Origin of the sequence: Nesterenkonia sphaerica, assembly GCF_005771565.1 — a bacterium.
Lineage (GTDB): Bacteria > Actinomycetota > Actinomycetes > Actinomycetales > Micrococcaceae > Nesterenkonia > Nesterenkonia sphaerica.
Window position 1 is genome coordinate 57,672 of record NZ_VAWA01000005.1, and the last position, 53,937, is coordinate 111,608.

General features: G+C 64.6%; 67 protein-coding genes (2 of these 67 running past the window's edge). 58 read left to right on the plus strand and 9 right to left on the minus strand.

Features of this window, described 5'->3' with window-relative positions; genetic code table 11:
• The 33 genes from fusA to FEF27_RS05530 form a co-directional block, all read left to right on the plus strand.
• Nucleotides 1-567: the end of an elongation factor G gene (fusA, locus tag FEF27_RS05370; protein WP_279526783.1), read on the plus strand. It extends 1,551 nt beyond the left edge of the window; 567 of the gene's 2,118 nt are visible here — the last part of the coding sequence; its start codon lies beyond the left edge, outside the window; its stop codon occupies nt 565-567.
• 130 nt (nt 568-697) lie between these two features.
• On the plus strand, nt 698-1,888 hold the full coding sequence (gene tuf, locus FEF27_RS05375; protein ID WP_138169832.1) for an elongation factor Tu: 1,191 nt from the start codon (nt 698-700) through the stop codon (nt 1,886-1,888).
• 407 nt (nt 1,889-2,295) lie between these two features.
• Nucleotides 2,296-2,604 (plus strand): 30S ribosomal protein S10, encoded by a 309-nt coding sequence (gene rpsJ, locus FEF27_RS05380; RefSeq protein ID WP_119902480.1) that lies wholly within the window; start codon nt 2,296-2,298, stop codon nt 2,602-2,604.
• A 20-nt stretch (nt 2,605-2,624) separates the two neighbouring features.
• Nucleotides 2,625-3,287 (plus strand): 50S ribosomal protein L3, encoded by a 663-nt coding sequence (gene rplC / locus FEF27_RS05385; RefSeq protein ID WP_138169833.1) that lies wholly within the window; start codon nt 2,625-2,627, stop codon nt 3,285-3,287.
• A gap of 4 nt (nt 3,288-3,291) precedes the next feature.
• Nucleotides 3,292-3,912 (plus strand): 50S ribosomal protein L4, encoded by a 621-nt coding sequence (gene rplD, locus FEF27_RS05390; protein WP_138169834.1) that lies wholly within the window; start codon nt 3,292-3,294, stop codon nt 3,910-3,912.
• Nucleotides 3,909-4,217, plus strand: a complete 309-nt coding sequence (rplW, locus tag FEF27_RS05395; RefSeq protein WP_138169835.1) for a 50S ribosomal protein L23 — start codon at nt 3,909-3,911, stop codon at nt 4,215-4,217. The genes rplD and rplW overlap by 4 nt, the downstream gene beginning before the upstream one ends.
• 39 nt (nt 4,218-4,256) lie before the next feature.
• A complete protein-coding gene (gene rplB, locus FEF27_RS05400; protein WP_138169836.1) occupies nt 4,257-5,093 on the plus strand; it encodes a 50S ribosomal protein L2 in 837 nt (278 codons plus the stop codon).
• Between the two features lie 12 nt (nt 5,094-5,105).
• A complete protein-coding gene (rpsS, locus tag FEF27_RS05405; RefSeq protein WP_119902485.1) occupies nt 5,106-5,387 on the plus strand; it encodes a 30S ribosomal protein S19 in 282 nt (93 codons plus the stop codon).
• A 42-nt stretch (nt 5,388-5,429) separates the two neighbouring features.
• On the plus strand, nt 5,430-5,795 hold the full coding sequence (gene rplV, locus FEF27_RS05410; RefSeq protein ID WP_138169837.1) for a 50S ribosomal protein L22: 366 nt from the start codon (nt 5,430-5,432) through the stop codon (nt 5,793-5,795).
• A complete protein-coding gene (rpsC, locus tag FEF27_RS05415; RefSeq protein WP_138169838.1) occupies nt 5,795-6,610 on the plus strand; it encodes a 30S ribosomal protein S3 in 816 nt (271 codons plus the stop codon). Before rplV ends, rpsC begins: the two co-directional genes overlap by 1 nt.
• Complete coding sequence (gene rplP, locus FEF27_RS05420) at nt 6,610-7,026, plus strand: 50S ribosomal protein L16 (RefSeq protein WP_119902488.1); 417 nt, start codon at nt 6,610-6,612, stop codon at nt 7,024-7,026. The genes rpsC and rplP overlap by 1 nt, the downstream gene beginning before the upstream one ends.
• A gap of 2 nt (nt 7,027-7,028) precedes the next feature.
• The gene (gene rpmC, locus FEF27_RS05425; RefSeq protein ID WP_138169839.1) at nt 7,029-7,298 is read left to right on the plus strand and encodes a 50S ribosomal protein L29; all 270 of its coding nucleotides are present in this window, start codon (nt 7,029-7,031) and stop codon (nt 7,296-7,298) included.
• Complete coding sequence (gene rpsQ, locus FEF27_RS05430; RefSeq protein ID WP_138169840.1) at nt 7,295-7,600, plus strand: 30S ribosomal protein S17; 306 nt, start codon at nt 7,295-7,297, stop codon at nt 7,598-7,600. Before rpmC ends, rpsQ begins: the two co-directional genes overlap by 4 nt.
• 304 nt (nt 7,601-7,904) lie before the next feature.
• The gene (gene rplN, locus FEF27_RS05435) at nt 7,905-8,276 is read left to right on the plus strand and encodes a 50S ribosomal protein L14 (protein ID WP_119902490.1); all 372 of its coding nucleotides are present in this window, start codon (nt 7,905-7,907) and stop codon (nt 8,274-8,276) included.
• A gap of 2 nt (nt 8,277-8,278) precedes the next feature.
• Complete coding sequence (gene rplX, locus FEF27_RS05440; RefSeq protein ID WP_138169841.1) at nt 8,279-8,605, plus strand: 50S ribosomal protein L24; 327 nt, start codon at nt 8,279-8,281, stop codon at nt 8,603-8,605.
• Nucleotides 8,602-9,171, plus strand: a complete 570-nt coding sequence (rplE, locus tag FEF27_RS05445; protein WP_138169842.1) for a 50S ribosomal protein L5 — start codon at nt 8,602-8,604, stop codon at nt 9,169-9,171. The genes rplX and rplE overlap by 4 nt, the downstream gene beginning before the upstream one ends.
• Nucleotides 9,172-9,249: 78 nt before the next feature.
• Entirely contained in the window at nt 9,250-9,648 is a 399-nt protein-coding gene (gene rpsH / locus FEF27_RS05450) for a 30S ribosomal protein S8 (RefSeq protein WP_138169843.1), read from the plus strand.
• Between the two features lie 21 nt (nt 9,649-9,669).
• The gene (gene rplF, locus FEF27_RS05455) at nt 9,670-10,206 is read left to right on the plus strand and encodes a 50S ribosomal protein L6 (RefSeq protein WP_138169844.1); all 537 of its coding nucleotides are present in this window, start codon (nt 9,670-9,672) and stop codon (nt 10,204-10,206) included.
• Nucleotides 10,207-10,209: 3 nt separating this feature from the next.
• Nucleotides 10,210-10,581, plus strand: a complete 372-nt coding sequence (gene rplR, locus FEF27_RS05460) for a 50S ribosomal protein L18 (protein ID WP_138169845.1) — start codon at nt 10,210-10,212, stop codon at nt 10,579-10,581.
• Complete coding sequence (gene rpsE / locus FEF27_RS05465) at nt 10,578-11,318, plus strand: 30S ribosomal protein S5 (RefSeq protein ID WP_138169846.1); 741 nt, start codon at nt 10,578-10,580, stop codon at nt 11,316-11,318. Before rplR ends, rpsE begins: the two co-directional genes overlap by 4 nt.
• Complete coding sequence (gene rpmD / locus FEF27_RS05470) at nt 11,315-11,548, plus strand: 50S ribosomal protein L30 (protein WP_138169847.1); 234 nt, start codon at nt 11,315-11,317, stop codon at nt 11,546-11,548. The genes rpsE and rpmD overlap by 4 nt, the downstream gene beginning before the upstream one ends.
• Nucleotides 11,548-12,042 (plus strand): 50S ribosomal protein L15, encoded by a 495-nt coding sequence (gene rplO / locus FEF27_RS05475; RefSeq protein ID WP_138169848.1) that lies wholly within the window; start codon nt 11,548-11,550, stop codon nt 12,040-12,042. The genes rpmD and rplO overlap by 1 nt, the downstream gene beginning before the upstream one ends.
• 148 nt (nt 12,043-12,190) lie before the next feature.
• A complete protein-coding gene (gene secY, locus FEF27_RS05480) occupies nt 12,191-13,498 on the plus strand; it encodes a preprotein translocase subunit SecY (RefSeq protein ID WP_138169849.1) in 1,308 nt (435 codons plus the stop codon).
• Nucleotides 13,495-14,064 (plus strand): adenylate kinase, encoded by a 570-nt coding sequence (locus tag FEF27_RS05485; protein WP_138169850.1) that lies wholly within the window; start codon nt 13,495-13,497, stop codon nt 14,062-14,064. The genes secY and FEF27_RS05485 overlap by 4 nt, the downstream gene beginning before the upstream one ends.
• A gap of 1 nt (nt 14,065) precedes the next feature.
• Nucleotides 14,066-14,905, plus strand: a complete 840-nt coding sequence (map, locus tag FEF27_RS05490; protein WP_138169851.1) for a type I methionyl aminopeptidase — start codon at nt 14,066-14,068, stop codon at nt 14,903-14,905.
• 188 nt (nt 14,906-15,093) lie between these two features.
• Nucleotides 15,094-15,315: a translation initiation factor IF-1 gene (gene infA / locus FEF27_RS05495; protein ID WP_119902502.1), complete on the plus strand. Its 222-nt coding sequence runs from the start codon at nt 15,094-15,096 to the stop codon at nt 15,313-15,315.
• Nucleotides 15,316-15,335: 20 nt separating this feature from the next.
• Nucleotides 15,336-15,449, plus strand: coding sequence for a 50S ribosomal protein L36 (gene rpmJ / locus FEF27_RS05500; RefSeq protein ID WP_119902503.1), 114 nt, complete (start codon nt 15,336-15,338; stop codon nt 15,447-15,449).
• A gap of 229 nt (nt 15,450-15,678) precedes the next feature.
• Entirely contained in the window at nt 15,679-16,047 is a 369-nt protein-coding gene (rpsM, locus tag FEF27_RS05505) for a 30S ribosomal protein S13 (protein ID WP_138169852.1), read from the plus strand.
• 12 nt (nt 16,048-16,059) lie between these two features.
• On the plus strand, nt 16,060-16,461 hold the full coding sequence (gene rpsK, locus FEF27_RS05510; RefSeq protein WP_119902505.1) for a 30S ribosomal protein S11: 402 nt from the start codon (nt 16,060-16,062) through the stop codon (nt 16,459-16,461).
• Nucleotides 16,462-16,593: 132 nt separating this feature from the next.
• Nucleotides 16,594-17,613: a DNA-directed RNA polymerase subunit alpha gene (locus FEF27_RS05515; RefSeq protein WP_138169853.1), complete on the plus strand. Its 1,020-nt coding sequence runs from the start codon at nt 16,594-16,596 to the stop codon at nt 17,611-17,613.
• Nucleotides 17,614-17,677: 64 nt separating this feature from the next.
• Nucleotides 17,678-18,241, plus strand: coding sequence for a 50S ribosomal protein L17 (gene rplQ / locus FEF27_RS05520; RefSeq protein ID WP_138169854.1), 564 nt, complete (start codon nt 17,678-17,680; stop codon nt 18,239-18,241).
• A gap of 79 nt (nt 18,242-18,320) precedes the next feature.
• Complete coding sequence (gene truA, locus FEF27_RS05525; protein WP_138169855.1) at nt 18,321-19,184, plus strand: tRNA pseudouridine(38-40) synthase TruA; 864 nt, start codon at nt 18,321-18,323, stop codon at nt 19,182-19,184.
• Between the two features lie 172 nt (nt 19,185-19,356).
• Nucleotides 19,357-20,811 (plus strand): sugar porter family MFS transporter, encoded by a 1,455-nt coding sequence (locus FEF27_RS05530; protein WP_138169856.1) that lies wholly within the window; start codon nt 19,357-19,359, stop codon nt 20,809-20,811.
• 27 nt (nt 20,812-20,838) lie between these two features.
• On the opposite strand, the gene FEF27_RS05535 is transcribed toward FEF27_RS05530, so the two are convergent.
• On the minus strand, nt 20,839-22,743 hold the full coding sequence (locus FEF27_RS05535) for a BglG family transcription antiterminator (protein WP_138169857.1): 1,905 nt from the start codon (nt 22,741-22,743) through the stop codon (nt 20,839-20,841).
• Nucleotides 22,744-22,928: 185 nt separating this feature from the next.
• Between FEF27_RS05535 and FEF27_RS05540 the strand changes: the two genes are divergently transcribed.
• From FEF27_RS05540 to glmM, 10 genes are all read left to right on the plus strand, one after another.
• On the plus strand, nt 22,929-23,198 hold the full coding sequence (locus FEF27_RS05540) for an HPr family phosphocarrier protein (RefSeq protein ID WP_138169858.1): 270 nt from the start codon (nt 22,929-22,931) through the stop codon (nt 23,196-23,198).
• Between the two features lie 5 nt (nt 23,199-23,203).
• Nucleotides 23,204-24,886 (plus strand): phosphoenolpyruvate--protein phosphotransferase, encoded by a 1,683-nt coding sequence (gene ptsP / locus FEF27_RS05545; RefSeq protein WP_138169859.1) that lies wholly within the window; start codon nt 23,204-23,206, stop codon nt 24,884-24,886.
• A gap of 13 nt (nt 24,887-24,899) precedes the next feature.
• Entirely contained in the window at nt 24,900-26,960 is a 2,061-nt protein-coding gene (locus FEF27_RS05550; RefSeq protein WP_138169860.1) for a PTS mannitol transporter subunit IICBA, read from the plus strand.
• Between the two features lie 115 nt (nt 26,961-27,075).
• Nucleotides 27,076-28,233: a mannitol-1-phosphate 5-dehydrogenase gene (locus FEF27_RS05555; RefSeq protein ID WP_138169861.1), complete on the plus strand. Its 1,158-nt coding sequence runs from the start codon at nt 27,076-27,078 to the stop codon at nt 28,231-28,233.
• Nucleotides 28,234-28,242: 9 nt separating this feature from the next.
• Complete coding sequence (locus FEF27_RS05560) at nt 28,243-29,130, plus strand: DNA-methyltransferase (protein WP_138169862.1); 888 nt, start codon at nt 28,243-28,245, stop codon at nt 29,128-29,130.
• Between the two features lie 30 nt (nt 29,131-29,160).
• Complete coding sequence (locus FEF27_RS13310; protein WP_166429921.1) at nt 29,161-29,322, plus strand: hypothetical protein; 162 nt, start codon at nt 29,161-29,163, stop codon at nt 29,320-29,322.
• Between the two features lie 125 nt (nt 29,323-29,447).
• Nucleotides 29,448-29,891 (plus strand): 50S ribosomal protein L13, encoded by a 444-nt coding sequence (rplM, locus tag FEF27_RS05565; RefSeq protein WP_138169863.1) that lies wholly within the window; start codon nt 29,448-29,450, stop codon nt 29,889-29,891.
• A 34-nt stretch (nt 29,892-29,925) separates the two neighbouring features.
• Nucleotides 29,926-30,426 (plus strand): 30S ribosomal protein S9, encoded by a 501-nt coding sequence (rpsI, locus tag FEF27_RS05570; RefSeq protein WP_138169864.1) that lies wholly within the window; start codon nt 29,926-29,928, stop codon nt 30,424-30,426.
• Nucleotides 30,427-30,509: 83 nt separating this feature from the next.
• Nucleotides 30,510-31,151, plus strand: a complete 642-nt coding sequence (locus FEF27_RS05575; protein ID WP_138169865.1) for a LysE family transporter — start codon at nt 30,510-30,512, stop codon at nt 31,149-31,151.
• A gap of 92 nt (nt 31,152-31,243) precedes the next feature.
• A complete protein-coding gene (gene glmM, locus FEF27_RS05580) occupies nt 31,244-32,596 on the plus strand; it encodes a phosphoglucosamine mutase (RefSeq protein ID WP_138169866.1) in 1,353 nt (450 codons plus the stop codon).
• A 31-nt stretch (nt 32,597-32,627) separates the two neighbouring features.
• Here the strand turns inward: glmM and FEF27_RS05585 are convergent, their stop codons facing one another.
• Nucleotides 32,628-33,449, minus strand: coding sequence for a M15 family metallopeptidase (locus FEF27_RS05585; RefSeq protein WP_208009700.1), 822 nt, complete (start codon nt 33,447-33,449; stop codon nt 32,628-32,630).
• 40 nt (nt 33,450-33,489) lie between these two features.
• On the opposite strand from FEF27_RS05585, the gene FEF27_RS05595 reads away from it, so the two are divergent.
• Entirely contained in the window at nt 33,490-34,791 is a 1,302-nt protein-coding gene (locus FEF27_RS05595; protein ID WP_138169869.1) for a CapA family protein, read from the plus strand.
• A gap of 25 nt (nt 34,792-34,816) precedes the next feature.
• On the opposite strand, the gene mscL is transcribed toward FEF27_RS05595, so the two are convergent.
• From mscL to coaA, 3 genes are read right to left on the minus strand one after another with little or no spacing between them, the layout of a single operon-like run.
• The gene (gene mscL, locus FEF27_RS05600; RefSeq protein WP_138169870.1) at nt 34,817-35,356 is read right to left on the minus strand and encodes a large conductance mechanosensitive channel protein MscL; all 540 of its coding nucleotides are present in this window, start codon (nt 35,354-35,356) and stop codon (nt 34,817-34,819) included.
• Between the two features lie 4 nt (nt 35,357-35,360).
• Nucleotides 35,361-36,062: a M15 family metallopeptidase gene (locus FEF27_RS05605; RefSeq protein WP_138169871.1), complete on the minus strand. Its 702-nt coding sequence runs from the start codon at nt 36,060-36,062 to the stop codon at nt 35,361-35,363.
• Complete coding sequence (gene coaA, locus FEF27_RS05610) at nt 36,059-37,063, minus strand: type I pantothenate kinase (protein WP_138169872.1); 1,005 nt, start codon at nt 37,061-37,063, stop codon at nt 36,059-36,061. Before coaA ends, FEF27_RS05605 begins: the two co-directional genes overlap by 4 nt.
• Before the next feature lie 101 nt (nt 37,064-37,164).
• On the opposite strand from coaA, the gene glmS reads away from it, so the two are divergent.
• The 8 genes from glmS to tsaD all read left to right on the plus strand — a co-directional run bounded on the left by glmS (nt 37,165) and on the right by tsaD (nt 45,247).
• Nucleotides 37,165-39,030, plus strand: coding sequence for a glutamine--fructose-6-phosphate transaminase (isomerizing) (gene glmS, locus FEF27_RS05615; protein ID WP_138169873.1), 1,866 nt, complete (start codon nt 37,165-37,167; stop codon nt 39,028-39,030).
• A 7-nt stretch (nt 39,031-39,037) separates the two neighbouring features.
• A complete protein-coding gene (locus tag FEF27_RS05620; RefSeq protein ID WP_138169874.1) occupies nt 39,038-39,397 on the plus strand; it encodes a holo-ACP synthase in 360 nt (119 codons plus the stop codon).
• A 16-nt stretch (nt 39,398-39,413) separates the two neighbouring features.
• Complete coding sequence (locus FEF27_RS05625) at nt 39,414-40,904, plus strand: NAD(P)H-hydrate dehydratase (RefSeq protein WP_166429922.1); 1,491 nt, start codon at nt 39,414-39,416, stop codon at nt 40,902-40,904.
• A 67-nt stretch (nt 40,905-40,971) separates the two neighbouring features.
• Complete coding sequence (gene alr, locus FEF27_RS05630; protein WP_138169876.1) at nt 40,972-42,102, plus strand: alanine racemase; 1,131 nt, start codon at nt 40,972-40,974, stop codon at nt 42,100-42,102.
• Nucleotides 42,099-42,731 carry a tRNA (adenosine(37)-N6)-threonylcarbamoyltransferase complex ATPase subunit type 1 TsaE gene (gene tsaE / locus FEF27_RS05635; RefSeq protein ID WP_243729107.1) on the plus strand — a complete coding sequence of 211 codons (633 nt, stop codon included), beginning with the start codon at nt 42,099-42,101 and terminating at the stop codon, nt 42,729-42,731. The genes alr and tsaE overlap by 4 nt, the downstream gene beginning before the upstream one ends.
• A 69-nt stretch (nt 42,732-42,800) precedes the next feature.
• Nucleotides 42,801-43,478, plus strand: coding sequence for a tRNA (adenosine(37)-N6)-threonylcarbamoyltransferase complex dimerization subunit type 1 TsaB (gene tsaB, locus FEF27_RS05640; RefSeq protein WP_138169878.1), 678 nt, complete (start codon nt 42,801-42,803; stop codon nt 43,476-43,478).
• Nucleotides 43,479-43,652: 174 nt separating this feature from the next.
• Nucleotides 43,653-44,177 carry a ribosomal protein S18-alanine N-acetyltransferase gene (rimI, locus tag FEF27_RS05645; RefSeq protein WP_138169932.1) on the plus strand — a complete coding sequence of 175 codons (525 nt, stop codon included), beginning with the start codon at nt 43,653-43,655 and terminating at the stop codon, nt 44,175-44,177.
• Entirely contained in the window at nt 44,174-45,247 is a 1,074-nt protein-coding gene (tsaD, locus tag FEF27_RS05650; RefSeq protein ID WP_138169879.1) for a tRNA (adenosine(37)-N6)-threonylcarbamoyltransferase complex transferase subunit TsaD, read from the plus strand. Before rimI ends, tsaD begins: the two co-directional genes overlap by 4 nt.
• Nucleotides 45,248-45,311: 64 nt before the next feature.
• Here tsaD and FEF27_RS05655 read toward each other — a convergent pair whose 3' ends face one another.
• Nucleotides 45,312-46,463, minus strand: coding sequence for a glutamate--cysteine ligase (locus tag FEF27_RS05655; RefSeq protein ID WP_138169880.1), 1,152 nt, complete (start codon nt 46,461-46,463; stop codon nt 45,312-45,314).
• A 132-nt stretch (nt 46,464-46,595) separates the two neighbouring features.
• Between FEF27_RS05655 and FEF27_RS05660 the strand changes: the two genes are divergently transcribed.
• From FEF27_RS05660 to FEF27_RS05670, 3 genes are all read left to right on the plus strand, one after another.
• Nucleotides 46,596-48,449: a glycoside hydrolase family 3 N-terminal domain-containing protein gene (locus tag FEF27_RS05660; protein WP_138169881.1), complete on the plus strand. Its 1,854-nt coding sequence runs from the start codon at nt 46,596-46,598 to the stop codon at nt 48,447-48,449.
• 76 nt (nt 48,450-48,525) lie between these two features.
• Nucleotides 48,526-48,858: an ArsR/SmtB family transcription factor gene (locus FEF27_RS05665; RefSeq protein WP_138169882.1), complete on the plus strand. Its 333-nt coding sequence runs from the start codon at nt 48,526-48,528 to the stop codon at nt 48,856-48,858.
• On the plus strand, nt 48,855-49,007 hold the full coding sequence (locus FEF27_RS05670; protein WP_138169883.1) for a zinc transporter permease: 153 nt from the start codon (nt 48,855-48,857) through the stop codon (nt 49,005-49,007). The genes FEF27_RS05665 and FEF27_RS05670 overlap by 4 nt, the downstream gene beginning before the upstream one ends.
• 36 nt (nt 49,008-49,043) lie before the next feature.
• On the opposite strand, the gene ykgO is transcribed toward FEF27_RS05670, so the two are convergent.
• A complete protein-coding gene (ykgO, locus tag FEF27_RS05675; protein WP_138169884.1) occupies nt 49,044-49,166 on the minus strand; it encodes a type B 50S ribosomal protein L36 in 123 nt (40 codons plus the stop codon).
• Between the two features lie 67 nt (nt 49,167-49,233).
• Between ykgO and FEF27_RS05680 the strand changes: the two genes are divergently transcribed.
• Nucleotides 49,234-50,262 (plus strand): GTP-binding protein, encoded by a 1,029-nt coding sequence (locus FEF27_RS05680; protein WP_166429923.1) that lies wholly within the window; start codon nt 49,234-49,236, stop codon nt 50,260-50,262.
• A gap of 27 nt (nt 50,263-50,289) precedes the next feature.
• Here the strand turns inward: FEF27_RS05680 and FEF27_RS05685 are convergent, their stop codons facing one another.
• Complete coding sequence (locus FEF27_RS05685; protein WP_138169886.1) at nt 50,290-51,546, minus strand: VWA domain-containing protein; 1,257 nt, start codon at nt 51,544-51,546, stop codon at nt 50,290-50,292.
• Between the two features lie 6 nt (nt 51,547-51,552).
• Nucleotides 51,553-52,497 carry a magnesium chelatase ATPase subunit I gene (locus FEF27_RS05690; RefSeq protein WP_138169887.1) on the minus strand — a complete coding sequence of 315 codons (945 nt, stop codon included), beginning with the start codon at nt 52,495-52,497 and terminating at the stop codon, nt 51,553-51,555.
• A gap of 120 nt (nt 52,498-52,617) precedes the next feature.
• Here FEF27_RS05690 and FEF27_RS05695 point away from each other — a divergent pair, with 120 nt between their 5' ends.
• Both FEF27_RS05695 and FEF27_RS05700 read left to right on the plus strand, forming a co-directional pair.
• Entirely contained in the window at nt 52,618-53,730 is a 1,113-nt protein-coding gene (locus tag FEF27_RS05695; protein ID WP_138169888.1) for an NAD(P)/FAD-dependent oxidoreductase, read from the plus strand.
• Between the two features lie 160 nt (nt 53,731-53,890).
• Nucleotides 53,891-53,937, plus strand: partial view of an arsenic resistance protein gene (locus tag FEF27_RS05700; protein ID WP_138169889.1) — the 5' end (the start) only. It continues 817 nt past the right edge of the window; the window shows 47 of its 864 coding nt (coding positions 1-47); its start codon is at nt 53,891-53,893; its stop codon lies off the right edge, out of view.

The following is a 53,937-nucleotide window of genomic DNA, read 5'->3' on the forward strand; positions in this document are numbered from 1 at the left end:
AAGGTCATCGTGGACTTTGAGCCGCTGGAAACGTCTGAGGACGAGCTCTACGAGTTCGAGAACGCCGTCACCGGCGGTCGCATCCCTCGCGAGTACATCCCCTCGGTGGACGCCGGCATCCAGGACGCCATGCAGCTTGGTGTCCTCGCCGGATACCCGATGGTCGGTGTCAAAGCTCGCCTGACAGACGGTCAGTACCACGACGTGGACTCCTCGGAGATGGCGTTCAAGCTCGCCGGATCCCAGGTCTTCAAGGAAGGCATCAGGCGGGCCAACCCGGTCATCCTGGAGCCGATGATGGCCGTGGAGGTCCGCACCCCTGAGGAATACATGGGGGATGTGATCGGTGACCTGAACTCCCGGCGTGGTCAGATCCAGTCCATGGACGACGCCTCCGGTGTGAAGGTCGTCAAGGCGCTGGTGCCGCTGAGCGAAATGTTCGGCTACATCGGCGAGCTGCGGTCTCGCACCCAGGGGCGCGCAGTGTTCACCATGTCCTTTGACTCCTACGCAGAGGTGCCGAAGGCAGTCGCTGAAGAGATCATCGAAAAGAACCGCGGCGAGTAGTTTCGGCGCGGAGCACCAAATTTCACCAAAAACCCGAGAAGTGAGTAGACTTGCGAAAGTTTCAGCCTGGGAGACCCCTGTGCCTGAATTAAGTCTTACTGACTCAAACCACGTTCTATAGGAGGAACCTGTGGCTAAGGCAAAGTTCGAGCGGACTAAGCCGCACCTGAACATCGGCACCATCGGTCACGTCGACCACGGCAAGACCACGCTGACTGCCGCGATTTCAAAGGTGCTGGCTGATAAGTTTCCTGACCTCAACGAGGCCAAGGACTTCGCCGGGATCGACAACGCTCCCGAGGAGCGCGAGCGCGGCATCACCATCAACGTCTCCCATGTGGAGTACCAGACCGACAAGCGTCACTACGCACACGTCGACGCACCCGGTCACGCCGACTATGTGAAGAACATGATCACCGGTGCCGCTCAGATGGACGGCGCAATCCTCGTCGTCGCCGCAACTGACGGTCCCATGGCACAGACTCGTGAGCACGTGCTGCTGGCCCGCCAGGTCGGTGTGCCGAGCCTGCTGGTGGCGCTGAACAAGTCGGACATGGTGGATGATGAAGAGCTTCTCGACCTCGTCGAGATGGAGGTCCGCGAGCTGCTCTCCGATCAGGAGTTCGACGGCGACAACGCACCCGTCATCCGCACCTCAGGCCTGAAGGCCCTCGAAGGCGATCCCGAGTGGGTCAAGACCGTGGAAGATCTCATGGACGCTGTCGATGAGTTCATCCCGGAGCCGGAGCGTGACAAGGACAAGCCGTTCCTGATGCCCATCGAGGACGTCTTCACCATCACCGGCCGCGGCACCGTGGTCACCGGTCGCGCCGAGCGCGGCACGCTGAAGATCAACTCTGAGGTGGAGATCCTCGGCATCCGTGACAAGCAGAAGACCACCGTCACCGGTATCGAGATGTTCCACAAGCAGCTCGACGAGGCATGGGCCGGCGAGAACTGTGGTCTGCTGCTCCGCGGCCTGAAGCGTGACGACGTCGAGCGCGGTCAGGTGGTGGCAGCACCTGGCTCCATCACCCCGCACACCAAGTTCGAGGCCAACGTGTACATCCTGTCCAAGGACGAAGGCGGCCGTCACAACCCCTTCTACACGAACTACCGCCCGCAGTTCTACTTCCGTACCACTGACGTGACCGGAGTGATTGATCTGCCGGAGGGCACCGAAATGGTGATGCCCGGTGACAACACCGAGATGACCGTTGAGCTCATCCAGCCGATCGCCATGGAAGACGGCCTCGGCTTCGCCATCCGTGAGGGTGGCCGCACCGTCGGTTCCGGCAAGGTCACCAAGATCCTCGCCTGATCGACTGCAGAACCCCCTCAGTGAGGCCCCGGCACCAGCGGTGTCGGGGCCTCATTTGTCAGAGGCGCAGCGGACGCTCTACGCGTTGACTTGCCAGATGTCGCAGAGCATGACAATATAGACAAGTTGCTCAGGATGCGCTGCGTCGCTGAGCCGAAGCATCCAAAAACATCCCCGGACAACGCGGGTGTCGCTGTACCCAGAGCATCTAAGCGACACGCCCGACCGCGTGGACCGGACGCCAACAGTGAGAGCACCCCGAAACCATTCGGATTCGCGCTGTTCGGTCAGGCCATAACTGCAGAAGGTGTTTGACAGCTCTTTCTGGGACTCTGCGTCCAGCCACAGATATGGCCTGACTGATTCGAGGACGTATTGCAAGCCAAGTCAGAAAGAGGCTCAACGCCATGGCGGGACAAAAAATCCGCATCCGGCTGAAGTCGTATGACCACGAAGTCATCGATACCTCGGCCCGGAAGATCGTCGACACGGTGACCCGTGCAGGCGCCACAGTCGTCGGCCCAGTGCCGCTGCCGACTGAGAAGAACGTCTACACCGTCATCCGTTCACCGCACAAGTACAAAGACTCACGCGAACACTTCGAGATGCGCACCCACAAGCGTCTGATCGACATCGTGGATCCGACGCCGAAGGCTGTCGACTCTCTGATGCGTCTCGACCTGCCCGCAGACGTCAACATCGAGATCAAGCTCTAGAAGGGGGTGCTGAGAGAACTATGACCAACATTTCCCGCGTAGACACACCTGTCAAGGGCCTGCTGGGCACGAAGCTCGGCATGACCCAGGTCTGGGACGAGGACAACAACTTCGTTCCAGTCACTGTCATCCAGGCTGACTCCAACGTCATCACCCAGGTGCGCACCGCAGAGACCGACGATTACAGCGCCGTCCAGATCGGCTACGGCCAGATCGACCCGCGCAAGGTCACCAAGCCGATGGCCGGACACTTTGCCAAGGCCGGGGTCACCCCCCGCCGCCACGTGGTGGAGATCCGCACCTCCGATGCCGCCGAGTACGAACTCGGCCAGGCACTCTCGGTGGACGCGTTTGAGGCTGGCCAGAAGGTCGATGTCGTCGGAACCACCAAGGGCAAAGGTTTCGCCGGCGTCATGAAGCGACACGGCTTCGCCGGCGTCGGTGCCTCCCACGGCCAGCACAAGAACCACCGCAAGCCCGGTTCCATCGGCGGTGCCGCTACCCCGGGCCGCGTGTTCAAGGGGCTGCGGATGGCCGGCCGGATGGGCAACGTCCGTCAGACCACACACAATCTGAGCCTCCATGCCGTGGACGCCGAGAAGAACCTGCTGCTCATCAAGGGCGCGGTTCCCGGTCCTAAGGGTGGAGTCATCCTCGTCCGCACCGCAGTGAAGGGAGCATGAACCCATGAGCTCCAAGGTATCGGTCGACTTCCCAGCAGAGATCTTTGGCGTTGAGACCAATAACGCGCTGATCCACCAGGTCGTCGTCGCTCAGCAGGCAGCTGCCCGTCAGGGCACCCACAAGACCAAGACGCGCGCCGAGCGCTCCGGCACCACGGCCAAGCCGTTTCGCCAGAAAGGGACCGGTCGGGCACGTCAGGGCTCCATGATCGCTCCCCACATGATCGGTGGCGGAGTGGTGCACGGCCCGCAGCCGCGCAACTACGCACAGCGCACCCCGAAGAAGATGAAGGCAGCCGCGCTGCGCGGTGTGCTCTCGGACCGGGCACGTCACGGCCGCATTCACGTCGTCGACGCGCTGGTCTCCGAGAAAGCCTCCACCAAGGCTGCGAAGGAAGCCCTCGCATCGCTGGGCGGACGCAACCGCAACTGGCTGGTCGTCATTGACCGCGAGGACGATCTCACAGCCCTGTCGGTACGCAACCTCCCAGAGGTGCACGCGCTCTATGCGGACCAACTGAACACCTACGACGTGCTTGTCTCCGACGACGTCGTCTTCACTCAGGCCGGCTACGACGCATTCCTGGCCAAGGCCCAGGGCAGCACGAAGGAGGAGGCGGAATGAGCGTCCTGACCGAAAAGAATCCCCGCGATGTGATCATCGCCCCGGTGATCTCTGAGAAGTCCTACAACAACATCGACGAGGGCAAGTACACCTTCCTCGTCGCCACCGGTGCGACCAAGCCCGAAATCAAGGCCGCTGTGGAGCAGATCTTCAGCGTCAAGGTCGAGCGGGTCAACACCGTCAACCGCGCAGGAAAAAGGCGCCGCACCCGCTTCGGTTGGGGCAAGCGCAATGACACCAAGCGCGCCATCGTGACTCTCAAAGAGGGCTACGCAATCGACATCTTCGGAGGATCCGCTGCCTGAGGCAGCCGGAACCACTTGATCGAGGAAGAGTAAAAATACATGGCTATTCGCAATCTCAAGCCGAACACCCCGGGCCAGCGTGGCTCCTCGGTGGCCGACTTTGCGGAGATCACCCGGGACACCCCCGAGAAGTCTCTGCTCAAGCCGCTGCACAAGACCGGCGGCCGCAACAGCTCCGGGAAAATCACCACCCGGCACAAGGGTGGTGGACATAAGCGCCAGTACCGGCTGATCGACTTCCGCCGCGCCGACCGCGACGGAGTCCCTGCCAAGGTCGCCCACATCGAATATGACCCCAACCGGACCGCACGCATCGCGCTGCTGCACTTTGCAGACGGCACCAAGCGTTACATCCTGGCCCCAGCGAAGCTGGTCCAGGGTGCAGTCGTGGAGTCCGGTCCCAACGCGGACATCAAACCAGGCAACAACCTGCCGCTGCGTAACATCCCGATCGGTACAGTCATTCACGCCGTGGAGCTGCGACCCGGGGGAGGGGCCAAGCTCGGCCGATCCGCCGGTGCGTCCATCCAGCTGGTGGCCCGTGAGGGCAAGTACGCCCAGGTCCGTCTGCCCTCGGGCGAAGTGCGCTACGTAGACGTCCGCTGCCGCGCCACGGTTGGCCAGGTCGGCAACGCCGAACAGACCAACATCAGCTGGGGCAAGGCCGGACGTATGCGCTGGAAGGGTGTGCGTCCCACAGTCCGCGGTGTGGTGATGAACCCCGTGGACCACCCACATGGTGGCGGTGAGGGCAAGACTTCCGGTGGACGTCACCCGGTCAACCCCAATGGCAAGCCAGAGGGCCGCACCCGTCGGCCGAATAAGGAAAGCGACAAACTCATCGTGCGTCGCCGTCGAACGAAGAACAAGCGATAGGAGCCTGGAAACATGCCACGCAGCCTGAAGAAGGGCCCCTTCGTTGATCAGCACCTGTACCTCAAGGTCCAGGCTGAGAACGAAAAGGGCACCAAGAACGTCATCAAGACCTGGTCCCGCCGTTCCATGATCATCCCGGACATGCTCGGCCACACCATTGCCGTGCATGACGGACGTAAGCACATCCCCGTGTTCATCACCGAGTCGATGGTGGGCCACAAGCTCGGCGAGTTTGCCTCGACCCGCGCGTTCCGCGGACATGTGAAGGACGACAAGAGGGGCAAGCGCCGCTGACGCGGGGCTTGAACTTCTAGAGAAGACGAGAGAAGGAAAGCAATGGAAGCCAAGGCAATTGCGCGCTATGTGCGTGTGACGCCTATGAAGGCCCGTCGCGTCGTCGACCTTGTCCGGGGCAAACAGGCCAATGAAGCACTGGCCATTCTGCAGTTCGCCCCACAGGGTGCCTCGGAGCCGGTGTACAAGGTGGTCGCATCCGCCATGGCCAACGCCCGGCAGCATGCCGACAAAGACGGTGTCGCCTTCAATGAGGACGACTACATCATTACCGAAGCACGCGTGGACGAGGGTCCGACCATGAAGCGGTTCCGGCCACGGGCACAGGGACGCGCGTTTCGGATCAACAAGCGCACCAGCCACGTGACCATCGTGGTCGGCACAGAACAGAAAGGTGGGGATCAGTAGTGGGACAGAAGATCAACCCCAATGGTTTCCGTCTGGGCATCACCACTGACCACGTTTCGCACTGGTACGCCGACTCCACGAAGCCGGGTCAGCGCTACAAGGACTTCGTCAAGGAAGATGTTCAGATTCGCGAGCTGCTGGAGAAGAGCGTCGAGCGCGCCGGCATCTCCAAGGTGGAAATCGAACGCACCCGGGACCGGGTCCGCGTCGACATCCACACCGCTCGTCCGGGCATCGTCATCGGGCGGCGCGGAGCAGAGGCTGACCGTATCCGCAGCGAACTGGAGAAGCTCACCAAGAAGCAGATCCAGCTGAACATCCTCGAGGTGAAGAGCCCGGAGACGGACGCGCAGCTGGTGGCCCAAGGTGTGGCCGAGCAGCTGGCAGCCCGTGTGGCCTTCCGCCGTGCCATGAAGAAGGCCATCTCCTCGGCCATGCGTTCCGGGGCCAAGGGTATTCGTATCCAGTGCTCCGGACGCCTCGGCGGAGCTGAGATGTCCCGTTCAGAGTTCTACCGTGAAGGCCGTGTGCCGCTGCACACCCTGCGCGCAAACATTGACTTCGGCAAGCACGAGGCCAAGACGACCTTCGGGCGCATCGGCGTGAAGGTCTGGGTCTACAAGGGTGACCTTACCGCTAAGGAACTGGCCGCCCAGCAGGCGGCACAGCCATCCGGACGCGGACGTGGCGGTGACCGCGGCGGACGCGGCGGCGCAGGCGGCGGAGATCGTCGTCGGCGTGGTGCCGGACGCGGACGTGACGGTGCCGCCCCAGAAGCCACAGCAGCACCTGCCGCCGAAGGAGGGCAGAACTGATGTTGATGCCTAAGCGCGTCAAGTACCGCAAACCCCACAAGCCCAAGCGCAGTGGCATGGCCAAGGGCGGCACGGAGCTGGCTTTCGGCGAGTACGGCATCCAGGCGCTCAGCCCGGCATACGTCACCAACCGGCAGATCGAGTCGGCGCGTATCGCGATGACCCGTCACATCAAGCGTGGTGGCAAGGTGTGGATCAGCATCTACCCGGACCACCCGCTGACGAAGAAGCCTGCCGAAGTCCGTATGGGCTCCGGCAAGGGCTCCCCCGAGTGGTGGGTCGCCAATGTCAAGCCCGGACGCGTGATGTTCGAGCTGTCCGGTGTCAGCGAGGAAGTGGCCAAAGAGGCCCTGCGTCTGGCAATCCATAAGCTGCCGATGAAGGCACGCGTGATCAGCCGAGAGAGTGGTGAATGATCATGGCAGTGGGAACACAAGACCTGACCACTGAGAAATTGGCCGAGCTCAACGACGCTGAGCTGGGCACCAAGCTCCGTGGGGCCAAGGAAGAGCTGTTCAACCTGCGCTTCCAGTCCGCCACCGGCCAGCTGGAGAACTCGGCTCGACTGAAGGCCGTCAAGCGTGACATCGCGCGCATCTACACTGTGCTGCGCGAGCGTGAGCTGGGCATCCGTGAATCAGTGGATGCCCCTGCTGAGGCTGAAGAGACCGAGGAGGATTCGGCATGAGTGAAAATACAACTGAGGCCGTTCAGCGGAACAAGGACCACACCTCTGCTGATCGGAACTACCGCAAGAACCTGCGCGGCGTCGTCGTCTCCGACAAGATGGAGAAGACGATTGTGGTGGAGGTTGAGGACCGTCGTAAGCACTCCCTCTACGGGAAGGTGATGAAGCGGCACTCGAAGTTCAAGGCCCATGATGAGAATCAGGAGGCCGGCATCGGGGATACGGTGCTGATCTCTGAGACACGTCCATTGTCAGCGACCAAGCGCTGGCGGCTGGTGCGGGTCATCGAAAAGGCCAAGTGAGCCGCGGGGCCGGCGAACTTTCGCTGGTCGGCTGACATCTTATGCGAAGGGCTCGGAGCGCCAACGTCAAGTTGGGTTCCGGGCCCTTCGCGTGTAGACTGTTGTAGTTGTGCGCCCGTGTGCGTAGTTTTTCTCCGCCACGGACAGCGCACGTCCCCCAAAGCCGCCTCGGCCATCCACCAAAGAAGGAGCTCGCAGGAGCCATGGTGTGTGGGAAAGCGGCGGGGGAGCATCCAGAAATCTAGAGGTTCCACCAGGCTCGGACAGTGTGTGCGAGGACCAGTAGGACGACAGGAGAAGACACGTGATTCAGCAGGAATCGCGGCTGAAGATCGCCGACAACACCGGTGCCAAGGAGATCCTTGTCATCCGTGTGCTCGGCGGTTCCGGACGCCGCTATGCAGGCATCGGCGACACCTTCGTCGCCACTGTCAAAGACGCCATCCCCGGCGGGAACGTGAAGAAGGGCGAGGTGGTCAAGGCCGTCGTCGTGCGCTCACGCAAGAAGACCCGCCGTACCGATGGGTCCTACATCAGCTTCGACGAAAACGCTGCCGTCATCCTCAAAGGTGACACCCCAGAACCCCGGGGCACCCGCATCTTCGGGCCCGTGGGCCGGGAACTGCGCGATAAGCGCTTCATGAAGATCGTCTCCCTCGCACCGGAGGTGCTGTAACCGTGGCCAAGATCAAGAAAGACGATTTCGTCCAGGTGCTCACCGGCAAGGACAAGGGCAAGCAGGGCAAGGTTCTCCAGGTCATCCCGAAGAACGACCGCGTCGTCGTCGAGGGTGTCAACCGGGTCAAGCGTCACCTGCGTGCTGGCCAGTTCGGTCAGAACGAGGGCGGCATTGTGGAGTCCGAGGCCCCAATTCATATTTCGAATGTGGCAGTAGTCGACCCAGACACTGAGAAGCCGACCCGTGTGGGATACCGCTTCGAAGAGGTGGACGGCGAAGTCAAGAAGGTCCGCTACGCCAAGGCCTCCGGGAAGGAGCTGTCATGACCGAGACTGCAGAGAAGATCACTCCACGACTGAAGAGCAAGTACCGCGAAGAGATTCGCGAGTCGCTGCAGAACGAGTTCGGCTACAAGAACGTCATGCAGGTCCCCGGCCTGGTCAAAGTCGTGGTCAACATGGGTGTCGGCGAAGCCGCTCGGGACTCCAAGCTCATCCAGGGTGCCATCGATGACCTGACCAGGATCACCGGTCAGAAGCCCAAGGTCACCCGGGCTCGGAAGTCGATCGCGCAGTTCAAGCTGCGTGAGGGCCAGCCCATCGGCACACACACCACGCTTCGCGGCGACCGGATGTGGGAGTTCCTCGATCGTCTGGTGACGCTGGCGCTGCCGCGCATCCGTGACTTCCGTGGACTCAGCGACCGCCAGTTTGACGGCAACGGCAACTACACGTTCGGACTCACCGAGCAGGCGGTCTTTCACGAGATCGATCAGGACAAGATCGACCGTCCCCGCGGAATGGACATCACTGTGGTGACCACCGCCACCACCGACGACGAAGGCCGGGCGCTGCTTCGCGCGCTGGGCTTCCCTTTCAAGAGCAACCAGTAATCACTACGCCGCAGGTCCGTGCACCAGAGCGATGCTCCGGAGCACGGAAACCACGTCGAGGAAGAGTAAAAGTCTCATATGACAATGACTGATCCAGTCGCAGACATGCTGACCCGTCTGCGCAACGCCAACTCGGCATTCCACGACCAGGTCACAATGCCGAGCTCCAAGCTCAAAGTCCGCATTGCTGACATCCTCAAAGCAGAGGGCTACATCACCGACTGGCGCGAAGAGGAGGCCGAGGTCGGGAAGAAGCTCGTCATCGACCTCAAGTTCGGGCCCAGCCGTGAGCGTTCCATCGCCGGCCTGAAGCGCATCTCGAAGCCGGGCCTGCGGGTCTACGCGAAGTCCAACAACCTCCCGCACGTGCTGGGCGGATTGGGCATCGCTATCCTGTCCACCTCCTCCGGTCTGCTCACTGACCGGCAGGCTGGCAAGAAGGGCGTAGGTGGGGAAGTCCTCGCCTACGTCTGGTAATCCGGAAGGAGTCTGAGCACTATGTCACGCATCGGTCGTCTTCCGATCACCGTCCCATCCGGTATCGAGGTCAGCCTCGAAGGCCGCGAAATCCGAATCAAAGGTTCCAAAGGTGAACTCAGCCGCACGCTGGCTGAGGGCATCACCGTGGAGGTCGAGGACGGGACAATCACCGTCCACCGTCCCAACGACGAACGCGAATCACGTTCCCTGCACGGGCTGACCCGCAGCCTGATCAACAACATGATCATCGGGGTCACCGAGGGCTTCACCAAGAAGCTCGAGATTGTCGGCACCGGTTATCGAGTGCAGGCCAAGGGCAACGACCTCGAATTCGCCCTGGGCTACTCCCACCCAGTGCCGGTCAAAGCACCAGAGGGCATCACCTTCACCGTTGAGGGTGCCAACAAGTTGGCAGTCTCCGGGATCGACAAGCAGCAGGTCGGCGAGGTCGCTGCGAATATCCGCAAACTGCGCAAGCCCGACCCGTACAAGGGCAAAGGCGTGCGCTACGAAGGCGAGCAGATTCGCCGCAAGGCCGGAAAGGCAGGTAAGTAAACCATGGCTATCGGTATCAAGGGCAAGTCCAAGTCCGCTGCCCGCGGCCGGCGCCACCTGCGCCTGCGCAAGAAGGTCGAAGGCTCACCAGAGCGTCCGCGCCTGGTCGTCAACCGCTCCGCGCGCCACATGGTCGCTCAGGTCGTCAATGACCTCGAAGGCAAGACCATGGTCTCCGCCACCACAATGGAAGCTGACCTGCGCAGCTTCGACGGTGACAAGACCGCTAAGGCCAAGAAGATCGGCGAACTGATCGCCGAGCGTGCCAAAGCTGTGGGCATCGAGGCTGTGGTCTTCGACCGCGGTGGCAATAAGTACCACGGTCGCGTGGCCGCTGTCGCAGACGGCGCACGGGAAGGCGGTTTGAAGCTGTGAGTGAGAACGCAACTAATGAGAAGGACTTCTCTGTGACTGAGTCCAACGACAAGACCAGCGCCGAGTCTGCAGGGCAGACTCAGGCAGCTGACCAGAAGAGCGACTCCCGCCGAGGTGAGCGCGGCGCCCGCGGCGAAGGCCGTGGACGTGGGCGCGGCCGAGGAGAGGGCCGTGGTCGTGGTGGCCGCGATGAGGAGAAGGACAAGTTCCTCGAGCGCGTCGTCACCATCAACCGTGTGTCGAAGGTCGTCAAGGGCGGCCGGCGCTTCAGCTTCACCGCACTTGTGGTGGTCGGCGACGGCGACGGCACCGTTGGTGTGGGCTACGGCAAGGCCAAGGAAGTGCCGGCGGCCATTGCCAAGGGTGTGGAGGAGGCGAAGAAGAGCTTCTTCCGCGTGCCTCGCGTCGGTTCCACCATCCCGCACCTGGTCAAGGGTGAGGACGCAGCTGGCGTAGTGCTGCTGCGCCCCGCCTCTGCCGGTACCGGTGTGATCGCCGGAGGTCCCGTGCGTGCCGTGCTGGAATGCGCCGGAATCCACGACGTGCTGACCAAGTCCATGGGCTCGGTGAACGCCATTAACATCGTTCACGGCACCATCGACGCCCTCAAGCAGCTCGAGGAGCCGGAAGCCGTGGCCGCACGCCGCGGTAAGGCTCTCGATGAGGTTGCACCGGCTCCGATGCTGCGGACAATGGCCGCAGACCGCGAAGCACGTACCCAGAAGGCAGGTGCATGACAATGGCAGACGTCCAATACACCACTGCCCGTGATCTCAAGGTTTCGGATGCGAAGCTGGAGATCACTCAGACCAAGTCCGTCATCGGCACCAAGCCGAAGCACCGGGAGACCGTGCGCTCCCTGGGGCTGAAGCGCATCGGACACACTGTGGTCCGCGATGCCGACGCAGTCACGGTGGGGATGCTCAACACCGTGAAGCATCTTGTCAAAGTTGAGGAGGCCAAGTGATGGCAGAGAACACTCCTGCCGAGTCCGAGGTCCTGAAGCTGCACGACCTGAAACCTGCCCGTGGCTCCAAGAAGGCCCGCCAGCGCGTGGGTCGAGGCGAGGCTTCCAAAGGTAAGACCGCAGGTCGAGGCACCAAGGGAACCAAGGCACGCAACCAGGTTCGCGCCGGCTTCGAAGGTGGGCAGCTTCCGCTGTACATGCGCCTTCCGAAGCTGCGTGGATTCAAGAGCCCGTTTCGGGTCGAGTACTCACCCGTCAACCTCACAAAGCTGGGCGACCTCTATCCGGAGGGTGGAGACGTCACAGCCGAGGACCTGGTGGCCAAGGGCGTCGCTCGCAAGGGCAAGCCGGTGAAGATCCTCGGTTCCGGGGACATCTCGGTGGCGGTCAACGTGAAAGCCCACGGCTTCTCCGCTTCCGCCGAAGAGAAGATCAAGGCTGCAGGTGGCTCCGTTCAGCAGCTTCCGCTGAAGAACGCCCCAGCTGCTGAGTGATCGTCTCCAGCTGAGACATGAGTCAGCCCCCGCTGCACAAGCGGGGGCTGAACCTGTTTGACCCCGATTCTTTCACCAGTGCTGCGGCGGGTAGGATGATGGACGGCGGTCGGCCCATGAGAAATGCCGCGCCCACAGAGGAGGACGCTTGTTCAGCGCAATAGCCAGGGTGTTCGCATCACCTGACCTGCGCATGAAGATCCTATTCACGTTAGGGATCATCACGATCTATCGGATCGGCGCATTCATTCCCGCACCCGGAGTGGACTACAACGGTGTGCAGCGCTGCCTCGCTCTGGGCAACACCGACGGAGGGCTCTACTCCTTCGTCAACATGTTTACCGGCGGCGCGATGCTCCAGGTCTCTGTCTTCGCACTCGGCATCATGCCCTACATCACCGCAGCCATCATCGTGCAGCTGCTTCGTGTGGTGATCCCGCGGTTCGAGGCACTGCAGCGTGAAGGCGCTCAGGGCCAGGCGAAACTGACCCAGTACACCCGTTACCTCACTCTGGCACTGGCTACCCTCAACGCCACTGTGCTGGTGACGATGGCGCGCTCAGGAGCCCTGCTGGGCTGCGAGCCCGGTGAAATCATCCCGGACGACTCCCTGCCGGTGATTCTGCTGATGATCCTGGTGATGACCACCGGTGTGGCGATGATCATGTGGCTGGGTGAGCAGATCACTGAGCGCGGAGTCGGCAACGGCATGTCCATCCTGATCTTCGTGGCCATCGCTGCTGGCTTCCCCGGTTCCATGCGGCAGATCTGGATTGAGCAGGATTGGCGAGTCTTCACCGCTATCTGCATCATCGGGCTGTGCCTCATCGCAGCCATCGTCTTCGTCGAACAGTCCCAGCGGCGAGTGCCGGTGCAGTACGCGAAGAAGCAGATCGGGCGCCGGACCGTTGGCGGTACCAGCACCTACATCCCCATCAAGGTCAATATGGCTGGCGTGATCCCGGTGATCTTCTCCTCCTCGGTGCTGATGCTTCCCTCAGTGGCGATGCAGTTCAACCAGCCGGCCCCGGGCGAGGAGCCCTCTGGCATCTTCGTCTTCCTCAACCAGTACTTCGACGGCGCGCACCCGGTGTACATGGCCACGTTCTTCCTGATGACCGTGGGATTCACCTACTTCTACGTCTCGATCACGTTCAACCCGAATGAGGTCGCGGAGAATATGCGCAAGTATGGGGGGTTCATCCCAGGAGTACGCGCCGGGAAGCCCACCGAGGGCTATCTGGCTTATGTCATCAGCCGCATCACCTTCCCCGGCTCGCTGTATCTCGGTTTCGTCGCGATGATCCCGCTGATGGCTTTCGTGCTCATCGGAGCGGACCAGAACTTCCCGTTCGGCGGCACCTCAATCCTGATTATGGTCGGCGTCGGACTGACGACGGTGAAACAGATCAGTGCACAGATGGAACAACACAACTACGAAGGGCTGCTGCGATGACGCGAATGCTGATCGTTGGACCACAGGGTTCCGGCAAAGGTACACAGGCCAAGCTGGTCTCAGAAAAACTGGGCATTGTCGCCATCTCCACGGGTGACATTTTCCGGGCCAACATCAAAGGGGAGACCGAACTCGGCCAAGAGGCAAAGAAGTATGTCGACGCCGGGGATCTGGTACCCGATTCGCTGACCAACCGCCTGGTCGAAGACCGGCTGCGGTGGGACGACGCCGCCGACGGCTTCCTCCTCGACGGCTATCCCCGCAACCGCACCCAGGCCGCCACCCTGGATGAGATCTTGGCCCGTCTGGGTGTTGAGCTCGACGTCGTGCTGGAACTCACTGCCGACACCGAGGAGCTCACCCAGCGCCTGAAGCACCGCGCGGAGACCGAGGGTCGGGCCGACGACGCCGACGAGACCGTGATCCGGCGTCGGCTCGAGCTTTTCGAGAACGAGACCCGACCGATGATCGACGAATACAAGACGCGGAATCTGGTCAAGCAGGTCGACGGCCTGGGCTCTGTGGATGAGGTCAACGTCCGCATCATGGAAGCCCTGAACTCCTAACGTGTTCTCCCGCGGACGCATCGAGCTGAAGACCGACCAGCAGCTCAAGCACATGGACGCAGCCGGTTCAGTGCTGTGCGAGGCGCTGGACACCACTGTTGCGGCCGCGCGCCCGGGGGTGACCACGGGGGAGCTCAACGAGATCTTCGCCGAGTCCATCGCAGCCCGCGGTGCGGTGCCGAACTTCCTGAACTATCACGGCTTCCCCGGGCACATCTGCACGTCGGTGAACGACGAGGTGGTCCATGGGATCCCCGGCGAGCGGGTCTTGGAGGTCGGTGACGTGCTGAAGATCGACGCCGGATGCATCGTCCAAGGCTGGCACTCCGACTCCGCCCGCACCGTGATCCTGGGATCCAGCAGTTCAGGGACCGCAGACCCGGAGGACGAGCGGCTCTCGGCGATCACCCGGGCAGCGCTCTGGCACGGCATAGCCGCCTTCGCCACTGCCAAGCACATTGGGGAGATCGGCGAAGCCGTGGAGGACTATGTGAACTCCCAACCCGGCAAGCCACTGGGGATCTTGGAAGACTACGTCGGTCACGGCATCGGCTCCGCCATGCACCTGCCGCCTGACGTCTTCAACTATGCCACCGGGATGAAGGGTGCCAAGATCAAACCAGGTATGGCGCTGGCCATCGAGCCGATGCTGGTCCGCGGCAGCATCGAGACCAAGGTGCTCAGTGACGAGTGGACGGTGGTGACTGCTGACGCGGCGCACGCCAGCCAGTGGGAACACTCTGTGTGCCGTCACCGCGACGGTGTCTGGGTCCTCACCGCCCCTGATGGGGGCGCCGCAGACCTCGAACCATTGGGTGTGACGCCAGTTCCGATACCGTGAGGACCAGCCTGTGACAGCAGATTGGCGCGGCAGGCTTGACTCCGGTAGTATCTTTTGTTGGTTGTCTCTGCGGTCCTGTGTGCCCGCAAGGCTCTGAAGCAAAAAGCCCAGATTCTCTGACCCCTTTTTCGTGCAGTCTGCTCTGCACTGAAGCAGGTCAGCGGAATCGCGATCGTTGTGTGGAGAATATGGGGAAAAAAGAAGGCGTCATCGAAGTTGAGGGCCGGGTGGTCGAAGCCCTGCCCAATGCAATGTTCCGGGTCAAGCTGGAGAACGACCACGTTGTCCTGGCCACCATCTCGGGCAAGATGCGCCAGCACTACATCCGCATCCTCCCCGAGGACCGGGTTGTAGTGGAGATGAGTCCTTATGACCTCAACCGCGGCCGCATCGTCTACCGCTACAAGTAAGCAAGAGTAGGAGAACCGACATGAAGGTTCAGCCGAGTGTCAAGCCGATCTGCTCGGACTGCAAGACCATCCGCCGTGGTGGGATTGTCCGTGTGATCTGCAAGAACCCGCGCCACAAGCAGCGCCAGGGCTGAACGTCGTGCGCCTGCGGGCGTAAGACACACCCTGCGAAGGACCACAGCTCAATACAGATATGGCAGTGCAGCTTGCAAATGAGCTGGCGAGCACACCTCCGGTTCCCGAAGGCCGGAGACCCACTGAGGACGTCACCTCCGGCGTCGGAACCAGGCTCCGTTGCGGGGCCGGGACCCATTGGGGTTGCGCTGTCACAGACCTTCGGAAGAACACAAGGAGGACTGCCGTATGGCACGTCTGGCTGGTGTCGACATCCCGCGCGAAAAGCGCACGGTGATCGCACTTACCTATATCTATGGCGTGGGTCGTACCCGCGCCGAACAAGTCGTTGAGGTCACAGGTGTTGACGGCAACACCCGCGTGAAGGACCTCACCGACGAGCAGCTGGTTGCTCTGCGCGACTACATCGAAGGCAACTTCACCGTTGAGGGTGACCTCCGGCGCGAAGTCTCCTCCGATATTCGCCGCAAGGTCGAGATCGGCTCCTATGAGGGGCTGCGGCACCGCCGTGGCCTGCCTGTCCGTGGTCAGCGCACCAAGACCAATGCGCGCACCCGCAAAGGCCCCAAGAAGACCGTCGCAGGCAAGAAGAAGTAGTCAGGAGTTCCAATGCCCCCCAAGAGCCGTACTGCGGCGCGCAAGCCACGCCGCCGCGCATCAAAAAACATCACCCAGGGTCAGGCTCACATCAAGTCGACCTTCAACAACACCATCGTCTCCATCACCGATTCCACCGGTGCCGTGATCTCATGGGCGTCCTCCGGTGAGGTCGGCTTCAAGGGCTCCCGGAAGTCCACCCCCTTCGCCGCGCAGATGGCCGCCGAGCAGGCTGCCAAGCGTGCTCAGGAGCACGGGATGAAAAAGGTGGAGGTCTTCGTCAAGGGCCCAGGGTCCGGACGTGAGACTGCGATCCGCTCGCTCCAGGCCGCCGGCCTGGAGGTCGGCTCGATCCAGGATGTCACCCCCAGCGCCCACAACGGCTGCCGTCCGCCCAAGCGCCGCCGCGTCTGACGCGGCTTCATTCACCCAGCCCTCACAGCCGGCATGCGGTGCCGCTGTCTCCCCAGACGGCGGCCCCGCGAGTCGGCAGCCCACTGAAAAAGAATGCGTCATATAGCGGACGCACTCTGAAAGGAATGACCAGTGCTTATTGCACAGCGCCCCACGCTGACTGAAGAAGTCGTCGACGAGAACCGTTCACGCTTCACCATCGAGCCGCTCGAACCAGGTTTCGGCTACACCCTGGGCAACTCCCTGCGCAGGACCCTGCTGTCCTCCATCCCCGGCGCAGCAGTCACCAGCATCCGGATCGACGGTGTCCTGCACGAGTTCAGCACCATCGCCGGTGCCAAAGAGGATGTCACCGAGCTGGTCCTCAACGTCAAGAAGCTCTCCGTCTCGTCCGAGCACGATGAGCCGGTTGTGGCCTACCTCCGCAAGGAAGGCCCCGGCCCGGTCACCGCAGCGGACATCACGCCGCCAGCAGGTGTGGAGTTCCACAACCCTGACCAGCAGCTGCTGACGCTCAATGAAGACGGCCGGCTGGACCTGGAGCTGACCATCGAACGCGGCCGCGGCTACGTCTCCGCGGCGCTGAACAAGCTCGAGGACTCGGAGATCGGCCGCATCCCGGTGGACTCCATCTACTCCCCGGTGGAGAAGGTCAGCTACAAGGTCGAGGCCACGCGTGTCGAACAGCGCACCGACTTCGACAAGCTGACCATCGACGTGGAGGCCAAGCCCTCCATGGCTCCCCGCGACGCCCTGGCCTCGGCGGGCTCCACCCTGGTGGAGCTGTTCGGCCTGGCCAAGGAGCTCAACATCTCCGCTGAGGGCATCGAGATCGGACCTTCCCCGACTGACGCTGCCCTCGCGGCCGATATGGCTCTTCCCATTGAGGACCTTGAGCTCACTGTGCGCTCATACAACTGCCTCAAGCGTGAGGGCATCCACACCATTGGTGAGCTCACCGCTCGCTCCGAGGCGGATCTGATGGACATTCGGAACTTCGGTGCGAAGTCCATCGATGAGGTCAAGGAGAAGCTGGTGGAGTACAACCTTCAGCTGAAGGACTCACCCGAAGGCTTTGACCCCACGGCCGCTCGCTTCGCTGCTGAACAGGCCGAGTACGACGACGAGGCCGACGCTCAGTTCTCCAGCTGAGCCACAGGTACAAGACATTCGTTCGCTTCATACGGTGAGCGCTTTCCACAAGGAGTAAGAGACCATGCCAACCCCCACTAAGGGACCGCGCCTCGGCGGCAGCCCGGCGCACGAGAAGCAGATGCTGGCCAACTTGGCCGCCAACCTCTTCGAGCACCGCTCGATCACCACCACGGTGACCAAGGCCAAGCGTCTGCGCCCCTACGCGGAGCGTCTGATCACGGTGGCGAAGAAGGGCGATCTGGCTGCCCGCCGCCAGGTGGTCGCGAAGATCAGTGCACAGAATGCCACCAACCAGGCCATTGTGCACGAGCTGTTCACCGTGATCGCTCCGGCGATGGCCGAGCGGCAGGGCGGCTACACCCGCATCACCAAGATCGGCAACCGCAAGGGCGATAACGCCCCCATGGCTGTCATCGAGCTGGTGATGGAGCCGGTCAGCCCCAAGCAGCAGGTCGTTCGCGATGCGGAGTCCGCAGTCGCAGCCGCCTCAGCGCAGACTCAGGAGACCGAGCCGGCAGAGTCGGAAGAGCCCGCAGCGGGCGAGGCTCAGACGGACTCGCCGGCCGAGACCGAGACCGAGACGGCAGCTGAGTCAGACTCAGCAGAGGCCGGCGAAGACAAGTAGGTCTTTTCGACCAGTACGTGTGTGGGCCCCGACCAAGTGGTCGGGGCCCACACGCTTAAGCAGCGTTAGAGTGACAATCATGCGTGTTCGTCTGGACCTCGCCTATGACGGCATGGCCTACAGCGGTTGGGCAGACCAGCCCGGCCAACGCACTGTGGAAGGCGTGCTCCGCCGGGCGCTGACCACAGTGGTGCGGCGGGAGGTGCCGGTGGTGGTCGCCGGACGCACTGACGCTGGCGTCCACGCCCGGGGCCAGGTGGTCCACCTCGACCTCAGTGAGGGGGAGTGGCACACCCTGTCCCGCGGCAGAGACATTGCCCCCGAGACCGCTCTCCTTCAGCGGCTCAACGGGGTACTCGGCAGGGAGGGTGGGGCTGTGACGCTCCACGCCGCCAGCCCCGTGCCGGATGACTTCGACGCCCGGTTCTCCGCGCTGACGCGCACCTACTCCTACCGGATCGCTGATCGGCTCGGACTCCGGGATCCCGTCCGCCGTCACGACACTGCATGGATTCGCCCCTCCCGGAAGCACTGCCCACAGGGGGAGTTGAACGCGGAGATGATGGATGCCGAGGCGACCAGTGCCTTGGGCCTGCACGACTTCGGCAGTTTCTGCCGCCCCCGAGAGCACGCCACGAGTATCCGCCTGCTCACAGAATTCACCGTGTCTCGCCAGCCGGACGGCGTGATCGCCGTGCTGATTACAGCTGATGCCTTCTGCCACCATATGGTCCGCGCCCTGGTAGGGGCGTGTCTCGACGTCGGGGAAGGCCGGCGCGCCCCCGGGTGGCTCATGTCGCGGCTGCAGGAGCCGATGTGGGACCAGCGTGTCCGGCTTGCCCCCCCGCAGGGCCTGGTGCTGGAACGGGTGGACTATCCCGCCGAGGATGAGCTGGCCGCCCGGGCTGAGCAGACCCGTGCCCGGCGGAGCCGCGCGGGCTGAACGGCCAGCGACGACGCTGATGTGACGCAGAAGCCCCAGGTCGGTGAGTCATCACCGGGGTTCTCAGGTAGGATCGCCCTGCCGCTGAGCTGCTGCTGAGCTGCCGCTGACCCGCACGGTCCGCCCGCTGCGCCCGCTGCGCCGCGCTTCATCCCGGAAGGACTTCAAAGTCATGGCTCCACATTCGCCCTCCGCCTCACCAGCTGTCGGCCCCGTCGTCTGGATTGTGATGGTTGCAGCCTTCGGTGGCTTTCTCTTCGGATTCGATACAGCGGTCATCAACGGCGCCGTCGCTCCGATACGCGCAGAGTTTGAGCTCGGAGCGCTCATGAGCGGTTTCAGCGTCTCCAGTGCGTTGCTCGGCTGTGTGATCGGGGCTTTCAGCGGGGGAGTGATCTCCGACCGAGTCGGCCGGCAGAAGGCCATGCTGCTGGCGGCGTCGCTATTCTTCTTCTCCGCAGTCGGGTGTGCTCTGGTGCTGGGCGTCCACGATCTCATCTTCTGGCGTCTGGTCGGCGGCATCGGTGTCGGCATGGCCTCAGTGATCGCGCCGGCGTACATCGCGGAGGTGTCGCCGAGTGCCTGGCGGGGGCGGCTGGGCTCGCTGTTCCAGCTGGCCATCGTGACTGGTATCTTCATGGCCGCAATTTCGAATGCCCTCTTCGCCAATCTGGCCGGCGGGGCAGCAGAGCAGCTCTGGTTCGGGCTTGACGCCTGGCGGTGGATGTTCCTTTCCGAGGCAGCCCCGGCCTTGATCTACGGGCTGTTGGCACTGAGCATTCCGGAATCCCCGCGCTATCTGGTCTCCCGCGGCAAGAACGACGCCGCGGCCAGGATCCTCACCGAAGTGGTCGGTCTCAGCGGGTCCGCTGCGGTGAAGACGAAGATCGAAGACATCCAGCGCACCATCAATCTGGAGGCCCGGCAGAAGCTCAGAGACCTCTTCGTCAACGGCAAGCTGATGCCTATCGTCTGGGTGGGCATTGGACTCGCGGTGTTCCAGCAGTTTGTGGGCATCAATGTGATCTTCTACTACTCCACCACGCTCTGGCAGGCTGTCGGCATCGCGGAGGACCAGGCCCTGCTGGTCCAAGTCATCACCACCTGTGTGAACATCCTTGCCACCATCGTGGGTATCTTGATCGTGGACAAGGTTGGCCGCCGCATCCCTCTGGTGGTGGGCTCCGCGGTCATGGCAGCAGGGCTGCTGACTATGGCAGTGGCTTTCTCACAAGCAGTGGAGTCAACCGCCACCAACGAATTCGGTGATGTGGAGACCGTGGTGTCGCTGCCAGAGCCGTGGGGCGTCGTCGCGCTGGTCTCAGCCAACATCTTTGTGCTCGGCTTCGGTGCCACGTGGGGCCCCTTCATGTGGCTGATGCTCGGTGAGATGTTCCCGAACCGCATCCGTGCTGTGGCCCTGGGGGTCGCTTCGGCCTTCAATTGGGGTTCCAACTTCCTGATCTCCACACTCTTCCCGCAGATGGCAGAACTCTCCCTGGTATTCGCCTATGGGTTCTATGGGGTCAGCGCTCTGGCCAGCTTGTTCTTCGTACTGAAGTATGTCCCGGAGACCAAGGGCCGGGAGATTGAGGAGATGCAGGAGAGGGCCCACTCCAAGGTCTGAGGCCTCGATGCTAGGCAGTCGGCGCGCTCAGCCGTCAATCAGGGCGGTGAGCTCATCGAGGAAGTCAGTGAAGTTTGTGCCGCGGCGCAGCAGCCGCTGGACTGAGTCGCGTTCGTTGAAGACCTCCACCAGCTGTTCAAAGATCGTCTGAAACGCCTCACGGTCCTCTTCGCTGAAAGCCACCAGGACGACGAACTGCACACGGTTCTCCCCCCAGCGCAGGGAGCTCTCCGCCACACCCACCGAAAGTGCGGTCCGCCCAGCGGTCATCTTCAGGGCATGGGGCACTGCCAGCGCGTCCGTGAACGCTGTGGAGGACATCGCCTCGCGGGCGATCGCCCGGTCGATGTAGTCCGCGTCTATTACCCCCAGCTCGATAAGTGGGGCTCCCAGCGCCCGGATCACCTCCGGTTCGCTCATCGCCTGCAGGGGGCGGACAAAGGCGTGAGGATCAAAATAGTGTTCCAGCTCAGCCCGCAGCCGGGCCAGCCGTCGGGCGCGGCGGCGTCGGGCGGCCGCAGCGGCAATCCTTTCGGTGTCGGCCTCCGTCAGGAAAGGAGGCAGCAGCACCGTCCGCTCGTCAGGCACCGGGGGTTCGACAGTGGTCAGCACCAGGTCGGTGGTCAGCGCCCCCCAGTCCGGGGACATCTCCGTCTCCACGGCGGTGACCTCGACGGAGGCGCCCAAAGACCGGTCAATGCGTGAGCGGAGCAGCTCATGCAGCTCGTAATACCCCGGACAGACAATCGTCGCGGTCAGCACCGTCTCACTTCGCCGGTTGCGCTCCAGCCGACCTCCCACATGCATGGCGATGTAGGCGATCTCGTCGTCGCCGATGCTCAGCTGCAGGTGATGGCCGACTTCGCTGGCAATGGAGACCGCCACTTCGAACACCATCGGGTAGGCGGCTTTGAGTGAGCGGGTCAGCGGGTTCCTGGACCACGCCTGTTCTTTGGCCCGGTGGACCAGGTTCTGCACATGCAGACTGAGCCTGCGCAGAAAATCGTCGTGGTAGATGTCCACCAAGTACTCCTCGGCGGCATGTTGAACGGCTCTTCGCACCACCGATTCAATGTGCGGGTCCAGACCCACCTCGAGGTCCTCACCCTTCGGGATTACCGCGCGGGTCAGGATCAATGACGCGAGGTGGTGCACATCGCCGAGCCCCACACGTGTGCCGAAGTGCCGGAGCGTGAGCTCATCGAGCAGCTCCGCGACCCGTTGCTGCGCGGGAGTGGGGTCCACATGGCTGCCCGTCAGGGCCCGGCCCTGGGTGACGCGGTCAGCAGCGATGGCGACGTGCAGAATCACGTCAGAGACCGCGAGTTCGTTCACGTAGTACCCCTGCTCGCCCAGACCGGTGGTCAGGTCCTGTTTGAACGGGGAGAACGCCCCAGGATCGATGGATTTCAGGCCAACGGTGCGCCGCAGGCTCGCGATGTCAGCGAACCCGGCGTCCATCTCTTGGTGCGCCAGCTGCGAGACCAAGCGCCGCTGCGCCAGCTCATCACCGACCAGCATCACCCGGGACCCGGAACGCTGCAGTTTCAGCCCGCTGCCCGCAATGAGGTCCCGGACCCGGGCCACATCGGACTCCACCGTGGCTTCCGAGACGTGACGCAGGCTCGCTGTGCGGTGGATGTCGACCCCGGCGTCAGCTCCGAGCAGCTCCCGGACCAGCGTGTGCACCCGGTCCTGCGGCGTGGCGCTTTCGCTCTCGGCGCGCAGTCGTGCCAGTACGGCCCGCTCGGCCCGGTACCCCTGGGGGCCCGATTCGACAGCTGTGCGTGGTGCGCTGCGCGCGTTCAGCTGTGAGATGTAGGACCGGACACTGCGCGGGGTCACGCCGAGGGAGTCGGCCAGTGAGGCTGCGGTGACCCAGCCCTCTGCGCGCAGCAGCAGACTCGCCACCTGTTCCGGACGCCTGCGCATGCCACTTACCCTATGACACCGCGCCTGTGACGCTGCGCGTCGGCGGCTCTCGCAGCTCAGAACCCTGCGATGCCGAGCTGGAACTTTCCGCAGGGGCGGAAACAAGTCTGGCCTGAAAACACTTCTGATGTGGGCTGCGTCACGGGAGAATCGAATTACGCATTATTCAACGGAAAGGCACCATCATGTCGGCAACTCGCACTGTCACCGTCGGGTCATCCCAAGGCCTTCACGCTCGTCCGGCCAAGCTGTTCGTCGAAGCAGCGCAGAACACCGGCGCGCAGGTGACCATCGCCAAGGGTGATAAGTCAGTCAACGCCGCCTCCATCCTGGGGGTGATGTCCCTGGGCGTGGACAAGGGCGACGAGGTGACCATCACCGCAGCCGGTGATGGTGCTGAGGCTGCACTCGACACACTGGAAACATTCCTCAAAACCGACCACGACGAGGCCTGATCCTCATGTCTGCTGCAGCCCAGTCCGCGATGAAAGGGACCGGGATCGGCCGCGGCGTCGCCGTAGGCCCGGTGGCCAGAATGTCACCACCGCCGCTCCCGCCGCCAGCGGAGCCGAGTCTGCTGACACATGAGCAGGAGTCCCAGCGGGTCACCGAGGCGATCGCCGCGGTCACCGCAGATCTGACCACCCGTGGGCAGACTGCGGGCGGTCAAGCTCAGGAGGTTCTCGACGCGCAGGTCATGATGGCCCAGGACCCCACCGTGCAAGAGGCGGTGGAGACGCTCCTGGCGCAGGGCCAGACCGGTGAGTACGCAGTGCACACGGCGTTCGCGGAGATGGCCGAGACGCTTCAGGCCCTGGGCGGCTACCTCGGTGAACGCGCGGCCGACCTGCACGACGTCGCTGCCCGCGTGGTGGCGGCACTGCGCGGCGACCCGCCACCGGGTGTGCCGGACCCAGGGCACCCCTTCGTGCTGGTCGCACAGGACCTCGCTCCGGCTGACACTGCTCTGCTGGACCTGGACAAGGTCCTGGCGCTGGTGACCATCGAGGGAGGGCCCACCTCCCACACTGCGATCCTCGCTCGCGGGAAAGGCATCACCGCCGTGGTGGGCGTCGCTGAGGCCTCCCGATTAGCTGACGGTGACGAAGTGATCGTAGATGCCGCCAACTCAACGATCGTGGTGAGCCCCACCCAGGAGCAACGTGCCGAGGCCGCAGCCCGAGTGCAGGCTCGGGCGGCTGCGCAGGCTGCGCCGCTGACCGACGGTGCGCTGGCGGACGGCACCCCGGTCCCACTGTTGGCGAATCTCGGCACCCCGGAAAGCGCGGCCGAAGCCGTCCAGCTGGGGGCCGAGGGCGTAGGACTCTTCCGCACCGAGTTCTTGTTCCTCTCCTCTGAGTCCGCGCCCAGCGTGGAGGCCCAGCGGAAGGCGTATCAAGAGCTGCTGGAAGCGTTCCCCGGCAAGAAAGTGGTGGTCCGAGCACTGGATGCCGGAGCCGACAAACCATTGCCCTTCCTCAACGATGCGGAGGAGGAGAACCCCGCCTTGGGACTGCGCGGCCTGCGCGCCCTGCTGACCAATGAAGAAGTGCTGCGTGATCAGCTCTCTGCGCTGGCCCAGGCGCAGGAGGTCACTTCTGCCGACCTGTGGGTGATGGCGCCGATGGTCTCCACAGTGGAGGAGACCGAGACATTCGCGAAGTTCGCCCACCAGCACGGGCTCAAGACCGCCGGAGTCATGGTGGAAGTGCCGTCATCTGCGCTGCTGGCCGAGCAGATCCTCAAGACGGCAGACTTCGCGTCCATCGGCACCAATGACCTCACTCAGTACACGATGGCCGCCGACCGGCTGCTCGGCTCAGTCGCCGGGCTTCAGGACCCCTGGCACCCCGCCGTGCTGAAGCTGGTCCGGGAGGTGGGGGCAGCCGGGACCGTCACCGGCAAACCGGTCGGTGTCTGCGGCGAGGCAGCTGCTGACCCCCTGCTGGCCGTGGTGCTGGTTGGGCTCGGTGTCACCTCGCTGTCCATGGCGCCGGCCGCTTTGGCCGATGTCCGCGCTGAGCTGCTGCGGTTCACCAAGGATCAGGCGCGCGCCATCGCCACAGCCGCTGTTTCCGCATCCACCGCGGCAGAGGCTCTCCAGGCCGCTCAACATACTGCTACCACCCTGACCAACGAGTGAAAAGGGCATACCCATGACGACGTCGTCATCCGACTCCACGTCCGCAGCTGCCTCCCAGCCGGGGCGGTTCCGCGTCGGAGTCCAAAAGTTCGGATCCTTCCTCTCCGGCATGATCATGCCGAACATTCCCGCGCTCATCGCCTGGGGCATTGTCACCGCTGTGGTCGTCAATGTCTCCGAATTCACCGAAGCAGGATGGGAACCCACCAACGCGCTGGCGGGGGTCATCTTCCCGATGATCCACTACCTGCTGCCCATACTGATCGCCATGCAGGGCGGTCGGCTGATCTACGAGACGCGTGGAGCCGTCGTCGGGGCTGTGGCCGCAGTGGGCGTCATCGTCGGATCAGACCACATTATCGACCAGTTCAATGCTGCGCTGCCGGCCGGTGAGGATCAGCTCGGGTACGTGCACATGTTCATCGGCGCCATGCTCATGGGGCCCCTGTCCGCGTGGCTGATGAAAAAGCTCGACGCCGTCTGGGAGGGCAAGATCAAGCCCGGCTTCGAGATGCTGGTCAATATGTTCTCCGCGGGCATTCTCGGATTCCTGCTGCTCGCGGTCGGCTTCTTTGTCATGGCACCGCCGATCAACTGGCTGATGGCCGCCCTCGGCACCGGCGTGGAGTGGCTGATCGACAACAGCCTGCTCCCGCTGACCTCCGTGCTCATCGAGCCGGCCAAGGTGTTCTTCCTCAACAACGCCATCAACCACGGTGTGCTGACCCCCTTGGGAACCCAGCAGGCCGACGCTCAAGGAAGCTCGATCCTGTTCCTGCTGGAGGCGAACCCCGGGCCCGGACTGGGCCTGCTGCTGGCATTCTCGGTCTTCGGGGTCGGGGCGGCGAAGGCCACCGCCCCAGGTGCTGCGCTGATCCACTTCGTCGGCGGGATCCATGAGGTCTACTTCCCCTACGTGCTGATGAAGCCGGCCCTGCTGCTGGCCATGGTGGCCGGCGGCATGACGGGCGTGACCACCAACATGCTCCTGGGTGTGGGCCTGCAGGCCCCCGCGGCCCCGGGTTCAATCATCGCTGTCTATGTCCAGTCCCTCGGCGGGGGTGTGGGCAATGTGGTCGGAGTGACATTCGGCTGGGTGCTCTCTGCGGGGGTCACCTTCGCAGTGGCCGCGGTGATCCTGTTGTCCTCCCGCAAGCGAGACATGGAGCTGGGAGATCAGTTCTCCGCAGCTATCGCGAAGACTGAGGCGGCCAAGGGCAAGAGCTCCTCAGCGCTGGCCAGTCTCAGCGCCGGCGTGCCGAGCGCGGCCGCCGATCGGATCCGCACCATCTACTTCGCCTGTGACGCCGGCATGGGATCCTCCGCCATGGGTGCCTCAGTGTTGCGGAACAAGCTCTCGGCTGCCGGGATCAGTGACGTCTACGTCACGAACAAGGCGATCTCATCCCTCCCGGGTGACGCTGACCTCGTCATCACCCAGCAGACGCTGACCGAGCGGGCCCGGCCCAAGGAGCCGCAGGCCATCCACGTCTCAGTGAACAATTTCATGAACGCCCCGGAGTATGACGAGGTGGTGGAGTTGGTCCAACAGAGCGGAGACGACCAGGCGGTTGCCGCCGGTTCCGAAGCCCCGGCTTCGTCAGCTGAGCACGCCAGCGGTACCCGCACCGCCGTGGAGCCACGGGTGCTGACTCAGGACCGGATTCGGATCCGCGCCGGTTCCGCCACGCAGGAGGAGGCGCTGCGCGAGGCCCAGGAGATCCTTGTCTCCGCCGGTGCCGTCACAGGGGACTATCTCCAGGCGATGCGTGACCGGGAGGCAACGGCATCCACCTATATGGGAAGCGGACTTGCGATCCCTCACGGGACCAATGAGGCGAAGTCCAGCATCAAGTCCAGTGCCCTCTCGGTAGTCCGCTATGACGGCGGCGTCGACTGGGCGGGTGACCAGGTGAGGTTCGTGGTCGGCATCGCGGGAGTCGGGGATGAGCACCTGCAGTTGCTGGCCCGAATAGCAGAACTGTTCTCCGACGAGTCCAAGGTGGCTCAGCTGGAGGCCGCCGCCTCAGAGGCCGAACTCCACGCACTGCTCAGCGGTGTGAACGACAACTGACCCGCCCACCAGCACAGCGTCTCCGGATGTGGGAAACTTCAGTACTTTCGCGCCGAGTTTCCCACATCCCGAGACGCCCTAACGGGTTCTATCACCAAACATGGGGGAGACAAGCATGAAGGCAGTTCACTTCGGGGCCGGGAACATCGGACGCGGGTTCGTCGGCGTGCTGCTGCACCAGGCCGGGTACGAGGTGGTGTTCTCCGACGTCGCCGCGGCGTTGGTGGATGCCCTCAACGCGGCGGATTCCTACACAGTGCGCGAGGCCGGTGAGGGCGGGCGGGACACCACCGTGACCGGGTTCCGGGCTATCAACAGCGCTGCCGAACCGCAGGCTGTGGCGCAGGAAGTCGCCGAGGCGCACCTGGTGACCACCGCGGTGGGTCCCGGTGTGCTGAAGTTTATTGCCCAGCACATCGTGGACGGTCTCCAACTGCGTTCGGCACAGCTGCCGCCGCTGCAGGTCATGGCCTGCGAGAACGCCGTGCGAGCCACCGACACTTTGCGCGGGGAGGTCGAACGACTGGCCGGGTCGCAGTGGCCCCAGCTGCGCGCAAAGGCCACCTTCGCCAATACCGCTGTGGACCGGATCGTGCCCGGTCAGTCCGGCGACACAGGAGTCGACGTCACCGTGGAACCCTTCTATGAATGGGTCATCGAGTCCGCGCCTTTCGGTGGTGACCGCCCGCAGATCCCCGGAGTCCACTTCGTCCCGGATCTCGAGCCCTACATTGAGCGCAAGCTCTTCACGGTCAACACCGGACATGCTTCGGCGGCCTACTTGGGCAGCGCCGCCGGCCACACAACAATTGCCGCTTCGCTCGCCGATCCACAGGTCAGCGGAGGGGTGGAGGCCGCGCTGCGGGAGACCTCCGCCCTGCTGGTCGCCAAGCACGGTTTCAGCGCCGCCGATATGGCCGAATACCGGGCGGCCATTCTGCAACGGTTCCGCAATCCCGCACTTCCGGACACCACCACTCGCGTGGGACGGCAACCGTTGCGCAAGCTTTCCCGGAAGGAACGGTTCATCGCGCCAGCCGCTGAGGCGGCCGAGCTAGGGATGGGGGTCGATGGCCTGCTGGCGGCGATCAGCGCAGCCCTGACATTCCACGCTCCGGAGGATGACGAGGCGGCGCAGCTGCAGCGCGCCCTGGCGGAGGTGCACCAAGGATCAGTCACAGCCGATGAATTCACCGCTGAGATCACCGGTTTAGGGCCGGAGCACCCCCTGTTCCCGCGCATCCGTGAGGAAGTACGCCGCTGCGCTGGGTAGGCTGGACCGGTGCACGCACCACTGTGGGACGCCGACTCACCGAACACCGTGATCGCCGGAGACAACCTCCCAGTACTCGAAACCCTCCCGGCCGGGTCCTTCCAGCTGATCTGCATCGATCCGCCGTTCAACACCGGACGGACCCAGCGGGCCCAGCGCATCCGCACCGTCCGCTCCGCGGCGGGCGACCGGGTGGGATTCAAGGGGCAGACCTACCAGACTCTCCGGGGGGCGCTGACCGCCTACGACGACACGTTTATCAGCTACTGGGACTTCCTGGCACCCCGGCTTGAACAGGCATGGAGGCTGTTGGCTGCGACCGGCACGCTGTACCTGCACCTGGACTATCGTGAGGTCCACTACGCCAAAGTCATGCTGGATGCGCTCTTCGGCAGGGAATGCTTCCTCAACGAGATCATCTGGGCCTACGACTACGGCGCTCGGGCCAAACGCCGCTGGCCCACCAAGCACGACAATATTCTGGTCTACGTCAAAGACCCCAAGAAGTACCATTTCAACAGTGACGAGGTGGACCGGGAGCCCTATATGGCACCGGGTCTGGTGACCGCAGAGAAGGTCGCCCGCGGGAAGCTTCCCACTGACGTGTGGTGGCACACCATCGTCGCCCCCAACGCCCGGGAACGCACCGGATACCCCACCCAGAAGCCGGTCGGTGTGCTCAAGCGCATTGTGGCCGCCTCCAGCCGCCCCGGGGACTGGGTGCTCGACTTCTTTGCCGGATCCGGAACCACCGGAGCCGCCGCCGCAGAGCTGAACCGGAAGTACCTGCTGATTGACTCCCACACAGAGGCCATTGACGTGATGCGCAGACGCCTGTCACGCACGACGCCGCCTCCGCAGTTCCTGACTGCCGACGGCGAGTTGGCGGCCACGTGAGCAACCGGGTATAGTCAAGGGTTGTTGTGCGTGTCCAGACCTGCCTGGATTCGTGTTGAGGCGGTCCAGTTGCATGGCCGTCAAGCCTCCACGAACCTCGCGGGAGACAACGGGCCCCGAATCTTCCCGGCCCTCACCCGGGAATCGGGCAGCGCGCTGAAAACCGCAGCCGCCCCGGCGGCTGTCACCTGAAGGGTGCGGAAACTGCCGTTTCTGCGTCCGAGACCAAGTGCATCACGCGCTGAAAGGCAGCGGATCTCACCCGCCGCCCCCACGCTGCGTGAACCGTAGAACACCGACCGTAAGGCATACCAACCGTGCGTACGTACACCCCCAAAGAAGGCGACGCCGACCCGCAGTGGCACATCATCGATGCCACTGATGTGGTCCTGGGCCGTCTTGCCTCGCAGGCTGCTCAGCTGCTGCGCGGCAAGCACAAGCCGACCTTCGCCCCCCACCAGGACATGGGCGATTTTGTGATCATCATCAACGCTGAGAAAGTCGCCGTCACCGGTGACAAGGCAGCGAAGAAGACCTACTACCGCCACTCCGGCTTCCCCGGCGGCATCACCTCGATCAACTTCGAGCAGATGGTTCAGCGCCACCCCACCCGCGCAGTGGAGCAGGCCGTCAAAGGCATGATTCCGCACAACAAGCTCGGGGCCGCACAGCTGACTAAGCTGCGCGTCTACGCTGGCAGCGAGCACCCGCACGCCGCCCAGCAGCCGAAGCCGTTCGAGATTACCCAGGTCGCCCAGTAATTCGGGCCCGACTCTAGACACCTTTAGGAGAACCGTGGCTCAGAACACTGAAGAGCTTACTGACACCGAGGAGCTGACAAGCTTCACCTCGGAATCGACCCCGACCACCTCGGCCGACGAGGCGCCTGCTGAGCGTGCCCCACTGACCGTGCCCGGTGCAGCCATCGGCCGCCGCAAGCGCGCCCGCGCCCGGGTGCGCATCGTGCCCGGCACCGGTAAGTGGACGCTCAACGGCCGCAGCCTGGAAGACTACTTCCCGAACAAGCTGCACCAGCAGGAGGTCAACGACCCGTTCACCCTGCTGGGCCTCAATGATGCCTACGACGTCATCGCCCGCATTGACGGCGGCGGACCCTCCGGTCAGGCCGGTGCGCTGCGCTTGGGCATTTCCCGGGCGCTGAACAGCATCGACCGCGACCACAACCGTCCGGCACTGAAGAAGGCAGGCTTCCTCACCCGCGACGCCCGCGCCGTGGAGCGGAAGAAGGCCGGTCTCAAGAAGGCCCGTAAGGCTCCGCAGTACTCCAAGCGCTGATCCCTCAGTGACGATGAAATGCCCCGTTCGGCTCCCCGAGCGGGGCATTTCGCGTCCTTGGGGGCCGATGACATGCGGTGCCCGTGATTGAGGTCATTCTGACTGGGCTGTGGCTTGGGTTGGTGTTCAATGCGGCTCCAGGACCGGTGTTCACTGAATCGCTGCGCCGGGGGGTCCGGGAGGGCTTTGGACCCGCCTTGGCCGTGCAGGTGGGCTCGCTGGTCGGCGACGCCGCCTGGGCGGTGCTCGGTTTGGCTGGCGCAGCGGCACTGCTGACTCAGCCGCAGCTGCATATCCCGATCACCGTGGGCGGGTGCATCGTGCTTCTGGTGCTGGGACTCCAGGGAGTCCGGGACGCAGTCGCACCGAAATCCCGGCCGGCGGCAGCGCAAACGACCCGCGGCGGTCTGCTCCGGGGACCGCTGGGCGCAGGCGCCCTTATCTCTCTGGCCAGCGTCTGGAACGTGGTCTACTGGGCCGGGGCGGGGGGCGCCGTCGGCGGTGCGCTCGGTGATCAGGCCCCCATCGTGCCGCTGCTGGTCTTCTTCGCTGCGTTCATGAGCTCCTCGGTGATCTGGTGCTTTGTGTGTGCGGGTCTGATCGCGGGGCTGCGCCGGGCGGTGAGTCAGCTGTGGACGCGGATTATCGAAGGTGGGGCCGGTGCCGCACTGATCGTGATGGCTGTCCTGCTGCTCGTCCAAGCACTGCAGGCAGTGTCCAGCTGACCTGGAGCTGCGTTACGGATTGGTACCGAAATGCGATTCCCCGCACACGGAGCGAGCGATTTTCCGCGGTGGGGGTTAGACTCACCTCCAATATGACCAGATTGTTTGGAACCGACGGGGTGCGCGGAGAGGCCAATGGGCTGCTGACCGCGGACCTGGCCCTTCGTCTCTCCCAGGCCGCCGCAGTGGTGCTGGGCCATCGGCGCACTCCCGCCGATAAGCGTCCGGTGGCGGTGCTTGCCCGCGACCCACGAGTCTCCGGCGAGTTTCTCTCCGCCGCCGTGGAGGCAGGGCTCGCGTCCTCCGGCGTCGACGTCTACGACGCGGGAGTGTTGCCCACCCCAGCGGCCGCGTTCCTGGTCGCTGACTTCGGCGCCGACTTTGGCGTCATGATCTCCGCCTCCCACAATCCCGCACCCGACAACGGCATCAAGTTCCTCGGTGCTGGAGGCCACAAACTCGACGACGCCGTCGAGGAGGAGATCGAGGCGCAGATGGGGCACCCCCCGCTGCTGCCGATAGGGCCCGACGTAGGACGGGTCCAACGATTCTCCGACGCAGAGGACCGTTACGTGGTCCACCTGCTCCAATCGCTGGGCGGAGTGCGGCTCGAGGGCCTGAAGATCGTGCTTGACTGCGCCCATGGAGCCGCCAGTGGCTGTTCTCCGGAGGCTTTCGCTGCTGCCGGAGCTGAGATTGTGGTCATCGGCGCTGAGCCTGACGGACTGAATATCAATGACGGGTACGGCTCGACGCATCTGCAGCGTCTGCAGGAAACAGTGGTCGCCCAGCGCGCCCATCTGGGTATCGCCCATGACGGGGACGCCGACCGCTGCCTGGCGGTGGACCATACCGGGGACCTGGTCGACGGCGACCAGATCATGGGGGTGCTGGCGCTGGCGCTCAAGGAGGCCGGCGCGCTGAAGGACAATACCCTCGCGGTGACGGTAATGAGCAATCTGGGCCTCAAATTGGGCATGGCCGCGGCCGGAATCCAGCTGGTGGAGACCGCAGTCGGCGACCGTTACGTCCTCGAGGCCATGCGCGCCGGCGGCTATTCACTCGGCGGCGAGCAGTCAGGGCACCTCATCTTCGCCGACTACGCCACCACCGGCGACGGCGTCCTGACCGGCCTGCAGCTTGCGGCCCGGGTCGCGGCCACCGGCAAGCCCCTGCGGACGCTGAGCGACGAGGCGATGACGCGGCTTCCTCAGGTCTTGGTCAACGTCAGGGGAGTGGACAAAGCGAAGGTGAAGACGCACCAGGCGGTCCAGCAGGCGGTCAACGCCGCTGAGACACGACTGGGGGAGCACGGCAGAGTGCTGCTGCGGCCCTCGGGCACCGAGCCGGTGGTGCGGGTGATGGTGGAAGCGCCCACCGCGGACCTCGCCCACACGGAATCCCAAGTCCTGGCTGACGTGGTCAAATCCGAGCTGGCCCTCTGAACCACCCGCGCAGCGGCCGGAAGCACGCTCTTCATTCCTGAGGGTTGGGCTGATAGGGCTGGTCATAGTTCGGCGCTGGAGGCTGCCCCCAATACTCCTCCAGGGTCACACCGCGTGCTGTGACATCTTCAGCAGTCTCCCGCCCCACATACCGCAGATGCCACGGCTCATACTCGAAACCGGTGATCCCCTCGGCGCCCTCCGGGTAGCGGATGAGGAACCCGAACTCACTGGAGCGCTCAGCCAGCCACTGACCCTGGGCCGACTCGCCGAAACAGGCACGCAGGTAGCACGTGCGGTCCTCGAGGTCGGCGACGTCGACGGCCAGTCCAGTCTGGTGCTCTGAATGTCCGGGCCGGGCACTGACCCGGTCTGCCGCAGCTGCGCCGTCCTCACTCAGTCGCTGCTCATAGAGCGCCTGCTGAAAGGCAAAGTCACGGTAGGCCGTGGTCACCCACAGGTCGATCCCCTCCTCGGCTGCGGCTGCAAACATCTGCTCATACGCTCCTGCGGCCACCTCGCGGAGCGGGGCCCGGTCGAATTCGCGCGCCGCCTCCACCTCCCGCAGGTCCTCAGGTGCGTAGTCCGGCGGGTCCAGCGGATTCTGCTTGTTCACCAAGATGTGGATCGAGTCCGGGTCCGTCGACGCTTGGCTCACTGGTTCAGGCTGCTCAGGCTGCTCAGGCTGCTCAGGCTGCTCAGGCTGCTCAGGCTGCTCAGGCAGTGCAGACTCCGCGGAATCGGGGCCCCGAAGGGTCCCAGACGCCGTATCCTCCGACTCTGAACCGTTCTGCGCGCAGGCCGGTGCCAGAATCAGGAGGCTCACGCAGAACCCGTGAGCGAGAATGCGCACACCTCCACCGTAGTGGGTGCTCAGGGTAGGCTCACAGTCAATGTCGGACACCCCGGGCGCCAGCGCAGCACGCAGGCGGCTGCTGTTGTGCGTGCTGACAGCAGCACTGGTCCTGACCGGCTGCGCAGGGGACATTGGGAAGACAGACCCGGATCCGGCCGGGCCTGCGGACCGTGACACCGGGACCCCCGCAGATGCCAACAATCAGGAGCTCCACCCCAGGGACTCGCAGCCGGACCACTTCACCATCGCCGCTGCCGGGGACGTGCTGATCCACGACAATGTGATTGATCAGGCCTCGGCACTCGCGGAGGGTGATGGCTACGCCTTCGCTCCCTTGATGGCCGGTGTGAGAGATCTCATTGCCGGTGCAGACTTGGCTCTGTGCGCGCTGGAGGTGCCCATCGCTCCCGAGGGCGTGGAACCTGTCGGATACCCCGCCTTCGCCGCCCCGCCCGAGCTGGCCGAGGGCCTGTCCGAGGTGGGCTTCCACGGTTGCTCGACTGCCAACAACCACGCCTTCGACCAGGGAATCGACGGTCAGGAGCGAACCCTGGAGGTATTGGAGGCCGCGGGTCTGGGCCACGCCGGTACCGCGCGGACGGCGCAGGAGGCCGACCGGCCCCAGCTGTACACCTTGGACAGGGGCGGCCGTGAAGTCACCGTGGCGCATGTGGCCACCACCATGGTCCACAATGAGGCCTACCCGCCGCCTGGCCAGGAGCCGTGGCGCGTCACGGACGTCTCCGCAGAGGCGCTGACCGACCTCGCCGCTCAGGCGCGTCAGGACGGAGCAGACGTCGTCGTAGCCTCGGTCCACTGGGGGGAGGAGTATGTGCACGAGCCCACCGAGGAGCAGCGGAGCTATGGTGAGGCGCTGGCCGCCGGAGGGGAGGTCGATGCGGTCTTCGGCGCGCACTCCCACACTCCCCAGCCGGTGGAGCGCCTGGACGGCGGGCCCGGCGGTGAGGGTATGTGGGTGGTGTGGTCCATGGGCAACTTCCTGTCCAATCAGGACGAAGCCTGCTGCGCAGCGGAGACAGCCACCGGCACGGTGGTCTACGCGAGCGTCGAGGTCGACGACGACGCCGCCGAGATCGTCGCTCTGGACTGGTTGCCGGTGACTGTGGCCCGAGGCCCCACTGATGAGGAGCCGCACCGAGGTGTGTGGCCGCTGCGGGAGCTCGCCGAGGGCGGGATCCCGGAGGAGGTCGAACTCAGTGAGCGGACTGTCCGGAACCGATGGGTCCGCATTCTGGAGGTGATGTCGGATCAGAGGCTGCGTGGGGAGCCGCCCACGCCCACAGGCGAGGACCCGACCGCGGAGCCTCGCAGTGATTAGGACCTCTGCGACAAGTTCCGATGGCTCAGCTGCGGCCCCTGAAGATGCTCCGGGCTCTGCCCAGACGGGTGCTCTCCGCAGCGCCGCCCCTGCCCGGGCCCGGTTGCGCCGCTGTAGGATGCTCCCGATCCGCTGAGGCAGAAAACGCGGCCGGGTTCGCCGCCTCCGCCTGGACCCTGAGGTGATCCCGGATCTCCTTCAGCAGAGCAATATCCTCCGCATCCGGCTCCTCGGCGGCCGCCCCCAGCCGTGCGCGGCGAGCAGCAATCATCCTGTTCATGGGCACGATCACCACTACGTAGATGGCGGCAGCGATGAGCAGGAAATTCACTACTGCGGTCAGCAGCACCCCGAAGCGCATCGGCGGCCCCTCGAAACCGGGCAAGGTGACCGCGAAGAGCGCGTCGAAGTCCGGCTCCTGCGCAAAAAGCTGGCCGACCAGCGGCATCAGCACGTTCTCCACCAGCGCATGAATGACGGCGCCGAATGCGGTTCCGAGCACCACGGCCACCGCGAGGTCCACCACGTTGCCCTGCTTGATGAAGTCAAGGAATCCTTTGATCATGAGCTCATCTTAGGTTCGGCTCGGCAGAGTCGTACTCCGGGGCAGCCGGCTGGCGCCAGTACTCCTCCAGGGTCAGCTCGTACTCAGTGACCTCCGCGGCGGTCTCAGTACCCACATAGCGCAGGTGCCAGGGCTCGAAGGCGAACCCAGTGATGTCCTCGGCGCCCTCCGGATACCGGATGACAAATCCGAAGTCCTGGGCGCTGGTCTCCAACCACTCATACTCCGGGGTTTCGTGGAAGCACTCACCAAGAATGCACTCGGGATTGTCAATGCTGATCACGTCCAGTGCCAAACCGGTCTGATGCTCGGAATACCCAGGGCGGGCGGCAAACTCGTCAGTGGGCTCGAGCCCATGCTCGGCATAGCGTGCCGAGTAAAGTTCGCTCTGCGCGTCGAAGGAGCGGTATCCGCTGGTAGCGGCCAGGGTGACTCCCTCCTCCGCGGCGGTCTCGAAAAGCTCCTCAGCGGACTCAGCGGCCTCCATTCGCAGCAGGACCGGCTCTTCGGCCGATGTCCGGACCTCCACCTCCACCAAGTCATCGGGGGAGTAGTCCACCGGCTGGAGCGGATTCTGACGATTGACCAACACATGGATGGAGTCCGGGTCCGCGCTGGCCTGAGATGCCTGCACCTCATGCGGCTGTGGCAGCTGTGCCAGTGCCGCGACGCCCAGGGCCAACACCTTCTCCGCCAGACCGGTCATACTTTGCGCAGCAGCACCCGGGCGACGCTGTGGTCTTCGTCCTTGGACATCACCAGCCGCGCGCGCGAGCGGGTGGGGTGAATGTTCTCGCGCAGGTTGGGCCCGTTGATGCGCTGCCAGATGTCCGTGGCCTGAGCCACCGCCTGCTGGTCGCTGAGCCTGCTGTACTGGTGGAAGTACGCCTCCGGATTGGCAAACGCCCCATGCCTCCACCGCATGAAGCGGTCTACGTACCACTGCTCAATGTGGTGAGGCTTCGCGTCGACGAAGATCGAGAAGTCGAAGAAATCGCTCAGCGCCAACCCGGCCGTGCCGTCCTCGCGGATCCTGGCCGGTTGGAGAACGTTGAGCCCTTCCAGGATCAGCACATCGGGTCTGCGCACCACGAGCTTCTCACCAGGGATGATGTCGTACTTCAGATGGGAGTAGACCGGAGCTGGCACTTCCGGGCGGCCCGACTTCACCTCAGAGACAAACCGCAGCAACCGCCGGCGGTCATAGGCTTCGGGAAACCCCTTGCGCTCCATCAGCCCGCGCCGACGCAGCTCAGCATTCGGGTACAGGAAGCCGTCGGTGGTGACCAGCTCCACCCGCGGGGTCGAGGACCAGCGGCGCAGCATCTCTTGGAGCACGCGCGCAGTAGTGGATTTCCCCACCGCCACAGACCCGGCCACCCCGATGATGAACGGGGTGCGGCGAGTGGTGCCGCCGAGGAAATCATTGGTAGCGGAGCGCAACCGGGCGGCGTTCTCGACATAGATGTTCAACAGCCGCGAAAGCGGCAGGTAGACCTGGGCCACCTCGTCCAAGGAGAGGTGCTCACCGATGCCCCGGAGCCGGTCGACGTCGTCCTGGTTCAGCGGCTGCTCAATGGACTGAGCCAACCGCGCCCAGGCGGCGCGGCCCAATTCGACGAAGGGAGAATAGTGCGTCGACTCGTTGTCCGAGGGCGGCGAACCCGCCCACGGTGCCGTTCCACTGACCTCGGGAGGAACGGGCACAGGGGCAGTGCGCGGATGAACGGGCTGCGAGTGCACAGGGGACACGATACCGTCTACCACCGTCTGCCTTCCCCACGAGGTTCCACGGTATTGTGAGCCCCATGTGTGGAATTGTTGGTTATATCGGGTTGCCGGAGAAGTCTGCTGAGCACCACGCGCTGGACGTGCTCATGGAGGGCCTGCGACGTCTGGAATATCGGGGCTACGACTCGGCAGGTGTGGCCACTGTGGCCGGTGGGGCAGTGGAGAGCCGGAAAAAATCCGGGAAACTGGCCAATCTCGTAGCTGAGATTGAGCAGCAGCCGCTGACACCGGCGTCGTTGGGAATCGGGCACACCCGGTGGGCCACCCACGGCGGACCCACGGACCTGAACGCTCACCCCCACTTCGGCGATGACAACAAGCTGGCGGTCATCCACAACGGGATCATTGAGAACTTCGCGCAGCTGCGGCAGCGGTTATCCGCAGCAGGGCACGTGTTCGATTCCCAGACTGACACCGAGGTGGCCGCGAAGCTGATCGGCGAGGCATTTCAGGCCACCGGGGACCTCACTGAAGCGATGCGCCAGGCGGTCAATGAGCTCGAAGGCGCCTTTACGCTGCTGGCAGTTCACCCCGACCAGCCAGACCGGGTGGTGGCCGCGCGGCGGAACTCCCCCTTGGTGGTGGGCCTGGGAGAGGGTGAGAATTTCCTGGGCAGCGATGTCTCCGGATTCATAGACTTCACCCGCGAAGCGGTTGAGCTGGAGCAGGATCAGATTGTGACGATCACTGCCGGAGACGTCTCGATCATCAACTTTGACGGGTCGGCGGCAGCTGGGAAGCGGTTCTACATTGATTGGGACGCCACCGCGGCGGAAAAGAGCGGCTATGACTCGTTCATGGAGAAGGAGATCAACGAGCAGCCCAAGGCGGTGGAGGACACGCTGCTGGGGCGCACCGACGCCGCGGGCCGGCTGACCCTCGACGAGCTGCGGATCAGCCCGGAGCAGCTGAAGGACACCACCAAGATCATTGTCCTGGCCTGTGGGACAGCAGCATATGCGGGCACAGTGGCAAAGTACGCGATTGAGCACTGGACACGGATCCCGGTGGAGGTGGAGCTGGCTCACGAGTTCCGCTACCGGGACCCCATCATTGATGAGACCACGCTGGTGGTCTCGATCTCTCAGTCCGGCGAGACGATGGACACCCTAATGGCGGTCCGCTACGCCAAGGAGCAGGGCGCTCGCACGCTGAGCATCTGCAACACCAATGGCTCCACCATCCCCCGTGAGTCGGATGCGGTGCTGTACCTGCATGCCGGACCGGAGATCGCGGTGGCCTCAACCAAGGCGTTCTTGGCGATGATCGCTGCCAGCTACCTATTGGGCCTGTACCTGGCGCAGCTGCGCGGGCAGCTGTTCTCCGGCCAGATTAGTGACATCTTGGCCGATCTGCACAAGATCCCGGCGAAGATCCAGAAGATTCTCGATTCGGCCGACGAGATCAAGGCCTTGGCCCAAGCGATGGCGCAGACCCCCAGTGTGCTCTTCCTGGGCCGCCATGTGGGGTTCCCGGTGGCGATGGAAGGAGCGCTGAAGCTCAAGGAGCTTGCCTACATCCACGCCGAGGGATTCGCCGCCGGGGAGCTCAAGCATGGGCCGATCGCCCTCATCGAAGAAGGGCAGCCGGTCTTTGTGGTGGTGCCCTCACCGCGCGGACGGGACTCCCTCCACGGGAAGGTGGTCTCCAATATTCAGGAGGTCCGTGCCCGCGGGGCGAAGACCATCACCGTGGCCGAGGAGGGCGACGACGCGGTGCGTGAGTTCTCTGAGAACGTCTTTTTCGTTCCCGAGACCCAGCCGCTGCTGATGCCGCTGCTGACTACCGTGCCGCTGCAGATCTTCGCCTGCGCACTGGCCAGCGAGAAGGGCTATGACGTGGACCAGCCCCGCAACCTCGCAAAATCCGTCACCGTGGAGTGAACGGCTGGTGATCATCGGAATCGGGGTCGACGTCGTCGAGGTGTCCCGCTTCGCTGAGCAGCTGCGGCGGGCCCCGGCGCTGCGGCAACGGCTCTTCACCCCCGCCGAGCGGAACCTGAACCTGCGCTCGCTGGCGGCGCGCTTCGCGGCGAAGGAGGCGGTGGCCAAGGCGTTGGGCGCCCCCGCAGGAATGAACTGGCAGGACTGTCAGGTGGTCTGCGACGCCACAGGTGACCCCCACCTGGAGATCACCGGCACTGTCGCGGCGGTGGCCGAGGCCAAGGGCGTGCAGCGGTGGCACTTATCGATGTCGCATGACGGGGACATCGCCACGGGTATGGTCCTGGCCGAGGGTTCGCTGCAGTAGACACCAGGAGGTCGCCATGGTTGCCAACGTGTACACCGGTGAGCAGATCCGCGCAGCGGAGCAGCCGCTGCTGGAAGCTGGCCGCGGCCTGACACTGATGCGCCGAGCCGCCTACGGGCTGGCCCACCACATTGCCGCTCTGCACCGTCTAGAGCGCGGCAGTGGGATCTACGGTACGCAGATCACCGCACTCATCGGCCCCGGCAACAACGGCGGGGACGGCCTTTGGGCGCTGGCCCAGTTGGCCCGCCGCGGCGCTTCGGTCAGCGCCGTGCTCACCCGGAGCCGCGCCCACCCCGAAGCGCTTCAGGCCTTCCGCGCAGCCGGCGGCCGGGAGGTCGAGCGTGTGCCGAGCAGAACCCAGGTCCTCGTCGACGCGGTGGTGGGGACCGGTTTCCGGGGAGAGTTCCGCCGGCCGGAGGTGCCCGGCCTGGAGATCTTGGACGACGACGCCGCGTCACGGCCTCTGGTGGTGGCCTGTGATCTGCCCTCTGGAGTCAACGCAGACACCGGCGCCGCCGGTGACGGTGTGCTCGCCGCTGATCACACGGTGACCTTCGGCGGGCTGAAACTGGGTCTGCTCGCCGGGCGCGGCGGGACGCTCAGCGGCACTGTGCACACGGTGCGCATCGGTGTGGAAGAGCACCTGCCGAAAACCCTGGTGCAGCTGACCACTGCACAGCAGGTGGCCGCGGTAAACCCGCCGAAGCCCTCCGACCATAAGTACTCCCGCGGGGTCCTGCACGTGGTGGCAGGGTCTTCGGCATTCCCCGGCGCCGCGGTGCTCACGGCGGGCGCTGCCGTGTGCACCGGGGTCGGCATGGTGACCCTCCACGCCCCAGCAGCGGTCCGTTCTCAGGTCCTCAGCACCTACCCGGAGGTGGTCGGCGCGCCCGCACCCGGTGGCGGTGCGGAGATGTCCGCCTGTGACGGCGTCGTCATCGGTCCGGGCCTGGGTCAGGAGCAGTGGCGCCTGGCTGAGGCAGAGTCTGTCCTGGAGCGCGCGCTGGACTCCGGCGCCGCATGCGTCCTAGACGCCTCCGGCTTGCAGCTGATCCGGGACCAGCTGCACCGAAGAGGCGGACTGAACAAGAACGTGCTCATCACGCCCCACCTGGGTGAGGCGCGGCGGATCGCACGCATGCTGCGCGACCGGGTGCTGACCGGAATGCTGGAGACCGACTCCGCCGCCGCTGACCCCGTGGAGGCGACGCGACGGCTGGCCGGGAAGCTGGATTGCAGCGTGCTGCTCAAAGGCACCACTACGGTGATCGCCTCGCCTCAGGGCGAGGTCGTGCTCCACCGGGCGCAGGCTCCTGGCTTGGCCACGGCGGGCACCGGGGATGTGCTCACCGGAATCCTGGGCGCACTGTGCGTCACCCAGGAGCGCAACTGGCTTGCTGTGGCACCCCGAGCGGTGAGCATGCACACCCGCGCGGCGCATCGGATAGATCCTGCAGGTCAGGGGCGTTTCGGTGCCTCCGCCCTCATAGGCGCCCTCGGCTAGATCCCCCGCGACCGCCGCGTCGGGCGGCCTGTCCTCCTGCTGAGGTCTGCCCGGTACCCTGGGGACTATGAAGTTACCGGAGCGTGCGGCGATTATCGATGCCGCTGCCATCGCCCATAACGTGGGCACCATCGCCGAGTATGTCCGGCCGGCCAAAGTGCTCGCGGCGGTCAAGGCCGATGGCTACGGACACGGTCTGCTCACCGCCGCCCGGGCCGCACTGCACGGCGGAGCGGACTGGCTGGGGGTCGCGCACATCGCCGAAGCTCTGCAGCTGCGCGCGCACGGTATTGAGGCCCCGGTGCTGGCCTGGCTGCACACGCATGAGGCGGACTTCGCCGCCGCCATCGAGGCCCACATCGACCTCGGGGCCTCCGGCTGGGAGCTGGAACCCATCGCTGAGGCGGCCAACACCCTGCACGAACCCGCACGTGTGCACCTGAAGGTGGACACCGGGCTGGGCCGGAACGGGGCCACCATGACCGACTGGCCGGAGCTGGTCCGCCGCGCCGCCGGCTACCAGAACCGGGGTCTGATCAGTGTGGAAGGCATCTTCACTCATATGGCCGTCGCCGATGAGCCCGACCGCCGAGAGACGGATGAGCAGCTGGACGCCTTCCGGCAGGCACTGGCAATTGCCGAGGAGCACGGTGTGGTGCCGGATCTGCGGCATGTCGCCAACACCCCGGCAGCGCTGTCCCGGCCGGATGCCCACTTTGACATGGTCCGGGTCGGGGTGGGCGTCTACGGACACAGTCCCTTCGCCGACCGGAGCGGACCGTCCCTGGGGCTGAAGCCGGCCATGGAGCTGCGCACCACCGTGGCCAACGTCAAGTCTGTGCCAGCCGGACAGGGAATCAGCTACGGTCTCACCCACCGGGTGGAGGCCCCCACCAAGCTGGGCCTGATCCCGCTGGGCTACGCCGACGGCATTCCGCGCATCGCAGTGGGTGCGCCGGTGCTCATCCGCGGCCGCCGATACTGCTCGGCCGGGCGGGTGGCCATGGACCAGTTCGTGGTGGACCTCGGCGCAGACTCGGACGTCCAGGTGGGTGATGAAGTCGTGGTCTTCGGAGGCGAGTCCGGTATTGAGGCTTCTGAATGGGGCACCGCCGCCGGCACCATCAACTACGAGATCGTCACTCGGATCGGCGCCCGCGTTCCGCGGGTCGTGATCAATGCGGAGCCAGTCCCGTGACGGAGCCTGCCGTGCCGCCGGCGCAGCTGCCGGGGCAGAACTGGCAGCTGCAGAAGGAGCTGGCCGACCTCGAGGCGACAGCCAGCTTTGCCCGGGCCCTCGCCGCGGAGCTGAAGTCGGAGGACCTGGTGGTGCTGACCGGAGAGCTCGGTGCCGGCAAGACCACCTTCACGCGCGAACTGGCGGCCGCACTCGGGGTCATCGGCCAGGTGAGCTCACCGACGTTCACCATGTCGCGTATCCACCCCAGCCCAGACGGCACGGCGCCGCGCCTGGTACACGTCGATGCCTATCGCACCGACGCCGCAGGCCTGGAGTCGCTCGATCTGCTGGCCACCCTGCCGGGCTCAGTCACGGTGGTGGAGTGGGGGCGCGGGATGGTGGAGCGCGCCCTGTTAGGTGACTCGGGTTCGTGGCTCGATCTGGAACTGCGCCAGAGTCCCGCTGAGAGTACCGCGGCAGATGGCAAGCCCCTAAGCGGTGGCCCCGCCGGCGGCGTCGTCGCCGGTATCCAGACTGACTTCAGCGAGTCAGAGGAGGACATCCTGGGCACCCGGCGGCTGGCGGTGCTGCGCGGCTACGGTCCGCGGTGGAGCGCGCCGCCGGCCAGGCTGCAACGGTGGGGATGACAGTCGCCGACGTGCTCTGCGGCTGGTCGGCAGTCCTGCGCAGACTGATTTGATCGCTACCATGGTGGGGTGCTGCTGCTTTCCATCGACTCCTCCGCCGGGGCCTCGGCCGCGCTGACCCGCCGCGGAGAAATCCTGCAGCAGTGGCGTACAGAAGAGACGAACTCCCATGCTGAAGTGCTGACCCCTGCTGTCCAGCGGATGCTCGAGGCCGCCGGCGTCTCCGGGACGGATCTCGACGGCGTCGCGGTGGGGGTGGGTCCCGGACCCTTCACCGGGCTCCGGGTGGGACTGGCCTTGGCCCATGCCCTGGCTGAGGCGTGGTCGAAGCCGCTGCACGGGATCTGCAGTTTGGACTCGGTGGCTCTGCGCGCGACCGACGCCGGGGTCGAGGGTGAGTTTCTGGTAGCTACCGACGCCCGCCGCCGCGAGGTCTATTGGGCCCACTATGTCAGCGACGAGGCCGGTTCGCGGCTGGTGAAGGGCCCCTTTGTGTCCCCAGCAGCTGAATTGCCCCCACTGCCTGTGGTGGGCGCCGGGCTGCAGCTCTACCCGGAGGCACTTCATCCGGCGAAGGTGGACCAGGACCCCTCGGGGTGGACGCCCGATGCTGTTGAATTGGGCCAGCTGGCTGCCGCGGCCCTGGCCGGGGAGATCCACGGCGTCCTGTGCCAGGCGCGCCCGTTGTATCTGCGCGACTCAGATGCCAAAGTGCCCGAGCAGATGCGGCAGGGAGCGCCCAGATGAACCCTCGACCAGGGCACTCTCAACCGGGCCACTCTCACCCATGGCACTCTCAACCCAGAGCGCGTCTCGGGATGTGGGAAATGAGCCCAGCAATGGACCCGGTTTCCCACATCCGGAGACGCTCTGTGCGAGGCGGCATGCCGGTGGAGGTGCGGGGTGGGCGCTGAGACGTCGATGTCCGCTGTCTCCATCCGGCCGATGACCACCCGTGACATTCCGCAGGTGATCCAGCTGGAGCGGAGGCTGTTCCCCCACGATGCCTGGCCCGAACGGTTTTTCTACGACGAGCTCGCCCAGGCGGAACCCAGTGTCGCGGCACCGCATGCCACCCGCGCCTACTGGGTGGCCCGAGAGGACGAGACTCTGTTGGGGTACGCGGGGATGATGTGTGTGCTGCCGCTGGCCGATGTCCAGACCTTGGCGGTGGCACCCGAAGCGCAGGGCAGGGGGCTGGGGTCCCGGCTGCTGGGCCTGATCGAACAGGAAGCCCGCCGCAGGGCCGCCGAGGACCTGCTTCTGGAAGTCCGCAGCGATAATCCGCGTGCCCAGCAGCTGTATCTGCGCTGCGGGTTTGAGCAGATCCACCGACGGCGGGAGTACTATCCCGATGGCGGCGACGCTCTCATCATGCGCAAACGACTCATCGCCCCGCGCCCCACTGTGGGGCCGCTCGGCAGAAAAGGGGGAGAAGACGCGTGACTGAACCGCTGGTGCTCGGCATTGAGACCTCTTGCGATGAGACCGGAATCGGGATTGTCCGGGGAACCCACCTGCTGGCCAACGAGGTGGCCTCTTCCATGGACGAGCATGTCCGCTACGGCGGGGTGATTCCGGAGATCGCCGCCCGCGCCCACCTGGAAGCGTTCACCCCCACTCTGCGCAGGGCACTGGAGACCGCAGATGTTGAACTCGAGGAGGTCGACGCGATCGCGGTGACCGCCGGACCGGGCCTTGCCGGAGCGCTCATGGTGGGGCTCTCGGCTGCCAAAGGGCTGGCATTGGCTGCCGGGAAGCCGCTCTACGGCGTGAACCACCTGGTGGCCCACGTGGCCGTGGCCCTGGCCGACCAGCACGGCAACTCCTCACCGCTGCCGGAGAATACCGCGGCTCTGCTGGTCTCGGGAGGTCACACCGAGATCCTTCGGGTGGGGTCGCTGGCTGATGATGTCGAACTGATCGGATCCACTATCGACGATGCCGCCGGTGAAGCCTATGACAAGACTGCCCGGCTGCTGGGGCTGGGGTACCCCGGCGGTCCCGCAATCGACGCCGCCGCGCGGACGGGGGACCCACAGGCTTTTCGGTTTCCCCGCGGGCTGACAATGCCGAAGTTCGAAGGCACGGCGCAGAATCCCGGCAAGCACCGGCACAACTGGTCGTTCTCCGGGCTGAAGACTGCCGTAGCTCGGGCCGCAGAACAGTTCACCTCCCAGGGGTTCGCGGTGCCAACTGCGGATCTGGCGGCCAGTTTCCAAGAGGCGGTGGTGGACGTGCTGACCGCCAAAGCCGTGCGTGCCTGTCAGGAGCAGGGACTGACCAGCATGCTGCTCGGCGGAGGCGTGGCCGCCAATTCCCGGCTTCGTGAGCTGCTGGCGCAGCGCTGCGGTGCTGCCGGGATCCAGCTGACCGTCCCCCCGGTGCGGCTGTGCACTGATAACGGGGCCATGGTTGCGGCGCTGGGTGCCCATCTGGTCAGTGCAGGCGCGCCGCCGTCGTCGTTGGATATCCCTGCCGATTCCAGCCTCCCGGTGGACCGCATCGTCGTCTGAGCCTGGGCGCAGTCACTCCCGGCAGCTCGGTCCAGAGCGGGCCATTCCCCGGCCGCCGGGGGTCTCAGCCGTTGATGCTGGTCCGGGTGATGGCCGCAGAGTCCAGCACCACCTGGCGCAGGTCGCCGTCATGGGACTCGGCGACCTTCTTCTGCCGCTGATAGCCGGCGCCGTTGCGCATGATGGTCTCCAAGTACCGCAGTTCCTCGGCGCAGCCCAAGTCTCGGGCCACCGGCTCCAGCCGCTCCAGTTCGCGGACCATGGCCTCGGTGACCAGTTCCTCATCGCCGTGTTCGTTGAGGATGATGATGGCATCGAGTCCGTAGCGCGCCGCCCTCCACTTGTTTTCCTTCACGTACCAGTGCGGCATCGAGGCCACGGAGCCGCCGGCATCCAGCTGTCGCATCGTGTCCTCCACCAAACATTGAGTGAAGGCGGCGAACGCACCGATCTCCTCCAAGGTGGAGACCCCGTCACAGATCCGCATTTCCACGGTTCCCAACCGGGGAACCGCCCGGAAGTCCCACCGCACCTCCGTGACGTCGTTGATCACCCCGGTGTGCTCCAGGTCAGCGACGGCTTTTTCATACCCCGACCATTCGGCGAACTGATATGACTGGCCTGCGGTGGGCAGCTGCTGGAACATCAGCGCCCGGTTGGAGGCGTACCCGGTGTCCTCGCCGGACCAGAAGGGCGAGGAGGCTGAAAGTGCCTGGAAGTGCGCGTTGTAGTTGCACAGTGCGTTGACCACCGGCATGGCGTATTTCACATCCGGAAGCCCCACATGCACATGGATGCCGTAGATGACCATCTGGCGTCCCCACCACTGGGTGCGGCGGATGAGCTCGTTGTAGCGCTCCTTGTCGGTCACAGGTTGCTTGTTCGGCGGAGCGAACGGGTGCGACCCCTGACAGTAGAGCTCCACGTCAAGCGGCTCGCAGTGCTTCATCACGTTCAGGGCGGTCTGGCGCAGCTGCCCCACACCTTCGGCCACATCGTTGCAGATGTCGGTGACCAGCTCCACGGTGTTCAGCAGCAGCTCCTGCTTGACGTAAGGGTGCTCCTGCTCACGGGCAAGCCCGGGGTGATCGGCCCGGGTGGCTTCGAGGATGCGCTCAGCGACGCTGCGCAGATCCCCGGTCTGCCGGTCAACCAGCGCCAGCTCCCATTCGATGCCGAGGGTTGATCGGGAGGAATCGGCAAACTCAAGTCCCATGAGCATCTCCTGTCATCAGCCGTCTGCTCAACGAGCCAACTGTATCCGCACTTTCCTGGAGGGATCCTCTGTGCAGTCTCTGAGCCGCCTGCGGTTGTTGGCGCGGCTGCAGCAGACCGTACGCTTAAGGGGATGGTGTCTCTCGCGCGCGTTCTCACTCCGGCTGCTCTGACGGCGGCCCTTTTGCTTTCTTCCTGTGCCGGGGGCGACGACGCCGCCTCGCCTGAGGGCACTGAGCCCGCGCCCGAGGGTGCCGAACTCAGTGAGGAGGAGATTGCTGCTCAGGAGCAGCAAGAGGACCAGGCACGCTTCGAGGAGGCGGTGGATGCCCAGGAGGCAGCACTGGCGGGTCCGGGGGAGCAGCACCGCTCGGAGGCCGCTGATCTGGTCGCTGAGATGACTCCGGCCCAGCGCGCAGGCCAGGTGATCATCGGCGAGTACACCGGCACCGACGTCGACTCTGCCGCTGAGTTGCTGGAGCAACACCACTTAGCGGGGGTGATCCTGATGGGACACAATATCCCGACCAGCTCCGGGGTGGTGGACATCGAAGCGCTGGAAGCTCAGATTGACGCGCTGGCCAGTTCCGACCGCGGGACGGAGGAGGGCTCCGGAGATGCTGTGCCACCAATCATCTCCGTGGACCAGGAGGGTGGTCTGGTGACCCGCGTGGGTGCGCCGCTGCTGGAGTGGCCCACGCCCATGGCCTCCGGTGCGGTCCACCAGGCCAGTGGTGAGCTCTGGAGCGTCGGTCAGCTCCACCGGTACATGGCTCAGGATCTCGCGGACTTGGGGTTCACGGTGACGTTCGCGCCCAACGCCGACGTCACGATGGGTCAGGCCGATCCCACCATGGGTTCGCGAACATTTGGCGCAGACCCGGACAGCGTCGGACCGTTGGCCCTGCAAGGTCTGCGCGGATTGGCGGATGCCGGTCTGGCCGGGTCCATCAAGCACTTCCCGGGACATGGTTCGGTGACAGAGGACTCGCATGCCACACTGCCGGTGCAGCAGCGCGGACTCAGCGAGCTGCGTCAAAGCGACTGGAAGCCGTTCGCTGAGGTGATTGAAGCGGGGGCGCCGATGGTGATGATGGGTCACATTGAGGTCCCCGAGTGGGGGCAGGGGGCGCCCTCGTCACTATCGGCTGCCGCGTACGCAGAGATTCGCGACATGGGACACGAGGGCGTCATTGTCACCGACGCGATGAACATGGCGGCCATTGCTGACAGATTCGGTGGCGATCAGGCGGTGGTCGAAGCGCTCGCGGCCGGCGCCGATCTGATTCTCATGCCGCACTCCTCCCCAGGGGCCCACGGCGCCATCATCGAAGCGGTGGAGTCCGGGGAGCTGGAGGCCGACCGTCTCAGCGAAGCCGCAGAGCGGGTGGTGGCCCTGGCGCTGTGGCAGCAGGAGCTGATGACCGGGGAGCTGGAAGCGGGACCTGGCGTCTCTGCCGCGGAGCAGCTGCGCGGCCGGACAGTCTACGGACCACTCGGCAGCGGTGGCGAAACCGAGGAACCCGGTGGCCAGACCGGGGGGGAGGACCGCGAAGACGCTGACGACGACGACCCAGCTGTGGCGGGCGACGCTGCGGCCGTGGCAGAGCACGTGGCCGTGCGGGCGATCACCCTGGTCGAGGGGGAGTGTGAGGCGGAACTGGTCACTGAGGCCCTGCAGATTCATGGCGGAACTGAGCAGGATCGCCAACGACTGGCAGCCGCTGCGCAGGAGGCGGGGCTGGAGGTGGGATATGGCCCGGTGGTCACGCTGCTGGGCGGTAGCACGCCCGGTTCAGGCGAGGTAGTGGTCGCCCTGGATCGGCCTGAGCCCCTGGCTGACTCCGCCGGAGGGACCAAACTGGCCCTCTACGGCCGTACTGCAGAAACCTTTGACGCCCTGGTGGCAGTGCTGACTGGGGCAGAGGCTCCGGGAGCGCTTCCGGTCGAGGTGGGAGAGTACCCGGTGGGCCACGCCCAATGCTGAGCACAGGCTAAGACGAATCATGCAGTTGACTCGCAATAAAAATATTGCAATATACTTATATGTGTGGTGAAGTGGGATGGTGAGCGATAAAACCGCGCTTGCCCAGACTGCGCAGCTGTTCAAGGTCCTCGGTCATGAGTCGCGACTCTGGCTCTTGGAGCTCATTGGACAGGAATCACAAACGGTAGGTGCCCTGGTGGAGGCAACGGGTATGTCGCAGCCACTGGTGTCGCAGCACTTGCGGGTGCTGAAGCAGGCTGGACTGGCTCGGAGCGAGCGCCGCGGGAAAGAGGTGGAGTATCAGCTAGCGGACCATCACGTGGCGCACGTGATTGCCGATGCCATTGCTCACACGCAGGAGACTGGACCCACCGTGCCGCAAAGAGCGGCTGAAGGAGCTTCGCGATGAATGACCACAAGACTGCCGAGCACACTCTCGAAGACCACACCCATGGCCCGAACTGCGGCCATGAGGCTGTGGATCATGAGGGGCATGTGGATTACCTCCACGACGACCACCGCCATGCAGAGCATGGGGATCACTACGACGAGCACTGACCCGCCACAGGGTGCTCAGTAGGTGCCGCCAGGGGTCTAGCCTTGGCGGCCCTTGAACCGCGGGTTCTGCTTGTTGATGACGTATGTCTTGCCGCGCCGGCGCACTACCTGTGAACCGGGCTGCTTCTTCAATGAGCGCAGCGACTTGCGAACCTTCATTTGTTCCTCCAATTGCGAATGAGTAGCATTAGCATAAATCATAAGCGGAAATATGGAGAGGACGCTAATGCCTACAGAGGTCACCGCCGTCGTCGGCGCCTGCGGACCCGAGCGCCAACGCTATGCCCGCATGGCAGCTCACCAGCGCGGTGCGTCTGTGGTGCCTGCCCAGCAGATCGCCGCCAGCGGCTCAGCGGTGGAGGAAGCACTGGATCATCTCTTGAGGGGTCCCGGGACGGGGCGGCTCGTGGTCGAGTATCCGCTGCACCACCCTGTGCTGCACATCATCGGGGAGCTGACTGACGCTGACGTCCCTACAGAACTGACTGACCTGGTGTGCCTGGTCGACGCCGCGCACCTGCTGACAGACCTGTCCTCAGCCGAGCAGCTGCCCCTGGCCAGTGACCAGGACTGCGGCCACTCCTCCGTCTACGCCTCGAGAGCAGAGCTGATTGTCACTCAGATCGAGTACGCCTCCCTGGTGGTGTTGGTCAATACGGACTCGCTGCGGGCACATCAGCTGAACCGACTTCTTACGCTTATCAGCTGCCTGGCGCCCAAGGCTGATATTGACATGGTCGACTCCTCCGGTCACCAGGCCCGGCGCCGGGACCGGGGCAGCTTCACGATGGAGCAGACCCACGCCGGGTGGGTGAGTCTGCTCAACGGAGACTTCGCTCCGCGGTTCCACGATTCTGCCGTGACGGCCCTGCGCTACGAACAGATGCGCCCCTTTCATCCGGGCCGTCTTGACGACCTGATGATGCGCTGGAGGGAGGCCACGGCTGGCGGAGCGCTGCTGCGTTCGGCGGGCTTCTGCCATCTGGCGACGCGGCCCCACATCACGGGGCATTGGAACCAAGTCGGAACGCACGCAGCTCTGTTTCCCGCCGCTTTCGACCACCAATTGAGTCCCGAGGATGAACCTCTGGCTTTCGGGCAGGATCTGGCGCTCATTGGGGTCGGTTTTCGGGCTGAGCAGCTGATCCGAGAGCTCGACGACGCGGCGCTGACAGATCAGGAGCTGCTGGGCGGCCCCGCACTCTGGGCCACCTTTCCGGATCCTTTCCCGGAATGGCGCACCGCAGACCACTGAGCTGCGGTCCCGACTTTTGGGGCGGCCTCACCGTTTCAAAAGCGAACCGACGGTGACCCCGGCTGCCTGGAAGGGAGCCATATTCCGGGTAAGCACTCGGTCTGAAGAGATGCCGACCGGCAGGATCACGACCTCCTGGCAGAAGCCCACTGCCTGGACCAGCAGCGCAGAGAGTTCCGCCCACGCCTCGGCCAGCGGCACATGAGTGCCGGCGAGAGCCACCGTCGGCTGCCCGTCTGTGATCATCACGATCCGCCGCTGGCTGGGACCATCACCGGCCAAGAGCTTCAACGCCAGTTCCACTCCGTGGGCCAATGGAGTGCCGCCGCCTGCCGGAACCTGGCTGACAGCGCGACGCGCTCTAACGGGACTGGTGCTGCGCTCAATCAGCGTGCGGGCCGACCCGCCGGCAGCCAGAATCACAGAGACTGCTCCGCGTCGGGAAGCCAGCGAGTCGACGGTTCGAGTGACGGTCCGCGAGGCCACCGACAAGCCGCTCTGGCCCAGCGAGGAGGAGCCGTCCACCAGCAGCACCGTGTGTGAGCCTCCGCTGCGTCGGCGTCGCACTGTGTGCAGATCCGATTCCTGCACGGTGGGCGGACCTGGCGCTCCAGTTGCCCCCATGCGCCTGGCCGCGCGCCGAACAGTGTGTGCGATCGAAATCGGCGCACCGGTCTCTGCCGGCGCCTCGCGCATTGCGCTGCCACGCCGCAGATTCACCGCCTCGGCCCCTGACCTGCCGGGAAGCGGCTGTGGCGATACTTCCCGGTTGCGGACCGGTTCGATCTCCGGAGGCAACCCAGGCGGCTCCTCAAGCGAGCAGCTCTCCTCACCGAGTGTCAGCTCTGCCGCCTCCCCCGGGAGGTGCCTCTCTCCGAGCCCAACAGGCAAGGGGCTGCCAGCGGGTGCGCCACCGCTTGTTGCCTCCGTGCAGGGCTCATCACCGGCGGGCTCATCACCTGCGGGCTCCTCAGCGGTGCTGGCTTCCTGCCCGTCCTGATCTTCCGCCAATCCCGATTCTGACGCCTCCTCCGAAGGGGGTGGGGTCACCGCAGCTGGGGAGGCATCGGGCTCGGCACGATCGTCCTGGTCCTCGTTGGACGTCTCCTGGGGCTGTTCAGCCGCGGAGGGGTCACCGGGCAGAGGAGTCCCCTGGTCCAGTTCCGCTTCGATCACGCAGAGTTTGGTGGGGGTCTCCGTGTGATCCCACGCCAAGGTGTGCAGACGCCTGCCACCGCGCAGCCGCACCTGGCCCTGGGTACCCCATATGGTGAATCGCTCCACCGCCGCTCACGCTGCCCGCAGGCCCAGGACTCGGGCGGCGGCCAGTTTCACCCGTGTGGAGCCGGAGGTCTGACGCGTACGGGGTTCCTCAACCATCCTGTGCTGCAGGGTAGGGACGGCGGCGAAGATCACATCACTGCGGGTGACCTCGTCGCGTCCGCCCAACGCTGCGAGAGCTCGGGCTGTGCGTGTGAGAACAATTTCAGCGCGATGCCCTACAGCCCCCGCCTCGATGCAGATGTCAACGATCTGCTGCGCAGTGTGAGCAGGAGTGTGAACGTGTGGCAGGCGTGTCCGTGCGTTCACGATGCGGTGAGCCACCTGCTCCTCCGTGTCTGCCCACTGCGCGGAGAATCCCGCAGCATCGTCGTCGAACTGGATCCGGCGGCGCACAATCTCTGCGCGGAGTCCCTTGTCCCGGATTGTCCGGACCTGTGTGGCCAGACCGAAGCGGTCTTCGAGCTGTGGCCGCAGCTGGCCCTCCTCTGGGTTTCCGCTTCCGACCAGAACGTACCGTGCCGGGTGCACATGGCTGACTCCGTCCCTCTCCACGCGATTTACTCCTGAGGCAGAGACATCGAGGAGCACATCAACCAAGAAATCGTCAAGCAGGTTCACCTCGTCTATGTACAGAAACCCGCCATGGGCGTCGCTGAGGATCCCGGGCGCGAACGCCACCTCTCCGTTGAGTGCTCGCTGGATGTCCATCGTGCCTAGAATGCGGTCCTCGCTGGCACCCAGAGGCAGATCCACTACCGGCATATTGAGCCCATGGGCCGTCAGGAGCTGCCCCAGAGAGCGGATGGTGGTGGTCTTCGCGGTGCCGCGATCGCCCAGTGCCAGCACCCCGGAAATGCGGGGATCGACGGCTGTGAGGATGAGGCAGCTTTTCAGTTCGTCCTGACCCAGCACCGCGCTGAAGGGAAAGAGGTAGGACTCACGTGTCTTCATGCAGCGTGCGTCCGAGCTGTAAACGGTGCGGGTTCCGGGCGAGGGTCTGGGGGTCTCGAGATCACGTCTGCAGACTAATGCAATTGAGAACTAGTAGCAATAAAGCGTAGGGTGAGTCGGATGCGCATACTAGACACACTCGTCATTGGAGCCGGCCCTGCTGGGCTGGGCACCGCTCTGGCACTCGATGTGGTTGATGACCTTCACTATGGAGTCGTGGACCGCGGGCGAGTCGGTCAGACGTTTCTGGACTGGCCGGAGCCGCAGAGGTTTCTCACCCCGTCCTTCCCCTCCAATGGCTACGGTGCCACAGACCTGAACTCCATTCACCCCCTGACCTCTCCGGCATACAGTTTGGGCGTCGACTACCCCACAGGCAGGCAGTACGCCACCTATCTGCGCAGCGTGGCCAAGATTTTCGAGATTCCGGTGGTCACTGAGGTGGAAGTTCTTGACGTCCTGCGAAGTGACGGCGACCTCTTCACTGTGGAGACCACGCAGCAGACTCTGCGGGCTCGGACCGTGGTCTGGGCCGGAGGTGAATTTCACCAGAAGGGTGTGCCCGCAATCTCCGGGGGTGACCTGCTCACCCACGCCTCTGAGAAAGACGCATGGCGACAGCGGGAAGCGGATGTAGTCATCCTCGGGGGTTTTGAATCGGGCATCGACCTCGCCTGCCACCACATTGCTCAGGGTGCAAAGCAGGTCACCGTGGTGGACGGCTCTCAGCCCTGGGATGACCCAGAGGCTTCAGATCCCTCGCTTGAGCTGGCACCGCGGACCCGCATGAGACTGTCCCAAGCCCAGGCCAGCGGCCGACTCGCTTTTTTCCCCAGTCACGCCGTCGAGGTGGCCCAAGGCGGCGAAGGTTTTGTGGTGGAGCTCGAGGATGGTCAGAAGGTGAGCAGTACTGCGCCGCCGATTGCGGCCACGGGGTTCGGTCCAGGACTCGGGCCGGTGAGCGGGCTTTTCGAACAGCGAGACGACGGCTGGCCCCTGGTGGACGACAATGACGAGTCCACCATTATTGACGGGCTTTTCCTCTCCGGTGCAGCCTTGCGCCACGGCTCCAAGCGCTTCTGCTTCGTCTACAAATTCCGCCAGCGGTATGCCCATATTGCGCACGCGATTGGTCACCGGCTGGGCAAGAACACAGACAACCTTGAAGCGTGGCGAGAAGCGGGCATGTGGGCCGAGGACATTGCCGCCTGCGGCGCAGACTGCACATGCTGATCGGCGTTGCCCACCATCGCCTTCGCAGTCTTCAGCACCAGGTGGCGGGTCCCGGTCTCGCGGCGCTGCTCTTCGCCGCCGCGATGGGTGCAGGACTGTTCACCGCCGCTGTGGTGCCGGGGGCATCCGGCTTCGTCAGCGGGGCATCGACCCTCTCATCATGGTCTTGCTCACCGTGCTGTTCCTAGACATCCGATTCACCGGCGC

Coding starts and splice junctions, on each gene's coding strand:
- alr (WP_138169876.1), top strand. CDS start 40,972: ATGAAGTTACCGGAGCGTGCGGCGATTATCGATGCCGCTGCCATCGCC.
- FEF27_RS05690 (WP_138169887.1), bottom strand. CDS start 52,497: ATGAAGACACGTGAGTCCTACCTCTTTCCCTTCAGCGCGGTGCTGGGT.
- rplO (WP_138169848.1), top strand. CDS start 11,548: ATGGCAGAGAACACTCCTGCCGAGTCCGAGGTCCTGAAGCTGCACGAC.
- FEF27_RS05695 (WP_138169888.1), top strand. CDS start 52,618: ATGCGCATACTAGACACACTCGTCATTGGAGCCGGCCCTGCTGGGCTG.
- rplW (WP_138169835.1), top strand. CDS start 3,909: ATGAGCGTCCTGACCGAAAAGAATCCCCGCGATGTGATCATCGCCCCG.
- rplP (WP_119902488.1), top strand. CDS start 6,610: ATGTTGATGCCTAAGCGCGTCAAGTACCGCAAACCCCACAAGCCCAAG.
- rpmD (WP_138169847.1), top strand. CDS start 11,315: ATGACAATGGCAGACGTCCAATACACCACTGCCCGTGATCTCAAGGTT.
- rplE (WP_138169842.1), top strand. CDS start 8,602: ATGACCGAGACTGCAGAGAAGATCACTCCACGACTGAAGAGCAAGTAC.
- FEF27_RS05665 (WP_138169882.1), top strand. CDS start 48,526: ATGGTGAGCGATAAAACCGCGCTTGCCCAGACTGCGCAGCTGTTCAAG.
- FEF27_RS05605 (WP_138169871.1), bottom strand. CDS start 36,062: ATGACCGGTCTGGCGGAGAAGGTGTTGGCCCTGGGCGTCGCGGCACTG.
- rplR (WP_138169845.1), top strand. CDS start 10,210: ATGGCTATCGGTATCAAGGGCAAGTCCAAGTCCGCTGCCCGCGGCCGG.
- rpsQ (WP_138169840.1), top strand. CDS start 7,295: ATGAGTGAAAATACAACTGAGGCCGTTCAGCGGAACAAGGACCACACC.
- rpsS (WP_119902485.1), top strand. CDS start 5,106: ATGCCACGCAGCCTGAAGAAGGGCCCCTTCGTTGATCAGCACCTGTAC.
- FEF27_RS05540 (WP_138169858.1), top strand. CDS start 22,929: ATGTCGGCAACTCGCACTGTCACCGTCGGGTCATCCCAAGGCCTTCAC.
- FEF27_RS05625 (WP_166429922.1), top strand. CDS start 39,414: ATGGTTGCCAACGTGTACACCGGTGAGCAGATCCGCGCAGCGGAGCAG.
- FEF27_RS05680 (WP_166429923.1), top strand. CDS start 49,234: ATGCCTACAGAGGTCACCGCCGTCGTCGGCGCCTGCGGACCCGAGCGC.
- FEF27_RS05530 (WP_138169856.1), top strand. CDS start 19,357: ATGGCTCCACATTCGCCCTCCGCCTCACCAGCTGTCGGCCCCGTCGTC.
- FEF27_RS05670 (WP_138169883.1), top strand. CDS start 48,855: ATGAATGACCACAAGACTGCCGAGCACACTCTCGAAGACCACACCCAT.
- FEF27_RS05655 (WP_138169880.1), bottom strand. CDS start 46,463: ATGGGACTTGAGTTTGCCGATTCCTCCCGATCAACCCTCGGCATCGAA.
- rplF (WP_138169844.1), top strand. CDS start 9,670: ATGTCACGCATCGGTCGTCTTCCGATCACCGTCCCATCCGGTATCGAG.
- FEF27_RS05550 (WP_138169860.1), top strand. CDS start 24,900: ATGACGACGTCGTCATCCGACTCCACGTCCGCAGCTGCCTCCCAGCCG.
- rpsM (WP_138169852.1), top strand. CDS start 15,679: ATGGCACGTCTGGCTGGTGTCGACATCCCGCGCGAAAAGCGCACGGTG.
- FEF27_RS05595 (WP_138169869.1), top strand. CDS start 33,490: ATGTCGGACACCCCGGGCGCCAGCGCAGCACGCAGGCGGCTGCTGTTG.
- FEF27_RS05555 (WP_138169861.1), top strand. CDS start 27,076: ATGAAGGCAGTTCACTTCGGGGCCGGGAACATCGGACGCGGGTTCGTC.
- rpsK (WP_119902505.1), top strand. CDS start 16,060: ATGCCCCCCAAGAGCCGTACTGCGGCGCGCAAGCCACGCCGCCGCGCA.
- mscL (WP_138169870.1), bottom strand. CDS start 35,356: ATGATCAAAGGATTCCTTGACTTCATCAAGCAGGGCAACGTGGTGGAC.
- rpmJ (WP_119902503.1), top strand. CDS start 15,336: ATGAAGGTTCAGCCGAGTGTCAAGCCGATCTGCTCGGACTGCAAGACC.
- rplD (WP_138169834.1), top strand. CDS start 3,292: ATGAGCTCCAAGGTATCGGTCGACTTCCCAGCAGAGATCTTTGGCGTT.
- truA (WP_138169855.1), top strand. CDS start 18,321: ATGCGTGTTCGTCTGGACCTCGCCTATGACGGCATGGCCTACAGCGGT.
- rplQ (WP_138169854.1), top strand. CDS start 17,678: ATGCCAACCCCCACTAAGGGACCGCGCCTCGGCGGCAGCCCGGCGCAC.
- FEF27_RS05535 (WP_138169857.1), bottom strand. CDS start 22,743: ATGCGCAGGCGTCCGGAACAGGTGGCGAGTCTGCTGCTGCGCGCAGAG.
- rpmC (WP_138169839.1), top strand. CDS start 7,029: ATGGCAGTGGGAACACAAGACCTGACCACTGAGAAATTGGCCGAGCTC.
- infA (WP_119902502.1), top strand. CDS start 15,094: ATGGGGAAAAAAGAAGGCGTCATCGAAGTTGAGGGCCGGGTGGTCGAA.
- rimI (WP_138169932.1), top strand. CDS start 43,653: ATGTCCGCTGTCTCCATCCGGCCGATGACCACCCGTGACATTCCGCAG.
- glmM (WP_138169866.1), top strand. CDS start 31,244: ATGACCAGATTGTTTGGAACCGACGGGGTGCGCGGAGAGGCCAATGGG.
- FEF27_RS05660 (WP_138169881.1), top strand. CDS start 46,596: ATGGTGTCTCTCGCGCGCGTTCTCACTCCGGCTGCTCTGACGGCGGCC.
- rplB (WP_138169836.1), top strand. CDS start 4,257: ATGGCTATTCGCAATCTCAAGCCGAACACCCCGGGCCAGCGTGGCTCC.
- FEF27_RS05485 (WP_138169850.1), top strand. CDS start 13,495: ATGACGCGAATGCTGATCGTTGGACCACAGGGTTCCGGCAAAGGTACA.
- ptsP (WP_138169859.1), top strand. CDS start 23,204: ATGTCTGCTGCAGCCCAGTCCGCGATGAAAGGGACCGGGATCGGCCGC.
- glmS (WP_138169873.1), top strand. CDS start 37,165: ATGTGTGGAATTGTTGGTTATATCGGGTTGCCGGAGAAGTCTGCTGAG.
- rplV (WP_138169837.1), top strand. CDS start 5,430: ATGGAAGCCAAGGCAATTGCGCGCTATGTGCGTGTGACGCCTATGAAG.
- rplC (WP_138169833.1), top strand. CDS start 2,625: ATGACCAACATTTCCCGCGTAGACACACCTGTCAAGGGCCTGCTGGGC.
- rpsH (WP_138169843.1), top strand. CDS start 9,250: ATGACAATGACTGATCCAGTCGCAGACATGCTGACCCGTCTGCGCAAC.
- rpsJ (WP_119902480.1), top strand. CDS start 2,296: ATGGCGGGACAAAAAATCCGCATCCGGCTGAAGTCGTATGACCACGAA.
- ykgO (WP_138169884.1), bottom strand. CDS start 49,166: ATGAAGGTTCGCAAGTCGCTGCGCTCATTGAAGAAGCAGCCCGGTTCA.